Source organism: Microcystis sp. BLCC-F210 (genome assembly GCF_042134685.1).
Lineage (GTDB): Bacteria > Cyanobacteriota > Cyanobacteriia > Cyanobacteriales > Microcystaceae > Microcystis > Microcystis aeruginosa_D.
In genome coordinates, this window is the sequence record NZ_CP169647.1 from 1 (window position 1) to 57671 (window position 57671).

A 57671-nucleotide genomic window follows, 5' to 3' on the forward strand; every position below is an offset into this window, starting at 1 on the left:
TCACTCATATCGCTAGATAACTAAAATGTGTTAAACTAGGGGGTAGAATTCTGGGAAATCACGACCGATAGATCAGTCTCTGATTAGTCAGAATCCCTGAACCCCTGATTACCTCTTTCTCCCCCGGTCGGTGACAAAACCAATGGCTGAACAACGCTCTGTACTAAAATTTAATGGCATCGATGATCGCATGGATTTATCCCAGGGATTTCTTGACATCGATCAGAGTATTACCATTACATTTTGGGCAAAAGGGGAAAATAATTTATCCACAGAAACGACTCTTTTAGAAGCTGTTAATCGGGAAAATAACCGCGTTCTACATATTACCCTGCCTTGGGGCGATCCCGTGAAACCTGCAATTTTTTGGGATGCGGGAAATGAAGAAGGTTTCGATCGAATTGAAAAAAAAGTCAAGATTAAAGATTATAGTGATTGGACTCACTGGGCCTTTGTCAAAAATGCCACCACAGGCCGAATGTTAATCCACCGTAACGGGATCATATGGCATCGTGGCAACGGTCATAACCGTGCCTTAACCGGAATTGAAAAAATCATCTTAGGAGCCGCTGTTAATCTCTCCCATTATTGGCAAGGTTGTCTCGCCGAACTTTCTGTTTGGAATCAAGCACTTAGCCAAGAAGAAATCGAAAAAACGATGTATCAATCTCCCAGGGTTGATGACCTTAGCCTAGTCACTTATTTATCACTCAATGGCAATGCAGAAGATCAAACAAGTTATAGCAATCATGGTATTCTTTATGGGACAACCTGGCAACTAGATAGTCTTCCCGCCAAACCGACCTCGCCCCCTAAATCAAAAACTCAGACTAGCAGTAAAGTTAGAAGGAATGCAAAAAGGATAACAATGGTCAACGAAATATTTAACTCCCTTGAAGAAGAAGAAGTAATTGAACAGGATGCTCCAGCCGAACATCAAGAACCCTCCCCAGAAGAGAATCCAGAATCAACTATAATCACCGAAGAAGCTGCCCTTACCAGCAATGAAATGGAGGAAATTACTGAAAAAGCAATTTCTCAACCAGATATACTGACTTATTCAAACCAGAAAAAACGGTTAATTATTTGTTGTGATGGTTCTTGGGAAGACTCGGCCAGTGCTTACCCCACCAACGTGGTTAAATTCGCCGAATCCATTAAATATATTGCCGAAGATCAAACCCCTCAAATCGTCTTTCTGTCAGGTTCTGGCAGCCCAGAAGATAACGAATTCATCAAAAGTTTAGGAAATGAAACTTTTGGCTGGGGACTCGATCGAATGATTCAAGATGCCTATCGTTTTCTTGTCCTTAACTACAATCCCAAAAGCGAAGATGAAATTTATTTATTAGGTTTTAGTCGCGGAGCATATATCGTTCGATGTTTGGCAAGTTTTATCGATAAATGCGGAATCCTAAAACCCTCTAAGATTAAAGAAATTCCCCAAGCTTATCAACTATATCGAGATCACACCGTTAGTTCCGATAGTGCCAAAGCTCAACAATTTCGTGCCGCTAATGCCAAAAAAATTGAGACAGAAAAAGAAGATTTTCAAGATCGTATTCCAGTCAAGATGTTAGGTTGCTGGGATACAGTTGGCAATTTGGGTATTCCCGATTTAACTCCCTGGTTTCCCCTAGCGAAGTTTTATCATAAAAAATATGAATTTAGTAATACAAAATTAAGTCCGATTATCCAAAATGCTTTTCATGCAGTTGCCATTGATGAAAAACGGAAAAACTTCCCTTCCACTGCGATCAAAGCCAATCCCGAAAATCCTGAACAAGTTGTCAAAGAAGTTTTATTTGTCGGTGAACATACCTGTCTAGGTGGTGGCAAAAAAGAATATCAAGGACTTTCCGACTACCCCTTACAATGGATGATTAATCAAGCCAAAAAATTGGGATTAGAGTTTAACTCAAATACCTCTGAATCCGAGGAATTCCAAATTAAACCAGACCCGACCATCAAGTTCGATAATACGGTCAAGGGATTGTCGGCCTTGGGAGGTGAGCAGTCGCGACATTTCAACACAAAAGTTGTTACCGTTCATCACAGTGTAGTCAAACGATTAAAAGCTTTTTCCGATTATCGTCCCAAAAATCTTGAACCGTTTCTTCAAGCCTTACTTGACAGCGATCAGAAGAAAGAGTAACCTTGCTTTAAAATTAAATGAATCCTGCGCTAGAAATTTGAGGTGATTTTTATGGAACTCGATAACATTATTAAAAAAGTAGCAGGTGCTTATTTAGCTTCGGCTATTATTGCCGTCATCGTGCTAATTGTGACCCTCGGACAACCCTTTGTAGTTTTTCTGAGTATCGGAGCGATGGGGTTAGTTACTGTCTTGGGAGATGCGATCGCCGAGTACGGAATTGAAGCGGTTCTGAATTCTTTTTACACTGAGCGAAGTAAAAAAGAATCCCTGGAAACACTTTTAGCTGAAATTGATACTTTACCTCTGACTGATGACCTGAAATTAAAAACCAAAAAACACTTGACTGACCATCAAGAACAGACGGTAAAGCAGCAAGAAACGGTAACTGAGCCAACTCCTGAAAATCCTCAAACAGTTGTTATTGAAAATGAACCAGTTATTGAAGTTGAAAATGTTTAATTAGGTATTGCTCCCTCTTGTAATAGCTGGGAGCAGCCGATGATTATTGGTAAGTACTGAGGAATTTTTTGGTCTAAGATAGCTATGCTAAATAGGAACTCTCCACATCTGATGACCTATAAAAAAATTGCCATTTATGAGCAAAGCTATCAACTTCCTGTATTTAAAAATAGATACCTAAAAAACTTTCAGAAAATCATCAAAGAACGTCGAAAATTAATTCAAGAAGGAGTTCGCTACCATTACTATTTTGGTAAGATTATTAAACGAAAAGAAAAAATTACTCAACAAGAAATCCTGATGGAGACGCAGTTATTAATTAAAGACTATAATTTATTAATTAACGGACTAGAAATCTATCAAGACGGATACTATCGTTTTTTACTCCAACTCAGTGACAATCTCAAAATTTTATTTTCCCAAAAATATCAAGAATTAAAAATCTTAGACTACGAGAGAATAAAGTTAGAGATTAAAAATAATAATAATCAAAATATTCTCAATCAACTCAAGCTAGAAAAACAGGAAAATTTTCGGGCAATTTTGCTACTGGGAAAAACATCTTTTTTGATGTTGAGAAAAACGAAATTACTAGGGGAAGGAGTGCAGAAATTAGCCGAGGATACTCAAAAGCAGAAAAAAATTGTGCAAGCAATTATTCAAGAACTCAAAATTTATGAGGAATTAAATCATTATCAACTCAAATCCCAACAAGTTCGCCAAGAAATTGCTAATCTTGCCCAAAATGCGATTAATTTTGAAAACTACTTACAGGACTATTTTGCTCCTTTTCAATTATTAATAGAAGAAGTCCTTAAGGTGGATGAAGAATTTTATGCAACAGTGGGAGAAATTAAGTATTTGGTAGATAATATTTTTCCACCTCAACCTGATCTTTTAGAAACGTCAGATTCCGCCATAAATTCTGAGTTTTTGTTAAATTTTCTAGCAACTGGTTACGAGAAAGAAGCAAGGTTAAAAGAGGCTTTTTCCTCTGAGCAATTTGATGATTACTTATTCAATGAAAGTGAATGGTCAGCACAATTTATTTCCCTAGAAAAAACCATCAATAAATTATCTGCTCATTTAGCGGAACAAGAGGTTTGTCAAAAAGACACTATCCCCAAAATTCCCCTGGCAATAGTTGTTTCTCAATTCCCTCAAAACAATCTTGACAAATCTTCTAGTTCTAAAAATCCCCCGACTTCTCCAAATATCTTAACTCAAGAATCGGCGGATCTTGATTATAATCAATTACAAGATTTGCTAAAAAAGCAACAGTGGCAAGCGGCTGATCGCCAAACGACCAAACTACTATTAAAAATTTTGGGTAGAACCTACTGGAATGAGGTTTATCCTCAAGATATTGCTCAATTACCTTGTTCAGAACTGAAAAAAATTGATCAACTTTGGCTGCATTATAGTCATGGTCATTTCGGGTTTAGTATTCAGCAGGCTATTTTCTCTAGTCTCGGTGGTTTAGTGGATTATGAAACTCAAAAGAAACTTGGCGATCGCTTAGGTTGGCGGAAGGAAGGTCAATGGCTCAATTATGAGCAACTAAACTTTCAATTAGAGCTGAATTCTCCCCTCGGTCATTTACCGGTTCATTGGTTGATTTTTGAGGAAAATCTTGGTTATTCATCTGCTGAAGCTTCTGATCATCAAAACTCCGTGGCTTTCTGGAGAGTTGGTAATTGGTTATTATGGCAACTTCACCTCGTTTTCAGCAAAATTCAAGCCTGTGGAATTATTCCTCTTTCTGACTTTTAAAACCATCATCTATCAGCTTGTAGGGTGCGTTAAGCGGTAATAATCTTTGACAAAAACCAAAATTAACAATCTGCGGTAACGCACCACTTTAACATTTCTGAAACCCTTGAATTGCAGCCAAAATAAATTAGCGAGAAAATTCTAGATCCTCACCCATTTTAAGGCTTTTGGGTCTTTATCGTAACGATAATTAACCCCATCTTTAGCAGTAATGATTTTACCTAAACTAGCACGACTCCTGACGTTACTTAAAGAATAATCAGTTAGGGACTGCATTTGTTGATGGGACAAACCTTCAGTTATTTCAGAAACTCCTGCAATCTCCGAATCATGCTCAGTTTTAACCTCAGAAAAAGTCTCTATTTTTACCGCCGAGAAATTTTCTGATTTGTTTGACATCATAACCATATTATTAACTTTTTGACGCTGATAATCTTCTACAGTTGACAGCTGCCAATGGGAATTTTCTGTTAACTCTAAGACCCATTGATGATAATTAAATAAACTTTCCCGATGACCAACACTAATAAAAGTGGTTTCACTTTCCTGTAATTGCCGATATAAACTGGCTTCATTTACTAAATCTAAAGCGCTGGTTGCTTCATCTAAGATAGTAAAAGTGGGTTTAGTGATTAATAGTCGAGCAAAAGCTAATCTTTGCTGTTCTCCCAGAGATAAAATTTGTTCCCAATTAACTTCTTTATCTAAGCCATTTTCGTCAGTTAATAAATGTTGAAGATTGACTTTTTTTAAGATATTTTTTAATTCTTCATCGCTCAGCTGCTCATTGGTATGGGGATAAAGTAATTGCTGGCGTAAAGTGCCAAGAATAATATAAGGACGTTGGGGTAAAAACAACATTTGAGCTAAAGGAGGACGTACTAAACGACCACTACCCGCTTTCCATAAACCGGCGATTGCTCGTAGCAAGGAACTTTTTCCTCGACCACTAGGGCCAATAATCAGTAGGCTTTCTCCCAAGGGAACAGAAACCGATAAATTCTCCACAATTACCTTTTCATAATCGGGAGTTTGTAGGGTAAAATTTTCAAAAGCTAGACGATCATCTTCCAGGGTGGTAATACGACTTAAGTTTTTCGGCTCTTCACTGGCAACTGTTAAGGCATCTTTCAAGGTAGCTAACCGTTCAATATAACTTGAAACTTTACCCGATGTTCCCCACTCAGTAATTAATTGTCCCAAGGCATTAGAAAAAAGGAAACAGCATAAACTAGCTTGACTAATTTCTCCATAATCAATTTCATTTTTAATAAACATCGGGGTCAAAATAAACATTGAAAATACACTAATCGCTGACTGATAACCACGATTAAAAAGATTATTAAAACGTTCCCAATTTATCAGCTTTTCCGAACTTTGAATAACTCGTTCAAAACGGCGTTCAATTATTTTTTCTTCTTGCTCTTCTCCCTGAAAAAAAGCAATAGATTCGGCGTGGTTACGCACATGGGTTAAAGCATAACTATAATCCGCTTTATCATTAAGTTCAGATTGATTAATTTTATTTAATTCTTGAGTTAGATAAATTGCTATTAAATTTCCTGCGATCGTATAAATTATCAGATAAACAGCAATTTGTGGGGAAATTGTCCAAAGAATAATCGAAAAAGTAATCATTTGTAACCCTTTTTCCACTAAGGTAATTAAAAACCTTAAGGTCATGGTCGTAATTGGTTCAATTTCTTGAGATAATCTTTGATCAGGGTTCTTTAAAGTAGAGGTAAAATCAATGTTATAATAAGCGCGATCATTGAGATATTTTTTAACGGTTTGTTTCGTTAACCACTTATACCAATCCAATGCCACTTGACGACGAATAAATTGAGAAAAAGCAAATAAACCTGTTGTTCCTATAATCAAGAAACTGGATAACCATAACGTATTGAGATATTTAGAAAGGTCTCTATCTTCAATAATAATGTCGAGTACATAACGATTCCAGTAGCTACTAAAAGCTTCTACCCCCACCGTTGCCAAGATACTTAAAAGAATCAAAGCTGACATTCCCCAAGAAATGATCACATCTCCAAAGGCACGTCCATTTAACTCCGTTGGATACCAATAGGGTTGAGCCACAATTTTTAGGCTTTCCCAAAATTGACCAAATAGTGAAAAGGGATTATTGGAGGATTGATCAGACACAACAGGGTTTTCCGTCGCTTTTTTAGTGGTATATTGGGACATCTATATCCAATTGGTGGTTACTTTACTGTTCTCTTGACAACTCAATATCACATTGTAGCGGGAGAATTACCCGTTTTTGTCTTTTGATAACATTTTTATCTCGAAGTTGAAGTTTTAGGAGTTCGGTTCCCTTGGAGTTATGGTGATCAGCAAATCTTATCAAAGAAAGGGCTTACGCTATAAGCTCTTACCAAATTACACCCAGTGCAATGTAGAAGCGCCAGTATTGCGCCCACAATGTAATATATATTAACATTTTTCCCCGATATACGCTAGTTAATAGAAGTTATCCAAGAAAGAATAAATGTAGATTAAACTGTGATTAATTCAGTTTGATCGATCAATTTCGCCACAATACAGGAGAATAGATTGATGAGTGGTTTTATGGATTGCTGTCTAATCCTCTCAGTATTTTGGCTTATTTTTTCTTGGCTTAGTTCATGCTACTTTCTGCTACATTTTCAGGTGCGGACTGTCGGTTTTAAGCAAGTCTCTAAAAGCCAACACCTAACACCTTACTCCCCCAATCCCAATTGCTCCAATAGCTGAAGGATAGTTTTTCCGGTCACAGGATCTCGCCAATCGGGGGCAATTTCTGCCAGGGGAACCAGCACAAAGGCGCGTTCTCGGCAACGGGGATGGGGTATCTGTAATTCGGGCGTTTCTAAGATCAAGTCCTCATAAAATATTAAGTCTAAATCGAGGGTACGCGGTCCCCACCTTTCCCGTCGGACTCTCCCGAATAACTGCTCGATTTCTAATAATTTATGCAGTAAATCTAGGGGCGATAAATCCACTTGCACAATGGCGCAACCGTTGAGATAATTCGGCTGAGGAGGGCCGACGGCCGCAGTTTGATACCATTGGGAATGAGCTTTTAATTTAATTCCTTTGACTCGCTCTAATTCCCCTAAAGCTTGCCCTAAAATTGTCGCTGAATCTCCTAAATTACTGCCTAGAGCGATTGCTGCCCGTTTCATCCACACCCTTCCTCAACAATAATCTCGGCTAATTCCCCCGTCGCTCCTAAAGATTTACCTAAAAATATATTGACATTTGGATGCTTTTGCGCTATTTCAAAAACTTGGGCTTCGATCGCGGCCGTAATTCCACCGGCAAAGAGGAAATAGGGCAGTATAGCGATTGTTTGGCTACCTTGAGCGATTAAAATCTCGATTTGTCGGCATAAACTCGGTTCTATCGACCAATAAGCTGTAATTACTCCAAAAAACGCCGCTAGATTTTCCACTTCCCGATTACCCCCGGGGCGACGACTACCGTGGGACAGTAAAATGCGGTCTTGGGGGCTTAAATCAGCAAATTGTCGGGATAACAGCGATTTTATGCCCTGATAACTGCCTACATGGGGCTTTAACTCTAGCTTAATTGGCGATCGCACTTTGGCCACGGCCGCGGGAATATCTTCTTTAACGTGAACCCCCGACAGGAGAAACAGGGGGATAATCTGCAACTGGTTACATCCTTGGCTTTGTGCTTGTTGGGCAAAAGCTTCTATTTGTTGATGGAGCGGTGTTATCGCTAATTCTAGAGCGGCAGTCCCCACTAATACCTGATTATCTGCTTCTAGAACCGCTATAGATGGGCTAAACTCCGATTTACTCCCTAATCTTTCGGCGGGTTGACTGATTTTTTCCCGAACTAAGGCTGCTAATTGAGTCACCGCCATAACTGGACGCGGATCGCGACTACCGTGGAAAACCAATAAGTAGGCTGAGGAGGTCTTCAAAGAAATCTGGCCAAAATAGTTTAGTTTTTAGCCTAATACATTTTGTCTCCCTTTAGGCATCAATGCCCCTGATATTCTCAATTTAGCTGGTAAGCGGAAAAACCTCCCCACTAGCCCCAAGTGCTACCATTTTAGGCAGTGTAAAGTGTGAGCAAATCAGCCCGCCGGCTTGAGTTAGTCTAGATATTGAGGTATAATTGCTATTGACAGAAACTGCCAGAGGTATATTTGTATTATGCGGGTAATTAGCCGTCGAATACTTCGCGATTTCTGTATCACTAATGCTAATTCCTGCGAGTCTCTCTATGATTGGTATAGAGTCGTTAGTAAAGCGGCATGGCAAAATCTAATCGATGTGCAAGCCACTTATAAAAGTGCTGAATCTGTTGGTAATTTCACTGTTTTTAACATTAAAGGAAATCACTTTCGTCTAATTGTAGATATAGTTTATAGCCGACAGACTATCTATATTAAATACATTCTTACCCATGCCGAGTACGATAAAGGAAATTGGAAAAATGATGCTTACTTTTAATTCTAAAACCTATGGAGAATTACTCGCTCACTATCAACCAAAAGCAATCACCACAGAGGTGGAAAACGAGCGAGCGATCGCAATTGCCCAAGAGTTAGAACATCGCTCGGAACTTAGTTTAGAGGAGGAGGCTTTACTGGAGTTATTGATTAGTTTGATCGAAAGGTTCGAGGCAGATAATTATCCAATTCCTGACAGAAATCCTTTAGCGACTTTACAGCATCTGATAGAAGCTAACGAGATAGAATATCCAGAGCTAATTACTATTTTGGGTTCCCCTGATGCGGTGGAGCAAATAATTAAGGGACAACGCAGCATCAATCAGTCAGAAGCTAGGTCTTTGGGGGCATATTTTCGGGTTGATGCCAGTTTATTTACTTAATAAGTACCTAAGCAAAATTAATTACACATCTCAAGGGGATTAATTTAATTTGGCACGACTACTTAACAAATTATTGCGATAGCTTGCCATTAACTAATTTTCAGCGATAATCTAAAGTCAGAGTCTATCGGGAGATAAGATCATGAACTTTCGTCTAGTTCTATTTTCAGGCCTAGTAACGGCTTTAGTTGGTGCTGGTATCGGTTATGGCATTAGCCGCATTGAACGCAATCCCAGCCAAGTCAACTATAAAAATCCCTATAGCTATCAAATCATCTATGGACGTTATTTGACCGGTGCCGGGGCAGCTCTGGGCTTCTGTGTGGGCGCGGGTTTGCAAATGGTCAAAGAACTCAAAGAAGCCAGAGATAGAGAAATGGGCATCATGGATGATGGCTCAGAATTCTAGTCTTTTGGGGCTAATTCCTCAAGAATGATAAATTGAACGTGATTAATCGCTAAATCGCCGATGGGAACTTGGGTTTTTAACACCGGTTGTCCTTGACTAAGCATTCGTTCAAAGGGGATATCTTTGGCAATTTCCGTGTGATACCAAGCTAAACCCATAAAGAAACGATTGGGATAGGGACCGCCTTCAAAAATATCATCGGGATTGGACTCCATGGGAACCCAACCGATAGAGGGCAGATAAAATTCCATCCAGACGTGATTGTAATCCGGTTCGAGGGGTAAATTACGTTCAAGGGGATGGGGTGGGCATTTATAGCGTCCTACCGTGCGACAGGCAATACCATTGAGACGACACAAGGCCAATAATAAACCCACATATTCCCCACAGGAACCGACTCCGCGCCGCAGGGCAATATCAGGGGTGTCGATGTTGGGTTTGATACCGTAGGAAAGCTGATCATAGACGTAATTACGAATACTATAAACTTTTCTGAGGAGATTGGTTTCCCGACCGGTCGCTTCTTCGGCAGCATTGAGGATAATTTCTGTATTCATGGCCAGATCATCATTATCGATCAAATAGCGATCGGGAAAATCGGCGGGTAAGGGGGGTAAATCTTCGCAATCTTGGGGAGTAATTTGGTATTTAATACCCCATACTTCTAATACTACTTTCCAACCAAAAATATGACGTTGTTTGCCGGTTATTTGCTCGAACTTAAATACTGCCACCCGCTGCCCGTCCTGAATTTCTTCAATAAAAGGCAATCCCACTGCTTCGACACTGCGAATTTTTTGCCGTGGTGTTTCTAAGGGTAAAGCGATGCGCCATTCCACATCTTTTAGTTCGATATTATAGAGAGGTTCTAATTCCTCGACGTAGGATAATTCAATCAGATAACCGTTAGAAAGGGCGTATTTTTTAGCGGGATCGTAGTGAAAATATAGAGGATGGACAAAAGTACGCGGACGATAACTAAGTTCGTGAACCTGTTCGGAATTGGGATTATCGCGGATACAGGGTTCTTGGAAAGCATAGGCCACATATAGGATATCCTTGCCACTGTTAGCATCGCGATAAAACGCTAATCCCGTCGGCGATTCAAAAGGAGTTATCATGCTAAAAAGCTGTTCTCCCGTGGCGCGATCGAGACAGTAAACCGTTTGTTCTAGGGTATCCGTTAGCCAAAGTTCTTCCCCGCGAATGGTGATATTTTCGATGCCGATACCAGGTGCGTATAAACGAGTAATTTCCTGTCCCGATTGGCGATCAAATATAAAGATTTGTCCAGAACGTTGACAAGTGACATAAATTGTGTTACCAGTTACAGCGACTCCGTTAGCGGTGTAGGGAAGACGGGTGAAAAATTTCGGGGTAAAATCTTCGAGAGTGCAGCAGTAGAGATTTTCGCGAGTGGTAAACCAGAGGTTATTTTGATCATCGATTGCCAATCCCGTCGTCCCGACGAATTCCTGCCAGCGATGGGAATTAAGTACGCTTGTATGACCAGTATCGAGGGCAATTTGGTATAAATAGCCGTTTTTTGCGTCGATAGCGATTAATTTGTCATCTTGAAATACAATTCCGTGCAGGGCCGTGGCGCTAATCGGACGAATCGTTTGACGATGGGAGGGAAGACTGGCAGGATCGAAAATCATAGGAGGAAACGAAAAGGGAGAGCGTTTTTAGATGAATAAAACAGCAATTCTCCCCACGATAACAAATTTTCTCGCCCCTGAATGCTCGTAATGAACTGCAATCCCGAAAAAAATGTCAAGAATTGTCACCTATAGTCCCTCTCATACCCTTGTACCTACCTACGAGTGTTTCAATCGTTGCAGTTATTGTAATTTTCGCAGGGATTTAGGTACTGATGGCTGGTTAAGTTTGGAAAAAGCCAAAGAGATTTTAACTGCTTTGCAGGGTTCGGAAATTACGGAAATTTTAATTCTTAGCGGCGAAGTTCATCCTTTAGCACCCAATCGAGAGTTATGGTTTCGCCATATTTATAATTTAGGAGAATTGGCTTTAAATATGGGTTTTTATCCCCATACCAATGCGGGTATTTTAACTTTTGCTGAGATGGAAAAACTAAAAAATGTCAATCTATCTATGGGCATAATGTTAGAACAAATGACGGTGACTTTATTAAATACTGTCCATCGTCAGGCTCCCAGTAAAGTGCCGTCCCTGCGCTTAGAACAGTTACAATGGGCGGGAGAATTAGCAATTCCTTTTACCACGGGGTTATTATTAGGAATTGGTGAAACAGAAGGCGATCGCTTAGTGACCTTAGAAACTATTGCCACTATTCATCAACGTTGGGGACATATTCAAGAAGTGATCCTACAACCCTACAATCCGGGTAAAAGAGAACAGTGGCAAAATAACCCTTTTGATCTGCAAAAATTACCCGCTTTAGTGAGACAAGCTAGGGAAATTTTGCCCCCAGATATTGTCATTCAAATTCCCCCGAATCTAGTCCCTGATCCTCTTTTTCTCTTGGATTGTTTAGCGGCAGGAGCGCAGGATTTAGGCGGTATTGGCATTATCGATGAAGTTAATCCCGATTACCTCCATTTACACCCCGATAAATTAAAGGAATTTTTAGCAGTTTATGGCTGGGAATTAAAGCCGCGTCTGCCGGTTTATCAGTAAACAGTAAACAGTAATCAGTAATCAGTGAAAAGATAGCACTGTTAATGTCATTTAACACGCCTTACTTAATACCACATAATTGATTAGGGACTTGCGTGGGAATAATATCCCAATCGATCGGAGGGCGCAAGCTTTGCGCCCCTACAGTAACGGATTTTGTCCACAATGTAGGGGCGAACTGCGTTCGCCCAAAAGGTACATTATCAAAGCGCAAGTCCCTTATTATTCATTTTTAATTCTCCTGACGACCGACGACCGAGGCTGCATCTCATTTTTGTCAATCTACCAATTGGGATTTTTACGGGGAAACTCTCGGCTAAGATCGGGCATTACTTCCGATTTTATCACTCAATCCAAGCTTTTGGGGGGTTCTACCCCCCAAACCCCGGAGCGCATTAGTTTTTCGGTGGTATGCTTACACGCAGCTGCTGATACATTTGTAATCATCTAAGAGTTACTGATAATTGCTGATTGTTGGTATTCCTGCAAATGTGAGATGCTCCTAACCCTAAGTAGTCGTGCAAAATTAATTTCCTAGTAAAGATTAGGCAAAAGGCAAGAGGCAAAAGGCAAGAGGGGGTTAGATATGTGTAATTAATTTTGCTTAGGTACTTAACAACAATTTTTGATTTTTACCAGAGGTCTTATGATTCCCTCAAGCGAGCGCTACTGGCTCAAAAATGCTCATATTCCGGTTTCCCTCCTAGAAAATGAGGTTTTTTCTCCCCAAACCTCCGAGGGATTAACCTTAGTTAATCTGGAAATTAATGAAGGTTACATTAATCGCATCACCTCAACAATCCCCCCCGAAGATAATATTCCCGTCATCGACCTCAAAAAAAAGATTATTTTTCCTTGTTTTATCGATATGCACACCCATCTCGATAAAGGTCATAGTTGGCAGCGTTGTCCTAACCATGATGGCACTTTTGACAGTGCCTTAAAAATGGTCCTAGAGGATTCCCGACGGGAGTGGCGCTTAGAGGATGTGTATCGTCGCATGGAATTCGGCCTTAAATGCAGTTATGCCCACGGAACCGCCGCTATTCGCACCCATATCGACTCTTTTGGTCAACAGGCACAGATTAGCTTGACTGCTTTGGCAGAATTGCAACGACAATGGGCCGGTAAAATCACCCTGCAAGCGGTTTCTCTAGTTTCCCTTGACTACTATCAAACCTCCGAGGGAGCGGCCTTAGCCGATAAAATTGCCGAATTTGGAGGCATATTAGGGGGAGTAGCCTACACAAATCCTGATTTACAGGCACAAATTGATATTGCCTTCAAATTAGCCCAAGAAAGGGGCTTAAATCTCGATTTTCATCTGGATGAAAACGGCGACCCCGATTCTACCTGTTTAGCAGCGATCGCGCGTACTGCTATCAAAAAGCAATTTTCTGGACAAATCATCTGTGGTCACTGTTGCAGTTTAGCGGTACAATCCCCTGAAATAATCCAAGAAACCCTAAATTTAGTCAAAAATGCGGGCATTGCTATCGTTAGCTTGCCGATGTGCAATCTCTACCTACAGGATCGTCAAGAGGAAAAAACTCCCTTTTGGCGCGGGACAACTAAAATAAAAGAGATGAAAAAAGCGGGAATTCCGGTTGCTTTTGCCAGCGATAACTGTCGCGATCCCTTTTATGGTTTTGGGGATCACGATGGTTTAGAAGTCTTTACTCAAGCGGTGCGGATTGCTCACCTCGATACACCCTACGCTGACTGGGTAAATAGTGTCACCCTCACCCCAGCAAATCTGCTCGGATTGCCCCATTTAGGGCGCATTAAGACGGGTCTAGAGGCAAATTTGTTAATTTTCAAGGCTCGCTACTTTAGCGAGCTATTATCGCGACCACAGTGGGATCGCCTCGTGATTCGGCGCGGGTTGAGCATCGATACGACTCTCCCCGATTACCAAGAGTTAGATGATTTAGTTCTAGGAATTGAGCAAATCCTCTAGGGGTTTAACAAAAACTACCGATTCTAGGTTGATAGCACCGTAAATATGGGGAAATGTCTCTTTTTCTAGCTCTAAAGTGGCATTTTCTGGGTTAGGATGCTGGGGCTGCTCCCATTTGACCGGGGCCTGCAATTGTTCGAGAGAAATGACTAAAACCAGTAAATTTGGCTGATTTTGATAAAAAGCGGCCACAACTTTCGGAATTTGTTCCAAGGTGGAACAATGGATAAATCCCTCATTTTTTAGAGAATGCGCCCGATATTCCCCCATTTCACGAGCTATTCGCCAACCTCTTTCCGTGGTGATGTGATAGATCATCGGTTCGCCTCCTACTGTCACTTTATTCCTAATTTTAGGATACAGCGTGAAGCTATTAGCATCCCTCAATTCTCTTAAACTAGAGGTCAGGGAATAAAGACAAGAAATTTGGTTTCTTAGGTTTGTGTTATGCAATGGATGGAGATTATAAAGGAAAGTTGTTAGATTTATTCAACAAGACCTAAATAAAAATAATCTCCTGTCTCCTGTCTCGACTAGGAAATGAATTTTGCTGTTAACAATTATAGCTCTCAAAAGGGGGTGGGAATGATGAGATCAAGTTTAGTTTCGGTCTGGGGATGACGAAAAGATAATTGTTTAGCGTGTAGGTATAAACGGTCGGACTGCTTACCATTGTACAAGCGATCGCCTAAAATTCCTATCCCTAATCCCTGTTGACTATGAACACGAATTTGATGGGTTCTTCCCGTGTATGGAATAAATTCTAGCCGAGAATAATTGCCTTCTTTACCGACAACTTTAAAATAGGTTTGACTAGCTTTTCCTCTTTGCCAATCCACAGTTTGATAGGGTCGATTTTGCGGATTTCCCCAGAGAGGTAGATCAATTATACCTAATTCTCGCTCAATAATTTCTGACAATATAGCTTCGTAGATTTTTTCCACTTCTCGCCGTTGAAATTGTTGGGATAAACAACGATAAATATCTAAATTTTTAGCTAGTAATAATATACCCGAAGTTTCTCGGTCTAAACGATGAACGGGAATAAGATTTTTTCCCTGACGACGAAACCGATTAACCACAGCATCTTGACTATCTTGATAACGTCCTGCTACCGATAATAATCCCGCAGGTTTATTAATAGCAATTATTCCCTCGTCTTCGTAGATAATTTCTAGGGATGAACGTAAACCAGAGAGTAAAAAACCCATGAGAGGTTGACATCTTTCTTGACAAGCACCATAAAATTCTCCCTGTTTTCTATCTCGATTTGATTCTCCCCACCAAAATTCGGCCATAGCGATGGGTTTTAATCCTTTCATAGCGGCATAATTTAATAATTTTGGGGCGCAACATTCCCCTGTTCCCGTCGGTAACAAATTACTGCCCATCAATTTAGCTAAGGAGAGAGATTGTCCAGAAAAATTATTTAAACAGTAGGATTGATACAGCAATTCCTGTAACTGTTTGGAGAGGTTCCTACGCTGTTGCTTAAGTTCAATAATTCTATGATTTGCTAAGTTTATTTTCTCAATTAAGGGTTCTAAAACTTGTTTTTGTTCCTGTTTTAATTGCTTTTTTGCTCTTTTTTCCTGACGACTGAGATTGTTTAACTTTTCTAATTCTTCTGAGTTTAAATCTCCTAAATTTCTTAATCTATCTCGTTCCTGTTTATGGTTTTGATGTTGTTGTTGTAAAGCTTGTATTTTGCGCTCAAAACTTGCTTGATTGAGTTGATATAAGTTATGTTCTGGGATTGATTGTAGGGTGATAATTTCCTGTTTAATTGTTTCTAAAAGTTGCAAAACTCGCTTTTCTTCCAGCATAATTTTTTCTCTTCCCAATAGGGACGGAACCCAGCCAGCAGCTTCTCCCTGTCCAGAAAAAGCTTTTAAAATTTCTATTTCGCCAGCGGCATTTTCTCCTAACAAAATGCCATACATTTTGCCTTCAGGATTGGTGATAGTTGTCATCAAATCTTGGGCAATTTTTTCAGCCAAAAGAGTGCGGGGCAAGCGCAATAACTCGCCCGTTTCGGGACAAATTCCTTGATAATAATAAGTAACTTCCTTCACTCTTTAAGAACAGGAAAGGGGCTAGAGATACCCCTAAGAAAAACAATTGGCAAAGAAATCGATAGTTTCCTGTAGGGCGACAATAAAGCTATCAATTTCTTCGCGGGTATTATAAAAATATAGACTTGCCCGCGCGCTGCCAGAAGCATCAAAAAGGCGGTGTAGAGGTTGGGTACAGTGATGACCAGAACGAATAGCGATTCCTTCGTGGTCTAATAAAGTGGCTAAATCACTAGCATGAATCCCTCCCACATTAAAGGCGGCTAAACTAGCGCGACCTTGGCCCGTTAAACTAGGTGATGGACCGTAAATTTTTAACCCCTCAATTTCTCCTAGTTTTTTGAACAAATGGGCGGTTAATTCTTCTTCGTAGGCATGAATATTATCCATCCCTAAACCCATTAAATATTCTACCGCAGCACCGAGGGCAATCGCTTCGCCAATAGCGGGGGTTCCGGCTTCAAATTTGTGGGGCAGTTCGGCACAGGTAAAATGGTCTAAATAGACTTCTGCAATCATTTCGCCACCACCAAAAAAGGGCGGCATTGCCTCTAAAATAGCCTCTTTGCCGTACAAAAATCCAATGCCGGTGGGGGCGCACATTTTATGACCACTAGCCACCAACCAATCACAATCTATGGACTGCACATTAATTGCTAAATGGGGGACACTTTGACAGGCATCAATTAATACTTTTGCCCCGACTTGATGGGCAAGGCTGACTATTTCGGCAACGGGATTAATACAGCCTAATGTATTGGAAACATGGAGGACAGCAACTAATTTGGTTTTGTCAGATAACAAGGATTTATATTGTTCTAAATCAAAGCTTTCGTCGCTGGTTAATTGCACATATTTAATCACCGCCCCCGTCTTTTGGCAGACAATTTGCCAGGGGATTAAATTACTGTGGTGTTCCATCACCGAGAGAATAATTTCATCCCCTGCTTTCAGGGTATTTAATGCCCAACTGTAGGCGACTAAATTAATCGCTTCCGTGGCGTTGCGAGTATAGACAATTTCCTGACGAGAAGCGGCATTAATAAACCTAGCCACCTTATCTCTGGCCCCTTCGTAGGCTTCCGTTGCCCGCACACTTAAAGTATGCGCCCCCCGATGCACATTAGCGTTATCTTTTTCGTAATAGTTTCGCAGGGTTTCTAATACTTGAATCGGTTTTTGGGAAGTGGCGGCACTATCGAGATAGATAAGGGGTTTATCGTGTACGGTTTGATGGAGAATAGGGAAATCGGCGCGGACTTTTTGGGCGAGGGTTTTTTCTTGGATAATTGTCATTTTAGTCAGGAGTCAGAGGGGTACTTTGGGCAGGTTGACACCCACCCCGGTAGAGTTATTCCACACTGCGACAGGCGACGCATTGCCCCAATCTTTGGCGGAGGGATTCTAGAGGAATTTTAGCTAAAATCTCAGCCGAGAAAGCATCAATTAACAAACTGCGGGCGGTGTCGGCGCTTAAGCCCCGGCTTTGCAGATAGAATAAATCATCGGCTTCCAGTTGGCTAATGGTTGCCCCGTGGGAACATTTGACGTTATCGGCGGTAATTTGTAATTCCGGTTTGGTGTTGACTCGTGCCTTGTTAGAAATTAACAAATTCCGATTTAACTGGGAGGCGTTGGTTAATTGGGCGGGCTTGGGAACAAACACTCTACCATTAAAGATGGCGTGAGCGCTACCATCAACGATACATTTATGCAGTTGGTTGCTGATACCGTGGGGATGGTTGAGATAGATGGCGCTGTGGGTATCGGCGGTTTGTTGTCCGGTAATCATGGCTAATCCGTGCAGATTTGTCTCGGTTTGTTCCCCTTTTTGCAGGATATCGAGGTTATGACGGTAGAGTTTAGCCCCTAGATTTATCTCGTTAAGAGTGTAACGGCTATCGCGCCCTTGTTCAATTATCGTGCGTCCGATGTGAAAACCATCTCCCGATTCCCGTTGTAATCTGGTATGGATGACCTCGGCGTTGGCTTCGAGGTAAATTTCCGTGACAGCGTTGGTAAAATAAGAGTAATTTACAGGTAAATCGGAGCAGTGTTCGGCTAAAGCCCCGTAATTCTCGATAATATTGACACTAGCTCCCGTTTCCGCCACGATGAGGCTATGGGGCTGATAAAAGCGGGGAATTTCCTCCACAACGGTGATAAATAAGAGATGTATCGGAGTTGTGACGACGGTGTTAGCGGTGACGTGAATTACTGCCACATCGCTTAAACCAGCTTGGTTGAGTGCGGTAAAAAATTCGGGGGTTTTTTCTTTCCCTAGGTAGTTGACAAGAACATCTTTTTGTGCATTGGCGAGATTGCTGACGCTGACACCGGGGGGTAAAGCGGAGATATCGGACAATTCAGGCTGATAAATGCCGTTAACGAAGACTAAACGGCTGTTTTTGGCTTCGGGAAGTAAAAAAACAGCTAGGGCATTTTTATCGATTGTAACGGTTTGGGGGGCGCGAAAATCGATCGTCCAGAGTTGACTTAAATCGGTGAATTGCCATTCTTCATCTTTTCTGCCAGGGATGGCTAATTCTTGAGCTTTACTAGCTCCCGATTCTCTTAATTCGAGAATTTTACCGTTATCGATAGTGGGAACCGTTTCGCGAGACAATTTTAACAATAATTCTCCTGATTGTTCAGGTTTCGTGATTATGGCTGTCATTGGTAGGGGTGGGGTGTGGGAATTATGAATTATAAATTATGAATTATGAATTGGGGAGAGGGGAGAATAAGTAAAAATAATCTCCTGACTACTGGTAACTGGTAACTGGTAACTGATAACTGGTAACTGGTAACTGGTAACTGGTAACTGGTAACTGGTAACTGATAACTTATAACTGACTACTGATAACTGACTACTGATAGCTAGATTATTTAACGGCTAATACTTGTTCGTCGAGGAAATCGTAGCCAGTTCTTTCTAATTCGAGGGCTAATTCTTTACCGCCACTGGTGACAATGCGCCCATCGTACATAACATGAATAACATCGGGTTCAATGTAGTTGAGCAGACGCTGGTAGTGAGTGATAAGTAAAAAAGCGTTATCGGGGGTAGCTAATTGATTAACTCCCTGGGCAACAATTCGTAAAGCATCGATGTCTAAACCAGAGTCAATTTCATCGAGAATTCCTAAAGTGGGTTCTAATAAAGCCATTTGGAGGATTTCATTACGTTTTTTCTCACCACCGGAGAAACCTTCGTTTAAACTTCTGCCAAGAAAGCTAGGATTCATCTGGACAACTTCTAGTTTTTTCTCGACTAATTCCTCAAAGTCAAAACTATCTAATTCTTCCGAACCTAAATATTTTTGTCGGGCATTATAGGCAACGCGAAGAAAATCGAGGTTACTAACGCCTGGGATTTCTAGGGGATATTGGAAAGCGAGAAAGATACCCATAAGCGCTCGTTCATCGGGTTCTTTGTCTAAAAGGTTTTCGCCTTTATAAATTATTTCTCCCCCAGTTACTTCATAATCGGGATGTCCGGCGATTACTTTGGAAAAGGTGCTTTTTCCTGAGCCATTGCGTCCCATAATTGCGTGGGTTTCACCCGCTTTAATTTCGAGGTTAACTCCTTTAAGAATCTGGTTTCCGTCAATACTAGCGGTCAGATTTTTTACCGATAAAATTACTTCACTCATGTTTTTTTGTTGGCAGGTGCAAATATTTCTAGAGACTAATTATATTTCAGCGAACACTGATAACTGATAACTGATAACTGATAACTGTTATCCGACGGTTCCTTCGAGCTTGAGACTGAGGAGTTTATCAGCTTCGGCGGCGAATTCCATCGGTAATTTACTGAGGACATCCTTACAAAAACCACTGACTAACATAGAGACAGCATCTTCCTCGGAAATACCCCGTTGTGCGAAGTAGAATAATTGGTCTTCACCGATTTTAGAAGTGGAAGCTTCGTGTTCTACTTTGGCACTGTTGTTATCCACCTGAATATAGGGAAAAGTGTTAGCTTCGGCATTATCTCCAATTAGCATAGAATCACACTGGGAGTAATTTCTTGCTCCCTTGGCTTTCGGTCCCATTTTCACTAACCCGCGATAACTATTTTGGGAATTACCTGCCGAAATTCCCTTAGAAATAATTGTACTTTTGGTGTTGCGACCAATGTGAATCATTTTCGTACCTGTATCGGCCTGTTGTTTGTTATTAGTTAGGGCAATTGAGTAGAATTCACCGACGGAATTATCGCCAACTAAGACACAACTGGGATACTTCCAAGTAATAGCTGAACCGGTTTCCACCTGCGTCCAAGAAATCTTAGAATTAACTCCTTTACACAGACCCCGTTTAGTGACGAAATTATAAATACCTCCCTTACCATTGGCATCGCCAGCGTACCAATTTTGTACAGTCGAATATTTAATATCCGCATTATCGAGGGCGACTAATTCCACGACGGCGGCATGAAGTTGATTACTATCGTACATCGGAGCGGTGCAACCTTCTAAATAACTTACCGATGCCCCTTCTTCAGCGACAATTAAAGTTCTTTCAAATTGTCCCGTCTCACCGTTATTAATCCGAAAATAGGTGGACAATTCCATCGGACAGGTGACACCTTTGGGGATAAAAACAAAGGAACCATCGCTAAAAACAGCAGAATTAAGAGCGGCAAAATAATTATCACCCACGGGAACCACACTGCCCAGATATTTCTGCACTAAGTCGGGATGTTCCTGTAAAGCTTCCGAGATAGAACAGAAAATCACACCCTGTTCTGCTAGTTTTTCTTTAAAAGTTGTGGCGATAGAAACGCTGTCAAAGATAGCATCGACAGCGACGTTAGAAAGGCGTTTTTGTTCCGAAAGGGGAATGCCTAATTTTTCAAAGGTTTCGATTAAAGTGGGGTCAACTTCTTCCAGACTGTTGAGTTTTTCTTTTTTCTGTTTAGGTGCAGAGTAGTAGATAATATTTTGATAATCAATGGCAGGATAGGAAACGTGCGGCCAACTTGGTTCGGTCATCTTTTGCCATTGATGGTAGGCCCGGAGACGAAAATCGAGCATGAATTCCGGTTCCTTCTTTTTCGCCGAAATTAGGCGAATAATCTCCTCATTCAAACCGCGAGGGATGGTTTCCGATTCGATATCGGTAATGAAACCGTACTTGTAGGGTTGGTTAACGAGGTTTTTAACGGTGGTTGCACTCATGGGGGTTGGTGTTCTCTCTACGGGGGAGGCAGTTAAACAACTTTCCTGTTGTTTAAATTGATTATATAATAGATTAACAACAAAGCTGTTGTCAAAGTCAGGGAAAATTTGAGAGGATGCTGATAAACCTCTGTTATTCAAGTTACTCTGTAGGGGTAATTGGCCGCTCCTTGACCCTCAGCAATTGTACGCTAAAGCCTCTGTTTTTGGTATCATGACCACGACTCAACCCGCCTCGACGAAAGACGATATTCTGCAATATTTGCTCAAAAACGGTCAATCTACCGCCCAAGACTTGGCTGAGGAGTTAAGTATTAGTCCGCAAGCGACGCGCCGCCATCTTAAGGATTTGGAGGGGGAAGGACTGATTGAATATTTTGCCGGACAAAATAAGATAGGACGACCCCAGCACATTTATCGTCTCAGTCGTCAAGGTCGTGGCCGTTTTCCCCATAATTACGATAATTTCGCTGTTTCTTTCCTCAATACTCTGGTGGAGACGGTGGGAGAGCAACAGGTGGGAGAAATTCTCAAAAAACAGTGGCAACGCAAAGCGGCAGAATATCAATTACGCCTCGGCAAGGGGTCTTTAGGAGAAAGAATGAGAAAATTGCTGGAAATTCGCCAAGAGGAGGGTTATATGGCAGAATTAGTGGCACTGGAAGCAGAAAATAGCTATGTCCTAGCCGAGCATCATTGCGCTATTGCTGAGGTGGCTGGTTCCTATCCCAGTATCTGTGGCCATGAATTAGAAATGTTTGCGCTGCTGCTGCCCGATTGCACGATCGAACGTACTCACTGGATCAATCAAGGTGAGCAACGATGTGGTTATCTAATTAAGTGCAAGGGTTGACAGAAAAAGATTAGAGATTTTCATCGGGATTTATGCCCAATTCCCGCAGTTTAGCCGCTAATTTTGCGTATTTCTGCCTTCCCTGTTCAACATATTGAGCAACTCTTTTTCCACTTGCTCAATAATATCCTTCTTCTTGTGATAACTAGCATTGTCTAATATAATGATAATTATAGATCCTTTTTCTCGAAAATATTTGGACAGATTTCCCAAGTTTATCCATTCTTGACGAATCTCTTCATGAAGTTTCTTTAATTGTTAATAGAAAGTTTCTAAATTTCCTTTTTTGTATGATTTCCATTTTTCCTCCTATCTTCTAGACTTTCTAAATTGTTAAGTACCTAAGCAAAATTAATTACACATTTCGATAAAGCTTTTGCCTCTTGCCTGTCTTCACTAGGAAATTTATTTTGCATGACTACTTAGGATCGTCATGAACACACCAATGGGCGGCTGTTTTGAGTGAACAACCAATAAACTCAGCTACTTCTCCTTGATCCTTCGGCTTTGCTCAGACTTCGGCCATGAGCGAAGCGTTATCTCTAGACTACCCCTAAAACCAGAGACTTTTTACCCCAGAAACAATCCATCAGGTGCAGACAATTAGTGAGGAACCAGTCATCACCCTCAATATCTACGGTGATACGTTTGCTTCTAAACGTTTTCAATTCGATCCTCTCACTAATCGAGCAGTTAATTTTGAGGTTAGAGAAATGATAGATAAATGAGAAGATCATGAGATAAATATGAAAGTTTTCTGGGTAAAAATTAGTTAAGATAAGGATAAATTAAAGGATAAACAACTATAGATGTTTACTTCACTCGAACTTTTAACCATTTCTTTTGTGGCCGTGGGATTAGCCGCCGACGCCGTGGCCGTTTCTTTGACCAGTGGCCTAATGATTCGTCATATTCATGTTAATAAGGCTTTGAAAATTGCTTTGTTTTTTGGTGGATTTCAAGCGATTATGCCGATGATTGGTTGGGGTATCGGCCTAACTTGTCGCGATTTTCTCGCCTCTTTTGACCACTGGATCGCTTTTATTATTTTAGGGGCGATCGGCAGTAAAATGATCTACGAAGCTGTTCAAAATGATGATGAGGAAAAAGGTTTTAATCCTCTAGATTCCTATACTTTAATCGGATTAGCGATCGCTACTAGCATCGATGCTTTAGTAGTTGGTTTGGGTTTATCGATGATTAAAACTCCCTTACTTTTAACTTGCACTGTCATCGGTTCTATTACCTTTGCTTTGTGTTTTATCGCTGTTTTTATTGGGCATAAATTCGGTAATTTATTTAGTCAAAAGGTGGAAATTCTCGGCGGTTTAGTTTTAATATTAATCGGTAGTAAAATCCTTATTGAACATTTAATTGCCTAGATCATCTCTATTGTTGACTATCCCCCCTCTGTTTGAACAGGGGAGTGGCTAATTCGGGATAACCAGCCTCAATTAAAGCCTGATCTCTGATGCGACAGGAATCGCATAAACCGCAGGGTTCAACTTCTCCTTGATAACAAGACCAAGTATCAGCAATGGGAACCCCTAAACTAACAGCGCGACGGACGATATCTACCTTACTATCCATCACCAAAGGGGCAATTAATTGGGGTGCTTTCCCTTCTAAACCGGCTTTCGATGATAAATTAGCTAAAGTTTGAAAGGCATCTAAATACTCAGGACGACAATCGGGATAACCAGAATAATCCACCGCATTAATTCCTAAATATATCGCCTCCGCTTCCCTTGCTTCCGCTAAAGAAAGAGCGATCGAAATAAAAACCGTATTTCTCCCTGGCACATAGGTAATCGGGATAATATTAGGGTTAATTCCCTCTTGGGGAATAGCAATAGATTGATCCGTTAAAGCGGAACCTCCCCATAAAGATAGATTGACTTCGAGCAGATGATGTTCTTTAATTTCGAGGAAATTAGCAATTTTTTTCGCCGCCGCTAATTCTCGCTCGTGTCTTTGTCCATAACGAAAGGAAAGGGCAATTAATTGATAGCCAGCAGCTGAAGCGATCGCTGCTGTTGTCGCTGAATCTAATCCCCCAGAAAGTAAAATAATCGCCTTTTTTGTCATTATCCTAATGTCACCTGTACTTGTTGATAATTAGCTACTAAGATAAATTGTTTGATCTACTGCAAATCTCACAAAATCTCCTGAATTGCCTCCCCTGCAAAAACGGGAATTTCGTATTCCTGACCATCAATTATTACTCTGCCGGCTCTCCCAAGTTTGGTGGGTAAAATGTATTCTAATACTAAATCTGGTTATTAAAAACTGATTATTTATTCCCCCTTTTGCCTCTTGCCTCTCCTCATAAATAGCCTGTACTCAACGGATTTAGTATAAGAGACAGTCTTGCAGGCGAGTGAGTGGAACGAACCACTCCAGACACAAAGGACACAAAGATCGATCGCTACTATATAAGTTAAACTTATCACACAAAGTCGAGAAGAGTCCTCTGCCTAAATAGGGTTTGCTCAATATGGGATTGGGAACTTCAAAAACCTTGCATTATCCTCTCTGTAGTATAAAAACTGGTACAAAAAAGAAGTCAACAAAGCCTGAAACTCTTGCCGACCGCCTAACCCCAGTCTAGACCTTTTTCAGCAAACCCTAGACAAGTATTTTGACTCACGCCTCTCCCTCTTTTGAGACATTGTGACACTTAGGGTGCGGAATGTGGGATACAAATGCTCAAACTCCCCCACTTCCCCATCTCCCTACACCCCACTTCCTTCTCTAGACACAAAAAAATGCGTTAAGTTTGACTTTAACGCTCGTTTTTTCCATTATTTTTGATTAATGGCAGTGACTAGCTCTTGCGGCGAGCAAAAGCGCCAATACCAGCAACAGCTAAGATACCCAAGATAGCAGAAGGTTCGGGAACACTTGTTGATGCAAAAGCGGGAGGTGTACCGAAGGTGAAAGTATTAGTACCTGCATTCGGACCGGAAGAAGCAATCGATAGAGTGGCTGTGGCAGCAGAAGTTGAGAAGGATCCGCCACTATCTGCGAAACTTCCCAAAAAAGCAATAATTACACCAAAATCATTCTGGCTGGTGATTCTACCAGAACTAGCAGTGAAAGTGTAGCGGTTTGCAGGGGTAGTAGTGGAAGCGAAGTTAAGGGTAATGCCTTCAGTGCTATTACTCGCACCAGCGCCAGTGAAATCTAGAGTGCTACCACCACCAGCAATAGCAACGTTAAAACCGCTCAGAGCATCAAAAGTAGTTCCAGCTGGACCACTGGCGAAAACGTTAGGAGCAGGGGTGCCGCCGAAAGGGGTATAGTTAGCAGGAACGCTGCTGACCACTCCTGTTAAGCTGTTAAAGGTGATGGAGGTAGCTGTACTGAGATCACCAGTGAACGTTACACCGCCCGAGCTACCACCAAAGGTGGCATTAGCAGTAGTTAACTGAGCCTGAGCGATACCGCCGAAGCCAAAAGCTGCAACGCTGCCCGCGATGGCGAGAACGCCCGTGGTTAATTGTCTAGAGATGTTTGTGATCATTTTGGTTTCTGGTTAGTAATAGGGCAAAAGTTGAAAAACAGAGATTGCACACTAACGGACTTAAAAAAATTGCTTGTAAAATATCACTATTGCAATTAGCTTTGACGAATTTGAATACAGTATTAGGAGCAGGAAGCAATCGCAACAATGTTATTTACTCCGACCATAATACAGCCCTTATCTAAAGACTTATGTGATTTCATTCGGTCAAGGAAGTGTTTATGGTCACAGGTAAGCTGTGATCTAGATCATTAAACCTTGACCTAATAAGTTAAGCTGCCCACGCATTTAAATTAGCTGTTGAATGGATTTTAGATTAGCTCTCTATAAGGGATAGGGAGCTTTCTTAACATTTTTTTCAGTAAGCACTCCAACCCTTATCCTGATTTGATTTCAGTTTTTTCTTTGTCAGTAAGGGTGTCAACAAGGAATATTACAAATTGTTAACCGCGTCTTGAAAGCCTTGTGCTACAAAGGTTTGAAATGTTAAGAAAAATGTGGCTAAAGGACAGGGGGGGAATCTGATGATTTTTAACCCCTAACTACTTAGGGCTTGCTGAATAAAGCTCAAAACCTTGTTGGGTAAAACTTTTAGACCTTTTGGAAATTAAAAAGTACTGGATATGGCAGTGATCGGGGGGAAATTTAGGCACTTTTTCCCTGAAAATTAGGTAATTGACCACCTCAAAACTGGTAAAACCCCACACCCCAATTCATAATTCATAATTCATAATTCATAATTCCCACACCCTACACCCTGCCCCCAGGAAAAACTTTTTGCCGCAAACCCTACTTAGGCAAGAGGAGGGATAAATAATCAGTTTTTAATAACCGGATTTAGTATTAGTGGTAACAGCAGCTACCCAATTTTTTTTTCTATTTGCTATGCTGACTGTTAACAATTTGTAATCTTTGGGAAAGTTCCTCAATACTGCATGGTCGTTTCTGCTACAATTCCCCCCCTAGCTCAAGATACCCTCGCCCTGAAAGCGGTGTGGGCAAATATTGGCTATGATAGTTGTCCCCACCATTACAATTTCCATCTTCATACCCATTGCTCCGATGGTCAAATGAGTCCCCAAGACTTGATGAGACAAGCGTTAGACATCGGACTAACAGGATTAGCAATTACCGATCATCACTCGATCGAAGGTTATCAACAAGCCCAAATTTGGCTAGAAAATCAGCATTTAAAGAGTTCTCTACCCCATCTCTGGACAGGGGTAGAAATTACAGCGGATCTTTTAGAGACAGAAGTGCATATTCTTGGCTATGGTTTCGATCCTACCCATACCGTTTTGACTCCCTATCTGCAAAGAACCAAACCAGAAGGAGATCTGGCTTTAGCCTCTAGAGTCATTAAAAGTTTACAGCAAGCGGGGGCTTTAGTGGTTCTGGCTCATCCCTTTCGTTACCATCGTCCTGCGGCCGATTTAGTAGCTGCGGCGGTAGAATTGGGTATTGATGGTATTGAGGCTTTTTATGCCTACGGCAATCCCAAACCCTGGCTACCCAGTCAACCAGAAACCGAACAAGCGCTCGCTCTGAGTCGTCAATATCAATTATTCGCCACCTGTAGCACCGATTCCCACGGTAAATCTTTATTACAGCGCATTTAGCCTGATCGCAGGATTAACTGTAAAATACTTAAATTAACTAAACTCGATCCCTGCTCGATCGAGTCTTGGTTTTTTATGGCCGTTGATCAGTGATCAGTAATCAGTAACCAGTAACCAGTGAAAGAGCCTAAATTTGTTGAAAATTGAAAACCTAAACCTGATAACTTAAACCTGATCACTGATCACTGATAACTGATAACTGATAACTGAATAACCCCCTGAATGAAAGATTTATTCCTTTACACTTGCTGGTTAATTCCCATTTATGGCTTAATTGGTTCGATTTTAACCTTGCCTTGGTCTTTAGGCATTATTAGTCGTACCGGTCCGCGGCCGGCCGCTTATATTAACCTATTGATGACCGTCTTAGGATTAATACACGGATCGATCGCTTTTAATCAAATTTGGCATCAAGAGACGATTAAATTGGCTTTTGAATGGGTAAAAGTGGCCGATCTTAGTTTATCCCTGTCGATCGAACTTTCCCCCGTCAGTTTGGGGACGCTGGAAGTGATTACCCTGATCAGTCTCTTGGCCCAAATCTATGCCCTTGGTTACATGGAAAAAGATTGGTCTTTGGCGAGATTTTATGGCTTAATGGGCTTTTTTGAGGCAGCTTTAGGGGGAATTGCCCTTAGTGACTCCCTACTATTCAGTTACGCTTTCCTAGAGATGTTAACGGTCTCTACCTATCTCCTTGTCGGTTTTTGGTATGCCCAACCTTTGGTAGTAACCGCGGCGCGAGATGCCTTTTTAACCAAGCGCGTCGGCGATATTATTTTATTGATGGGTTTGGTGGCTCTGTCCAGTTACGGAGAAGGATTGAGTTTTTCTCAGTTAGAAAATTGGGCAGTAAATAACCCTGTCAGACCTTTGACGGCGACTTTGTTAGGATTAGCCCTTATTGCTGGTCCAACGGGTAAATGCGCCCAATTTCCCCTGAATTTGTGGCTAGATGAGGCGATGGAGGGACCAAATCCAGCCGGAATCATGCGGAATTCGATCGTGGTTTCGGCGGGGGCTTATGTTTTAATTAAGTTGCAGCCGGTGTTTACCCTATCTCCGATCGCTGCCAATGTTTTAATAGTTTTGGGGACAATGACGGCAATTGGTACTTCTCTGATGGCCCTATCCCAAATTGATATTAAACGGGTTTTATGCCACTCCACCAGTGCCTATCTCGGTTTGGTCTTTATTGCAGTGGGATTAGGTCATGTGGATATCGCTTTACTAATTTTATTCTCCCATGCGGTCGCAAAAGCCTTATTGTTTATGAGCGCAGGAGCCTTAATTCTCACCACCAGTAACCAAAATATCACGGAAATGGGGGGAATTTGGGCAAGGATGCCCGCCACGACCATGGCTTTTTTAGGGGGTTCTGCGGGAATGACGGTTTTAATGCCCCTAGGGATGTTTTGGACGTTAAAAAAGTGGTTGGGTGGCGAATGGGCGATTCCTTGGTGGTTATTAGCGGTTTTAATCTTTGTTAATTGTCTTAGCATCATCAATCTTACTCGGGTCTTTCGTTTAGTCTTTTTGGGACAAACCCAAAGTAAAACCCATCGCACCCCGGAAGTGGCTTGGCCGATGGCTTTGCCCATGGTATCATTGATTTTAATCGTTTTATTAGCCCCGATTATTCCCCTACGTTGGGATTTTTGGCTATCTTTCACCAATCCTCTCCTTAATAACCAGAGTTTCACTATTGTTTGGGGTTTTCCCTTACTGATGGCCTCTGGAGTAATTGGCCTAGTTATCGGGTTAATGGTAGAGTTAAGACGAGCTTGGGCGAGACCAACTGGGTTAATCCTACGATTCTTGCAAGATTTGTTCGCTTATGACTTCTATCTCGATCGCATCTATCAGTTTACCGTGGTTTTAGCGGTGGGCAGCCTGTCAAAAATTACCGCTTGGCTCGATCGTTATATTATTGATGGTCTGGTTAATTTAGTCAGTTTAGCGACGATTTTTAGCGGCAGTGCCTTAAAGTATAATGTTTCTGGTCAATCACAGTTTTATGTTTTGACTATTCTCTTCGGAATAGGGGGATTAATCTGGCTCTTATTAAACGGTCAATGGTCACTGATAACTAATTATTGGTCATCCCTGTTAACTCATTGAACCTCTGTGTATTGCTCCCTAGTCTTCTTGCGCGCACTAGGGGGGTAAAGCAGCGTGATGAACATGAGCGACGGGTATAGACGGTTAAAATGCGTCTTAGCTTAAAAACCCACAACCCAGCCCCGGGAAAAACTTTTTTAGCAAACCCTATTTGTGTTATGATGGGTGGGTAAAAAATGCTGGTGTAGCTCAGTGGTAGAGCAGCTGATTTGTAATCAGCCGGTCGCGGGTTCAAATCCCATCACCAGCTTTTCGGAAAACCAACTGCTGTCAGTCCTAACTGAACTTTGGTGGCTTGGGTGGCAGCAATTTCTACTGATAATATCGATTTTCAAGACCATCCCTGTACAATTATCAGCAAGCAGATCAATCATAAACATTGAGATAGGTTGCACGCTATGAGCGAATACCAATATTACGAATTCCAAGCTATCGATCGCACCCTTACCCAAGAGGAAAGAGCGGCCATTAGTCAACTATCGAGCCGCGTCAAACCAACGGCGACGAGTGCCATTTTCACCTATAGTTACGGTGATTTTTCTGGATCGCCAGAAAAAATTTTAGCCCAGTACTTTGATGTTATGTACTACATCGCCAACTGGGGAACACAGCAATTAATGTTTCGTTTTCCCAAATCCCTGATCGATCGAGAAGCGATCGAGCCTTATTGCGTTAAATACTGTATTAGTCTCTCTTTTAGCGAGGATTGGGCGATTTTAGACTGGAAGTATGGCAATGAGGAGGGATTTGGCTGGATTGAAGGGGAAGACACACTCTCAGAACTGCTGGAACTGCGTCAGGAAATCTTGCAACGGGACTATCGGGGACTATATCTCGCCTGGTTGAAGGCTATCACCGTATCCGAGGAATATGCGGACATCGATCCGACTCAACTAGAACCTCCCATTCCCCCCGGACTGGGGCAACTTTCTGCCGCTCAAAAAGCTTTTACAGAAATCTTTGAATTAGACGAAAACTTATTAGCTGTTGCTTCTGTTTCTAGTGGTCAACTAAAAACCATTTCTGATGCCATGTTACGGGAAGCAATCGCACAACTTTCTCTGACCGAAGGTGAAGCTTTTCTCTTGCGATTGGCCAAGGGAGAACCGAATTTATCTGCCAAATTCCAACAAAAGCTATCTCAATTAATCCCTACTTCTCCTACTTTCAGCCAACCCCGACGCACAGTCGAAGAACTTCTTGAAGCTACTTACGAGGAAGAAAAAAAGGCAGAACAACGACAACAACAGGAAGCAGAAAGGAAGCGAATTCAGGAACTAGAAGCTTTAGCTAAACGAGAATCGCAAGTTTGGGAGCAGGTCGAGTCCCTAGTTCAGAAAGCCCAGTCTAAATCCTACGATGAAGCTGTTAAATTGTTAGTTAAATTAGCAGAATTGGCCGAATATCAAAACCGGTTTGCTGCTTTCCAAGGCCGATTGAACCAAATTTACGAACAATACAGTAATCGTTCTGGGTTAAAGCGGCGGTTACAAGAAGTAGGACTGAATCAAAGTAATTGATCTGAATGTCAGAAAAATTCAGTGATTTTTAATTATTTAGGATTTGCTGAATAATGGTAAAACCCTTTTAAAATAAGGCTTTTGACCTGTTAAAATCCGATGTTAAGTAGTCGTGCAAAATCAATTTCCTAGTCGAGACGGGATACAGCTATTAGGGATCGGATTTGAGTTTTCAGTTCAATGTTTACTGATCATAGCAGAAGTCTGACGGAGTAGTGGATTAGATGTGTAATTAATTGTGCTTAGATACTTAATATAGGATTGAGACTTTCAAAAACCTTGCATTATCCTTATTGTAGTATATAAACTGGTACAAAAAAAAGGGTGATAAAGCCTGAAACGACCGGCTACTGATTCCTACCCCCACGAAAAACTTTTTCAGCAAACCCTATTTAGTAGAATCAGTTTAACCCATTTTTCAAGAATCTAGGCTAGAATATGAAGACAAGACGTATTGCTCTGGGTTAATCTACTCTGTAGAAGCTAAGAAGGTAATCAAAATGGCTAAATATTCTCCTCTTATCCATGTATCTCCTGAAACTATGAGTGGTGTTCCTGTTTTTTCAGGTACTAGAGTTCCGATACAAACACTTTTTGATTATCTTAAAGCAGGAGAATCAATTGATGATTTTTTAGAGGGTTTTCCAACGGTAACAAGAGAACAAGTTATTAGCTTACTTGCAGAATTTGAAAAAGAGCTTATTGATAGGGTAGCGTGAAATGAGGCTTCTTTTAGATGAATGTATTGACCGAAGATTAATGAGGGAGTTTACAGGTTATAATATCAAAACTGTTCCGCAAATGGGATGGACTGGGATCAAGAATGGTCAACTGTTAGGTTTAGCTTCACAAGAATTTGATATTTTTATTACAGTGGATAAGAATTTGCCGTTTGAGCAAAATTTACCGCAGTTTAATCTAGCTATTATTATTTTACAATCACAATCAAATCGTTTGGCTGATTTAAAGCCTTTGGTCTATAAAGTTTTAGAAGTTTTGGCAACAGTAACAAAAGGAACAGCAACAGTAGTAAGTTTATAACAACCTATTTAAAATGAATTTAAGCCATTTTTCAAGAGTCTGGGCTAAGATATTAAGGCTACCGACTTGGGAAGATTATTCCAAGAACTATCCCTAGGAAGATAAACACAATAAATCCGATCAACAATGCGGGTATTGGCTCACCCATAATAGCCAACAAGGTAGCTAAAGCTATGCAAAAACATAAGTTTAAGACATTCAAGATCAATAGTAGTTTATTTTTCCCTTAAAGCTAAATCGTCTAATGGGGATAGGGTTTTCTCTTGCATCCCCAGAGACATGAAAAGTGAAGTATTGCGAGAAGTTCTGTTGACCAGATGTCTAGAATCTTAAATAACAGTCGCACTACTCTCTTCTAAAACAATACGGCCCGCCATATGTACATTTTCGGCAGTCATAAATTTTTCCATCTTTACCACGCACTATATAATAAGTACATTTGCTCTCTGGTCCTGTTGATGGAGCAATATACACCGGGTCTACAGGTTGCTGTACCAACAAAATAGTTTCGGTATTAGCAAAAGTTTGATTTGTTGACACGTCTAAACACAATATGTTTTTAGTTTGTACATTATCAGGAGTAGAAGCTTTTGCTTGGTTAATAGGAGACATGACCAATAAAAATGCTGAAGCTGTTACGAGAATACTTTTCATGTGATTTTTACCAAATTGAGCGATAAGTTTGATTTGACTTTGAGGTTAAAAACATTTTGAGATACACCCGATTAATGGACTGACATTACCGACATCTTCTATTATATTCTTGATATCTCCGTTCAGAGGCGGCATAATTTCCCGATGCCCTAGCTGCATAATGTGGTATATTAACTTGAGTCGCCCAATAATCTCCATTTTTCGTGAGTTGATTGGCCTCTTGAATTAATCCTTGACAAGAAAGCCTATAAATTCTTTGCCAGTCTTCAGCTATCATTCGCTGTATTAGCTGGTCAGCTTCCCCCTCCATACTGTTTAATTCTCTCAACAATTGCTGAACTTCACTACTTTGTGCGTTAGAATTAGTTACCCCTACTGTAAACTGGAGGATTGAAAAAAACCCTGCTAAAGTCAACACACTGATTGATTTTTTTGTTGGATAGAGCATAATTTTATTTCCTGAAAATTTGACACAACTAACAAGCCACACTACCGACAATGTATCAACCAGTTAAAATTATTTCAAGACGGAAAAAAACGGATATTGTCGGAAGTTTTGTTAACTATGTTTACAAATATCGGAAAATAACGGATAATGACGGTATTATGTCCCCAAATCTTAACATTACTCCCATGAATACCCAAGAAGTCTTCTCACTTATTGATAATCTGGTTTTTGACCACACGGGAAAGCATCTCGATACATTGCAATTAGGGATTTTAAAGAACGTTTTTGATGGTCAGAAATATGCAAAAATAGCAGAAAAATATAATTGTTCTGAAGGTCATGCCAGAGATAAAGCCTATGAACTTTGGCGCATTCTTTCGGAAGTGTTAGGGGAAGAATTAAATAAATCAACTGTTCGATCAGCAATTGAAAGATTTATTACCACGAGTAGTACCAATAACATAGTAAATTCCGTAAAAATTGATCAGGTTACTTTTTGTCATAACCCTTCTAATGATCGAGAAATAGAAAATTATCATATTTATAAAACTGAAAACAATGTTATTAAAGCAAAACTAGAAACTGTTCCCAAACTAATAGGATTAGGATTAACAATCGAACAAATTGCTCAAGCTCTTGATTTAGATATACAATTAATTTTAGATAGTCTCAAACCAGAGTAACTTTGATAACTTTATCAAGATATGGATGTCAAGCTGCTTTGATACACAATTGACAAGGATAGGGAAATGGAGAAATTTCAACTAATACCCCAAAACTAAACCGCCAACCCCAACATCTAGAACTGCTATAGTTAAAAAATGCCTTGAATTATCTTGCTTAGTATCAAAAATAATGAGCGAATTAAGTCCCGTCGCTGCTAGATAAATTGAACGTTGAAGTTAAAGTCATCGCCTGAGTTTTTCCTATCTGCATTTGGCAAAATTTACGGCGCATTAGACGGCGACAATCTAGGAGTCGTCAATCAGCCAAAAAACTTTGGGGCTAGTTTACCTGGTGTTTATCGACAATTTGCTGTTGCTTACACAGACTTTTGGGAGTCCTATAAGACAGTAATTCCGAGTAAACGTCATCGACCAGTCGGGAAAGAAACTGGTCAAACTAATCCTATTGAAAGCTGTTTGGCATTTTATCCATGACTACAATGCACACCTTTTTCCCAGCTTCTAACCCTGGTTATCGGTAACGGGTCGATGTTTCTCGATCAAATCGATCGCCTGGGTGACACTTTCGGGGAAAATTACCACTAAACCACCCTCAGAAACCGTACTTAAAGCCTTCTCTAAAGCTTCCGTTTCATCGAGAATAACTTCTGGCCGCAAACTGGCATTTTCTTGGCTAATTCCCCGAAGAATTAAATCGGCCACTTCCCCCCGGCGGCGACCGCGAGTATCGTTATCTTCCTTAACAATAATTCGATCGAACATTTGGGCCGATAATTTCCCTAATAAAATTAAATCATCATCCCGTCGATCGCCCGGCCCCCCAACCACACCGACTTTTTCCCCGGACCAATTGCCGACAAAACCGCCGACGGCTTCGTATCCGGCGGGATTATGGGCATAATCGATTAAAGCGTGATGGTGTCCCAAGTCAAACAGGTTCATCCTACCGGGAGTCTGGGCCACGGAAGGTTTAAAAGTCCGCACCCCCTGGCGAATTAACTCGATATCGATACCCTGCACAAAAGTGGCTAAACAGGCGGCCAAGGCGTTAGCAATCATAAAAGGAGCCATTCCCTGCATAGTCACGGGAATATTGACTGCTTCCTCGATTCTCAGCGTCCATTCTCCCTCTAGAATCGACAGATAGCCATTCTCATAGATGGCGGCCATGCCACCGCGACGGATATGGTCGTGAATAATCGGGTTATCGGGACTCATGGAAAAATAAGCCACTCTTCCCTTGACTTTTTCGGCCATACTAACGGTCAAGGGGTCATCGGCATTTAAAACCGCGTAACCCTCGGCGCTAACCACCTCGGCCACAACGCTTTTTACTTTCGCCATTTGTTCGATGGTGTCGATATCACCGATACCCAAATGGTCGGCGGCCACATTTAACACCACCCCCACATCGCACTGATTAAAGGCTAAACCCGATCGCAGGATACCACCCCGGGCCGTTTCTAACACAGCAATCTCCACCGTGGGATCCTTCAAAATCATACTGGCGCTGTAGGGACCGGTGTTATCGCCCTTTTCTACCAGATAATCATCGATATATACGCCGTCCGTCGTGGTAAATCCGACTACTTTCCCTGTTTGCCGACAAATATGAGAAATTAAGCGGCTAGTGGTGGTTTTGCCGTTAGTTCCCGTAATTGCCAGAATTGGCACGCGACTGGGAGTCCCGGGGGGGAATAACATATCGATAACTGGAGCGGCGATATTGCGGGGTAAACCGCGACTGGGGGCAACGTGCATCCGAAAACCGGGCGCGGCGTTGACTTCGACGATTACCCCGTCCACTTCTTTCAGGGGTTTGCGGATATCCTCTGTCACCACATCGATCCCGGCAATGTCCAAACCGATTAATTTTGCCACTCTTTGGGCGATCCAGACGTTTTCGGGGTGAATTTCGTCGGTACGATCCACGGCGATGCCGCCGGTGCTTAAATTAGCCGTGGCCCGCAGATAGGCGATCTCTCCGTGGGCTAAAATGCTGGTTAATTCATAGCCCTGTTTCTCTAGCACATTAAGGGCGGTTTTGTCAATAGTTATTTTAGTTAAAACGTTGGCGTGACCGTCACCCCGGTTGGGATCCCGATTAGTAATGTCGATTAATTCTTCTACAGTTGAGCGCCCATCACCGACGACGTGAGCGGGAATCCGTTCGGCCACGGCGGCGACTTTACCATTTATGACTAAAATTCGGTGATCAGTGCCTTTATAGTACCTTTCTACGATTACGCTGCGGGTTTTCGAGGCGGCACTGGCTAGATCATAGGCTTCCTCTGCTTCCTGTTGATTTTTAACATCGATGCTGATGCCCCGGCCGTGGTTGCCATCGAGGGGTTTAATCACGATGGGAAATCCTCCCACTTCCTCGATTGCCGCTGACAACTCATCCAAGTATTGAATCACCGTACCCCGGGGGACTGGAATCCCACCATCCTTGAGGATAGTTTTTGTGCCTTCCTTGTCACAGGCCAACTCAACGGCTAAAATCCCCGAAAAACTGCTTAAAGTGGCTTGAATGCGCTTTTGGTGAACACCATAGCCCAATTGCACCATGGCACGAGCGCTCAGGAGTAACCAGGGGATATTTCTAGCTTGTGCTTCTTTGACGATGGTTTCCGTACTCGGACCGAGGGCGGCATTATTGCATAAATCGCGTAAATCGGCTAAATCCTGGGCTAATTCTTCCTTAGAATAGGTTCCCGTATCGACAATCGATTGACACAAACGCACGGCAGCCCGACCCGCATAACGTCCCGCTTGCTCGTCAACGTACTCAAATACCACGTTATAGACTCCCGGGGTGGAGGTGCTTCTAGTGCGACCAAACCCGACGGGAGTTCCTGCCAATTCCTGCAATTCTAGGGCGATATGTTCGATGATGTGGCCCATATAAGTGCCAGTGCGGACTCGTTCAAAGAAACCGCCGCGATAACCGGGGGAGCAGTAATGTTCGACTAAACTGGGGAGAACGTCGATTAATCCCTCGTAAAAGCCGGGGATTTCATTCGATGGCTTCTCTGCGAGATCTTCGAGATCCAGACGCATAACAATGAGCTTGTCGCGACGAATACTCCAGTAGTTGGGACCGCGCAGGGTTTGGGTTCTGAGAATTTTCATGATGCTGGTGTTCGCTGTTGAGAAGCACAAAGAAGCCGTTGTTTATTGTCTGGTTTTCCGAGATGGGTAAACTGTTCATCGTGAACAGTTTTTCAGGAGTTTTTTTACGCCAATTTAGGGATCACTTGCTGTTTTTTGAGATGATAGCCATCACCGTAGGCCAGAATATGTACCCGCAGATTATGCAGACTCAGGGGTTCGTTTGCGGTGACGTGATGGTGGTTGGTGTGGGACATTTCCCTAGCATCAATTACCGTCACTGTACCGCAGCCGATTACTGTCATCATGCCATCCCGTTCAAACATAGCGCAGGTATCCTCATCGATGCCAATTCCTAAACGTTCGGGATAACCAGAGATAGCGCTCATTAACCGGGCCATGCGATTACGATTGTGGAAGTGTTGATCGACAATAACTTCAGGAATGAGACCTAATCCCATGGCCATATCCACTAGGGCCCGATTAGGTGCTTCCCCACTGCTGCCCCCAGCAATCATGTGATGACCCATAACGGCGGCCCCGGCGCTAGTTCCAGCTAGGGTTAGTTCTCCCTGTTGCACTCTTTGTCTGATTCTTTCCATCAGGGGAGTATCGGAGAGCAAACCGCATAAACGCAGCTGGTCGCCTCCGGTCATAAATACACCTGTACACTCTTCGATGTAGGCTTGAAATTGGGGGTCTTCTCCCTGTACGCGATCACGAATATCGATAACTTTGACGTATTTTGCCCCCATTTCCTCGAAAATCTTCTGATAGCGATCACCGATTAAAACCGGTTCTCTGGAAGCGGAGGGAACAATAGCGATCACTGCTTCGCTACCCCCAGCGCGATTCCAAAAGGTATGCAGTATCTCTTTACCGTGGACTTTATCCTCGGCTCCACCAATGACTAAAATCGCCGTTTTGAGAGATACGGGGGTAGGATTTTGGGAATGTTGGGTTTCTAGCTCGATGATCATGTCACTGAACGAATAGACATTTTTAGGGATGGAAGGTTTTTCGGGAAGATGGACAGGTATCTTGATGTTATTTTCCCTGAACGGTTGACGGAAAAAAATGCGGTTTAGGAATATTTTTCGGGACATCAAGCAATAGTAGAGGCGATTTTAGCAATTTTCTTCGATCCACTGGCAATGACGGACTGTTAGTTAACTTTTAGTCTAGGCTAGACTTCGATCACTCAAGCTAGAGCCAGAAAAACCCCTAGACAGTACAGCATAGTCTATCATGTTATTGAGATAGACTGGCGCAAAATTAGCAAGATTTTAACTGATCGATCCGTGACACAATGATACATTAAACACTATCCCAGTCTAGGCCTTAATTTTTCCCGTGCAGTTTGACATTATTACTCTCTTTCCCGATTTTTTTACTTCACCGCTGCAGTCGGGGTTGTTGGCAAAAGCTCTCGAACGCGATATCGCTAGGGTAAATTTGGTCAATCTTCGGGATTTTGCCCACGATAAACACCGTCGTGTCGATGATGAACCCTACGGTGGTGGTGTGGGAATGTTATTAAAACCAGAGCCAATTTTTGAGGCGATCGAGTCTTTAGCAATTTTACCACCCCGGGAGATTGTGCTGATGACTCCCCAGGGGGAACCGCTCAATCAAGCTTTACTGAAAACCTGGGCCGGTAGTTATCAGCAGTTAATTCTCATCTGTGGCCATTATGAAGGGGTAGATGAGCGGGTTTGTGAGCATTTGGTGACTAGAGAGGTATCTTTAGGGGATTTTGTCCTCACTTGTGGGGAAATCCCGGCTTTAGCGATTATTAACGGGGTGACGCGGTTGTTACCCGGGACGGTAGGTAAGGCAGAATCGTTGAAATTGGAGAGTTTTGAGGCAGGTTTATTGGATTATCCCCAATATACCCGGCCGCCGGTCTTTCGCGGTTGGCAAGTGCCGCCGGTTTTGCGATCGGGTAATCATCAGGATATCGCCGATTGGCGCTATCAACAACAACTCGATCGCACGAAGGAACGTCGTCCGGATATCTGGCAAAAATGGCTAGAGGAACAGGATTAATCGCCAAAAATGCTCCCGTGGGGTGTGGGGTGTGGGGTGTGGGTACTTAAAAATCAAAATCACCGGTAAAGGAACGACGGATGGGATAGGAAACAGATTTATATTCTGTAAAATGGGAAGTATTGGTCAGTTTTTCTTCTAGTCGTAATAATACCTCTTGATTATTGATATTATTCCCTTGACTGGTTAGGATAAATCTTACTGGAAATTCTCGCTCTCTTGGATTTTCCGATGGGGAATCAAAAGTCAGTTCGTGGAGATCAGAAATTAACTCTCCTATGGGGGTATAGATGCCAGCTTTTAGCCTACGAGGTTGAACTTTATCGGTGACGGGTTTTTGTTGATAAAAAGTAACAGCTAGTTGCCCTGATGTAATGGTTGAGGTAGAGTTACGAATAATTTCCACTTCCACGGTAGAAAGATCCCCTCGTCTTTTTTTATTAACTTTAACAATGGGAATAATAATTTCCTGTAAACTTGCGCCACCATGAACAAAACGACTTCCCGATCCTTGGATGCGTAAACGACTAATAGATTTGGGAATTTGGATTTCTAGTTCTCCCGTTAAACCGATCTGTTGTGCTTTAAATTTTTTGAGTCTATCGGAGTCTTCTAGTGCTTTACCGATCAGAAAACGCCTATTTTTTTTGATGATTTTATCCCCTGGGACTTCCACCGTGGAAAAATCACTATTCTCGACATCACTATGTTGGTAAATGAACCCATGATCTGCCGTAATCAATAGGTTACTGGCATTGGCTCCCGTCAGTTTTTTAATGAGCTTATCGAGGTCAGAAAAGGTGTTTTCAACCACCTGAAAAACTTGTTTTTCTGTTGCTAATTTATCTCCGATCTGATCAATTTGATTGTGATAAACATAAACCACATCGTGATCTCGAAATAGGGAACGACTTCGATCCTGATTTAATTCTAATAATTCTTTGGCTTGAATAACTGTTGCTTTTTTTTGTATCTTTTGAAAGGCTTTTTGGATAATTTTACGCCGATTTTCTGTTCCTTGAGAGTCTTGTTGATCTACATAAACAGAATCATCAATTATTTCTAGTGTTTGATTAGGCAAAAGGGCAGCCATTCCCAGTGCAGTATAACTGGGTAAGAGAGTGATAGCAGCTTCTAGGGTGGCTTCATAACGATCCTCTTGACGAATTAAACTGACTAACTCATCCCCGATTTCATAGCGGAGAGCGTCGGAAATAATGACACAAACTTTTTTATCTTTTTTCAAAAATGGTTCTACCCATTTGCTAAAAAATGACCTTTGTGAAGAGAATTCTATCTTGTTCCATTGGGTGACACTATCAACAAAGACTTGCCAAGAACTATTAAGGTTTAAAAGATAGGAATTTACATAACGGTTTTCAATTTCTTGACTAAGTTTTTCTGTCAGAGTAGGTTGAGCAGCCGCCACTAGATGATAAATAAATTTACGGTAGAGTTGATCAATTTTAAACCAAGATTGACAATATTTTTCTAAGCCATCTTTGAGGGATTCGATGGATAAGTTAGCTTCATCTAAGACTTGAATAAACTGTGAGGCATAGTTAACAACTTCGTACAAATGTTTAAATTTTCGATACCAGTATCCTTGTTGACGCTGACGCACAATATTAATAACTTCATGAGTCGCAATGGTTCGATTACTAACCGATTGAATGAGATCATGAATTATTTTTAGGTCAATTAAGCTAAAATAATCTATTGAGATAAGTTCTTGATAACGTCGCTGGTTGAGTTTTTCCTTAATATTGAGCATTTTAGCACAATGATCGGATAAGCTTTCAAAAGATTTTTCAAATTGACGGCTATCTTTCCATCTGTTGAAAAAAATCAGGGCATCTTGTGTTAGTGTTTCCTGTCCTTCTAAGGCGTAATTATAACAGGATTTAAAGAGTTGTATGACAAAGTCTTTGATACTTAACTCTGAGGAACGATAACCATAAACTTGTTCCATTTGTTGCCAAAGAAATTTAGTTAAACCAGTGCGATCGCAGAGTTTAAATTTTTCGTCTTGTTGTTCGGCCTGTTCTTTTAAGAGTTGTTCTAAAATGGAATCTAAACGGGGAGGTGCGGCAGTACAAACCGCCAACATTTTTAGGCGAATATTGGTTTTTGTGTCATGGGGTTGAAGTAATTGTTTTAGGGATTCTCGGCGTTTATTAGACAGAAAAAATTCACGATGAGGAGCAAGCACATCGGCAAATTCTGGCCCTAGTTCTAATTCATTTAGCCAAAGAGAAACTTGATCGCTGCTGAATTTTCCCTGTGCTAACTCCACATCTAGTAACCAGTTATCTAAATATTCTGGTTCTTTGCCTTCATGGTATAAGAGGAATTTTTGTTGAGGTTGTTCTTTTAAAACTCGGTATTTTAGTCCAAATTCGTTATTTTTTATCTCTATTTTTTCAATGTTTTCTAATTCTAATCTCTCGAAATCTGAGCGTAACTCTTTTTCGGTGTCATACCAAAAAACAATCCGGTGACGCTCAAAAAGTTTAGTTAAGGCTTGTTTAATCTGCTGATTCAAGGGGTTAACCTCCAAAATAGGCTGGATGTGACAGTAGGATTAAGAAATAGCAAAACTGGTAATTTTACGGCGTTCAATGGTTTTAAAAGCGAGGACAATTTGCTGAGGAGAAATGCCAAGATTGACTAATTCGTTAGCAATACCTTCTTCTGTTCCATCTTGTTGAATCCAAATTTTATTATCAATAATATTCAGATGAATTAGAGTGCCGTAGATTCTTTGGTTACGATGCCAGCCAGTTTCAATTAAAAGGTAGTGATCTCTAGTTTCATCAATCACTAATTCAATTTCACTTTCAGGATCCGAACCTAAAAAATTGCGATAATCTTCTAAAGCTTTAATAATGGCTTTTTTAAGATAAATTTTAGTTAAGTAATCCATACCACAACCTCCGCTTGATTGACATTAAAACTAAAAAGACGAATAATTTTATCTTCGATTAAAACTTGTCCTGCTTCTTCTTCAAAAATAGATTGTCGCACGTCTTCAGGAACGGCTAGATATAGCTTTCGTTCGGGTTCGTAGCGAGTTAATAAATGTTCGTATAAAACAAACTGTCCGACGGCTTCTTCTAAATCTTTCATTTCTGACGCACTGCGAAAACTCTTAATTTCAATAGCAATTTTTTCTAAATCTTTTTCGGCGGCAATTAGACGTTCTGCTCCTAAATCAACAAATAGGTTTTTTCTTCTCGCCAGCCTGATACGATAGGGATCATGAGTAATTGTCCACCCATCTTTTTGAAGGGCTTTTTTGACAATATCATGGTAATAATCACGGGCGGGCATAACTGTTCTGGGCAGCAAAATATACTTAAATCAGGAATGATAAATATTTTCTCATCCTTATCCCTAATATATCTTATTTCCGGGAATAAGGGAAGTGAGTTTATTTTAACCTAATCCTGTTATATTTTTCAGGGCTTTACCTAATTTAGTATAGTTGACTTTTACCCCATCATCAAGATCTATTTCCTTCTGGGCGATGGCTAAAGGATAGAGGGTTTCTTGTTCGTAGGTTTCTAATTCTCTGATCATTTTTTTGATTTGTTCGCTTTCTCGTAGGGCTTTGGTTTTTTCAGTTTTAGTCGCACTTGTACTAATTTCTATTTGTTGGAAGGTGTCTAGTTTTACTTCTAGTTTAAGCCGAAATTCCCGCAGATAGCTGTTAAGGACGATATTAACGGTATCAGGGCGATAACGATGGAGATAAATTAGGGCGTTAAATGTTCCTTTTGGGCTACTAAATAACCAATATATGGGACGTTTTTTATAACGTTTAGTGTGGTCATCATAAAAGTCTTTGAGAAAGTACTTTTCTAGGGATTTTCCGATCGCTTCTTCGATAAAGTTGAGGTTTTGTTGATAGTTTTTCTCCCCAAATGTGAGCCGCAGAAATTGCCGGAATTGTTCGGTTATATCATCACTAAACCAGTCCCCCTCAAGGATGGGGATAACGTTGGTTTCTGTTGGGGGAAAGGTGGGGTTTGGAATCTGTTTAAGGTAGTCTTGCAAGGTTTCCCCTTGGTTGGCTAAAATTAAGCCTTCTTTATCAAGAGAATAACGTCCAAACATACAACCCACCGAGTAGGAGATAAATTCTTTGATAGTATCTGCTAATAATCGTTTTTCTAAGTCTTCATCTATGGGAAAGTGGGTAATATTTTCCTCTTTATTTCTCACTTCCCACTTCTCACTTCCCACTTCTTTCTTATAACGATAATGGGGGTTACAGGTTAAAGTGATTTCTTTTAAGGGAACTTCGGGAGTTAATTCGTCTTGTAGTCCATAAGCTTCGATAAATATACCGTTATTTTCCTCCTCTAGTTTCTGCATTGCTAAGGTCATTTCTTGCCATTTCTGGCGGAGGTTTTGATAGGTTTCTTTCAGGGAAGTGGAAAGTGGAAAGCGGGTATTTTGTTCTAGGTTTTCACTTCCCACTCTCAAAAGTGGAAGGGTGGTAAAATCCCACGAGGTTTCGTATGAGTTCCAGTCTTGGCGACTTAAACTAATACTTTTAACCCCCACAGTTTCTATTAAAGAGTTATTATTTTTTACAATGGGAATACTAGCAACATTTCCTACTTGAAAATTTAAGGTAGGATTCATGATTTTCATCAAATCAAAGGCAATTTTTGAACATAAAAGAGAAGTTAAAAACGTCATATTTTCTTGCTCAGTAAATAATGATGATCCACCAACATCAAAAATAAAGCCTTTAGGAGAAAACCTAACACCAAAACAGGATGAACTAACAAAAGACCATGTTATACTTTCTTGAAAATAATAACTAGGATTTCTAATAACTGCTCTTGGTTTAAAATTTGCTATTTCTTGTCCACCATTTTCCCAATTGACTAAATACTCTTGATTACCATACCATTTTCTAAACTCACCACCTTTGTTATAGGGAAACCATTTTTTCTGAGACTCTTGAGCTTGTTTTCTGTTTTCTAAATTAAAACCAATATTTTGATACTCAACTTCAAACCATAAACGCAAAAATCGATCATTATCACCAGTTTGTAACCCCACAACTGCTTTAGCAATATTTTCTAACTTTTCTGAAGTAGCAAAAATTTCTAAGACTCTATCACTCACCCAATAAGCGATCGCATTTCCTGGAATCTTCTTAAAATCACTAGCAGAAGCGCGGTAAAACCAACCACAATTAGGATTTTTTATTGCTTCTAATGCTTTAACGGGTTGAATATCTACACCATAAAACTGCTGTAAATCAATAAAAGCCCCTTTATAATTGGGTAAAAATTGTTGATATAAAGTAAAGGCACAAATAGGAACATAAGCAGACTCAAAAAAAGCATGATATTCTGGTCTAACTAAAGAAGTAATGGTACTTTTACTTAAAATGCGTGTGCGTAACTTTTCATAGGAACTTAAAAACATCCAAGTAAAAGGAGTCATAAATCCTGTAAATCCGTTATTTTTACATAATTCTAAACAACGCACCATAAAAGCAGAAAATAGATCCGATTTTACCTCACTATAATTATCCTGTAAAAAAGCCTTTAACCGATTATTCATCCCCTTGTTACCCATATAGGGAGGATTCGCCACAACAAGGTGATACTTAGGACTTAAAAAATCCGCCATATTTAACACATCTATTACCTTCTCGTGGGTTTTATATAACAATAACTGACTAGCGACATTGCGCTCATTTAATAACCCTATCATCCCCTGTACATCCGTCACCGTAGGACGAATTAAGGCCCCAAAATTATCCGCCTCCTTAAACTCATGTAGTGTTTCTAATAAAGGCGCAGTAAACAAATCGCGCCCGACAAAATCTAGATACGGCTGTAGCTCTTTTTCAGAAAACTCAACTTTTTTCAACACACAAATATTAGGCTGGATGGGTTTACGAAAAAATCGTCTTTCCTTTTCCCTCGCTTTCATGGTTAATGCAAATGCTGCCAAACTTCCCGCCCGTTCATCAATTTCTATGCCATAGAGATTATGGGTTAAAATCTTGCTAGGAATCTCATTTGCTGTATAACCTTCTTCCTCATATATTGCATAAAGTAAATCAAAAGCATAGACTAAAATATGTCCCGAACCACAAGCAGGATCACAGATTTTTATATCTTCAGGCGAGTTGATTTTTAAGTACCCATCTCCCACTTCCCACTTCTCACTATCCACATAATAGGACATTGACTCAACTAACCGAGACTGAGGACGGTTTAACATCCATAAACGCCCCAGGGAATTTTCTACTAAATAACGGACAATCCAATGAGGAGTAAATAACTGAGTTGCCGCTGGAATATTCTGGGGAGTGATTTTTTTATTATTTTTTAGTCCCTCAAAAACTTCGTCTTTTTTCTCAGAGATATAAAACTGATATAACCACCCAATCACCTCCACACTCTCACAATTTTCTGGAGTCATTGCCTCACGAGTATAGGCTAAAATTGAATTACCCGATAATAAATCATCGGGCATCAATAACTCGGTATAATCATCAATTCGTTCAAATAAATAGGGCATCAACTGATGATAATAATTACACACTCCTACAATTAATGAACGATAGGCTTCCCCTTGAGCATCATAACTCGGTGCAGTTCCGCTTAATAAATCAAAAATATGCTTTCTGACCTGTTTATTGAGCATTTCCTCGTCAATATGTCCCGTTTTCGCCTCAGCCAAGATTTCTGGCTGAAACTGCCCCTCAGCAGCGGACACAACCCTAATGGAGTGATAGCGGTTGCTATCCATAAACCGCAAGGCACAAAAACGGTTAAACCAAGTATAGGCAACCTGTTCAATAAGCTGTTCTTTGCCTAAAACTTCGATTTTTTCGGCTAACTTGCTGATAGCTTTGGGATTTTCTCGTCTTGCGGCGCTATTTTCACCTAAGACCACTTCTAACTTAGTCGTCATCTGTTCTCTGAGATAACGACGGGCATACTGAGCGAATTTTTTAAGTCTTGATGTATCCATAAGACAATTTTATCCTAAAAAAGAAAACTTCTCAAGACAATCTTATTATCGGCCATGCTGTAAATTGCTGATTCCAGATGGCAAAATTAAGCACAATGCAACTATTACAAATTTCTTGACTCCATCTTTTTCCTTTTTGACCAATAGGGATTTGTTGGCGTAATTCCTTATTCATACGAGATAAAAGAGGAGTATCTAATTCGAGTAAACAGAGATATTTAATCGGTTTATCAATTTTATTTTCACACCAACGATATAACCAAGAATCTCGATATTTATGTTTAAGAGTTTCTCGCAAATTACTAAAATAGCTAGAGTCTTGATACTGTTCGGGTTTATGGAAATTTTTAACTTCAATAAACAAATAAAAATCGGTCAACTCAACGATAATATCTACTGCTTTCATCGCATGACTTAACCCATGATAATGAAGTTTATTGGTTTCTTTTTCATCAAAAATAAAAACATCTAAAGCATTAGGAAAATCAAACTCAAAGCTATCACATTCAATTTTCATTTCCCCAAAACTCCCATAGTTTTATCTATTTCATTATTGATTAAAGCCTCAAAAGCTTCATCAATTGGGTTCGGGTAAATTTCTAGATATTCATGGGTGCTATTAACCCTTAATTGATTATTTTCCTGTTCCCGATAAAGACTATGATAAGTAATCTTATCATCTTTCTTTTCATCAATTAGTAAATCAAACCATTTTAAAAAAACATAATCATGAGTAGCCACTATAACTTGTTGACCATTACGAGATAATTCTAGTAAAATTTCTACCAATAGCCTCATTAATTTAGGGTTAATATTTCCTTCTGGTTCATCCCAGAATAATGTCCCACTCATCCCCGGTTGAATTGCACCCGTTTCTAATAACCTAGATAATACTCCCATCTTGCGAAAACCTTCAGCGATTGCATTAACAGAATATTCTATATTTTTGACTTTAAAATTTACCCTACCTCCTCCATAAAAGATAAATTTTCCCCCACAAATATTTTTAATTTCTTCCATCGCCCATTTAGATTTTTCCTGAAGATTTTCAGACCGGATAACAGGTAAATCTAGCAGTGACCATAGATCTCGATAGGTTTCATCAAAAGTCATTTGATACCTATCGTAGAGACTAAGCATTCCCTCCATAAAAGATAAAGATTCTTGAGCAGGAATAAAAACTGGAGTTTGTTGGTATTGCTCATAATTTTTATTCTCGATAATATGCACAGATTGGGAACTCTTAGAAAAACTAATTTTCAGCATTTGCTCTAGGGAAAAGTTAATAGTACATTCTGCCCTTTCTTCTGCTCCCGTGTGATGAAGTTTTCCTAATTTATTATTTAAAGGAAGAAAAAGACGAATTAACCGCTCGGTTAAAAAATCCCTTAAATCAGACTCCTCCATCTCCGATGGCTGTTTAAACAGTTTATACCCAGAACTAAGGGCATAAGCAACTTTTAACAAATGAGTTTTTCCTGTCCCATTTTCTCCAATAATGACGTTAATCTTCGGAGAAAAATCAATTTTTAAACGTCGAAAAGCTGTAAAATTTCTCAGTTCTAATGATGTAATCATCTTTTCATCTCAATCAAGAAATCGGCAATCTCTATATCGTGGTAAATAGTTCCCACAACCCCACACCCCACTTCTCAAATTTGAATCCGTTTACCTTCCTTAATTTCTGCTATTAAAGCCTCACGCATTGCCGAGAGATACTCCTCCACATCCGCCTCATCTGCCAGCCATGCCTTGCCAAAATTAATCTTAATTGTCTGACTGGGTATATATTGAGTTTCTGACTCCTTAACCCGACGGGTTGCCTGGGAAGAAACCCCATCAACCCCCGTCAACTTAGTCATTTTTGAGAGTAACCGAGGATAGGTATCCGTTTCAAACTTCTGACGGGTACTGCGAATCATAGCAATCAAATCTTCTTGAGCAATAGAATCACAACAATCCTGAAAAGATTTCAGAATTTCCTGCTGTTGCACCGGAGAAAGTTGGGAAAACTCGGCCATTTTACCCATTCGCTCTTGTAACAACCCGATTTCTTCCTGTGCTTGTTCCACTTCCTTGGTAACTTCGCTAGAAATTTCTGCCTCTACCGACTCTATTAACCCCTTTACCTGCTGCATCCGGCTTCCTTTAAAGCATTGGGTATCCGTGAGAACTGTTCTCAGTTGAGATAGATTATCGCTGTTGATATAACTAAAATTGGGCTTTTGAGTCTCTAATAACAGTTTAGCCCGATCATAAATCCGTTTTTGTTCCCCCTGCATAAAACTCCGAATCGGATCTATTACATTCTCTTTAAGATCTAATAACTCATCCTCTCGTTCGGTTAAATCGGTAAGATACCAATCATAAGGCTTATTACATACATCATTCAGGGTTTGTCGAGCCAGTTCTAAAGCCGATAAAAAAGGATATTTATCCATTTCTGAGAGTGTTTCTCGAATCGATTGGCTGAGTTCCTGAAATGCTGCTTGCGTTTTCTGATAAATAGCTTTAGGTTCATTATCTCCACAGGGTTGAGCAAAAAATTCCTCATAAAAATCCTTAAGTTTTCGTACCTGTGAAGAGGTAAATTTCTGTTGTGGCTGTAGTAAAATATTACTATAATTACGGGACTTACAAATAGCCTCAACTAATGCCCCTCCTTCTAACAAATTGCCCTCTCTTTCCACTTTTAGCTTACCTTTGGCGCACAGTTTGGCAACCATACATAAAATCGCCCCCTCACTCCACCCATAGGGTTTACGTTGAAAATTATCGGTTAGAGACTTCATAGATGTCCTTAACCCCTTTTCTTTATCCTTTTGAGTAAAGTTAAAAACCTCTTTTTCTGGTTCACTTAAATCCTTGGGATCATTACTAAATAAACTCTCTTGAGACGGTTCTAAAAAGTGCTTAAATTGTTCGACTTTATAAGTCACTCCCCCTAACATTTGAAAGTTATGATACACCTCGGCAATTAATTTCTGAAACCCTGAAATAATTCTGCCTTGAGCATCACTACTGCTAATCTCTAACTCCCTTCCCGATACAAATAACTTAGCCTGTCCTAATAAACTTTTCAGCCTGTTTTTAATCTTTTCGTAATTTTGTTGATTGCTTTGATTTTTTTGATTCAAAATACTTTTAACTTCTTCCTGATGAGTGACAGATATATTCTGTTGAATATACTTTTCTGTTCTTTTATACATGGTTAAATCTTTCATTAAAAGCTGATCAGAAGGGATAATAACTAATAACTCATCCCGTCCCATATTCTCCATCTGTAGGGCTTTTTCTTGCTCATGTTGCCAGAAAAAAGGAGTGATGATTTGAATACTTAACTCGTATTCTCGTTTATAAAGTATTCCATCAATCTTACGGGAGAATTGATAATCTTGCGTCCCCTCTTGATTGCGAATTTTTGCGATTTTGAGAATCTCCTCAAAAATTAAATTATTTAAGGCATCTAAAATCCTATTATCTTCTAATTCTGTATTTTTAATCTCCTGCTCAATGTCTTTTTCCTTGTCCGTTAAATACTCATACAAGTCCCCCGTTCTCTGAATGTAGGTTTGATGTTCAAGCAGGTTTAACCCTTCCTGAACTCGATTTTGTAGGTGGGAAATATCCTGTTCAAACTCTTCTAACATCAGGATAGATAAATTCTGTAAATTAGCCTTAAATCCCTCTACATATTTAACTAGAAATAATGCCTTGAGAAGACGCACGGCAAAAGGATTATTAAGATTATCTTCCGCTAAAGTAATACCACTCTGAATATTAGATTTCAACGTTGATCGAATTCCTTGAAACATTAAATCAAATGTAGCTAGATGACCAATTTCTTGCTCCTCAATTGCTATTACCACCTTACGGAAAACCGCCAACATTGAGCGTTCCCCTACCGAACTATGTTTTCCTTCAAAAGCACTATGTATAGATAATCCTCTAATAGCAGACTGAAAAAGGGTAAACTGATAGGGAATAAAAGGATAACAATCGGTAAAATGTTTTCTATCTTGGAAATTACGGAAATCCCTTGAGCCATCGGAAAAGCGAAATAAGGTAGGTAAATTATGCCGTTGTTGCTCATAAATCTGCCCGAGTATTCTAACACCATCCTCATTTTTTGTCAGCAGACGTTTCTGAATAACTTCCGCCACATCCCGGCTGGTTAATTTCATGCGATTAGCAAAACGATCTTGAATTTTAGAAAAATCCTTAGTTCGATGATTTCCCATTTCTCCTAATACCGTTTCCATGTCTTCCTGAGCGGTGACAATCACCCAAGAACGTCCCTGACATTTTGTGGCTAAACTCTCGGCAATGGTTTGTAAATTGGTCATTAATTTAACATTATCCGCAATGTATTGTCCCACCTCATCCACAAAAAAGTTTAGTCTAAAATTAGAGGATTTCTGTTCAATAAATGCTTTTACCTCTTGGGAAAAATCATCAATGGAAAGTTTATAATCCTGACGATATAAATCGAGAATATTGGTGGAATTTTCCACCGATGCGCCAGTCACTTTTCCATAGGCGATCGCAATATTTTTCCTTTCTAAAATGACTTGTTCCCGTCCCCTTTCCCAGGGTTTACCGGCAACGGATTCATACTCAGTTTTAAAAGCAGTATATAACCCCCGCTCATCTAATTCTTTTTCAAACTGAGCAATATAGCCCTGTTTTCCATAATAACCCCGCGCTTCATTGAAAACCTTGCTAAAAACTGATAATAAAGCATCAAATTCTGTTTTACTGGTGACATCCGCCTTTTGATCGATATTAAATAAAATACTTTGAGCAGGAATAGCAACGGCTTTCCTTAAGTCTCTTTTAAGAATTTCATTGTTCCGACATTTGGGTAAAAATTTTTCAATTGCTTGGCTATTTTCGAGCCTGCGATCCTCTAACAACAGGGCCAATATTTTCAATAAATGGGACTTACCAGAGCCAAAAAAGCCCGATATCCAAACCCCATTAACTCCTGTATAATTGTTATAAGCTGACAAAAACTCCTCTAGGCGTTTTTCAACCTCGCCGGTAAGCACATATTCTTCTAGTTCAACGTGCAGACTCGCCTCATCATTGGCATCCGCTTTGATTACCCCTTCCATAGGACGACTAACTTGTTTCTCAAAAATTCTACTTAACTGCATAATTAGTTCTCCCTTAAACTTGGTACTCGTAAATGTTAAAAGCTCGATAATATTTGTCATCTCCTAAGAGTCCAAATAAATTGAGAGAGGCTCCCGACTCTAGGGAATAGGTGTAGGCCCCCGGAAAAAACATTACCGTCGGTTGGTTGTTGTTCGTGGTTTGGAGGTTATTAAGAACATTATGGGAACGAATATAGGGAAAAATTTGACCAACACCCCATAAAAACAAGATATCAAACGGATTTTCGGCAATTTTTTCGCCTAGGGCTGGAATTAAATGACTCTCCGAATCTAACACATTTTGTAAAAGCTCTTTCAGTTCCCCTTTAGATATGGAGGATTCTATATCGAGAATTTGCTCAAATATCTGCCGTTTCCTCAATAATTCAAGACAGAGATCATAAAGATTGATCTCTAATATGCGAATCCCTTTTTGATGCAACTGACTAACCAGTTGCTTTTGCAGACGTTCCATTTCAACACTGTCTTGAGGTGGGTAAGGACAGATAAAAAAAGGAACTTCATTGCCAATTCCCTGTTTTTTGAGAAATCGCTCTGCTGACAGGACCGATAATAAATATTCAAATCTTTGGTTGATTGCTATTGTTTCAAGAGAAGACATCCAAATTTCGCCCATCTTGTCAATAATATTAGTATGCCCATTTTATCTGAATAAGAGTCAAAATCTTTCCCCCCACTTCCCACACTAAGGGCTAGAGGAACAGGATTAATCGCCAAAAAGCTGGCTTGCTGCCTACAATTTCAGGTGATTAAGGGCTAAATTTCGTTGTTGGAGAGCAAATTGATGGCTAGGCTCTAGTTGTAGGGTTTGGTTAAAGGAAACCACTGCTTCCGAGAAACATTTTAACTTGTAGAGACAACAACCCCGTTGATACCATGCTTCAGCCTTTTGGGATTGTAACTGTAAAGCCTTATTATAAGCGGCGACCGCTTCACTGAGTCGTTCTAATTCCCGTAAAGCTTCGCCTTTGCTAAACCAAACATTAGCATCGGATTTAATGGCCAGGGCCTGATTATAAGCCGCTAGACCTTCGGCATAACGTTGCATCCGACATAAAATCATACCCTTGTAATGCCATGCTTCCAGATAATCTGGCTGCAGTTGAATCGCCTTATCCAAAGATGCGATCGCATCACTGATTTGTCGTAAATTAGCTAAAGCGATGCCGCGATAAAACCAAGCCCGGGCATTATTAGTCTCTAATTGAATTACCTGATTAAAAGACTCTAAAGCTTCAGGAAAACGACCCAATCGTTCTAGGGCTAGACCAGAATTATACCAAGCATTGACAAAATTGGGCTTTTTTCGCAGGGATTGCTGATACAATTGAACTGCTTCGTAATTCTGCCCCAAATCGAGATACGCGTTACCGCGATAAAACAACTGCTCTGCTGAAATTTCCGGCACTAAAGCTTTTTGCTGACGCAATTGCCTTAAATCTTTTATGGCATCTAAAACTTCTGCTGCCGAGGGAAAACGTTGGCGCCAGTCATAACGAGTCATTTTATTGATAATAACCGCCAGATCATCTCTAACATCGGCCTGATTGCGCCAAGCGATTTCTCCAGTTTCAGCATCTTCGGGAAATTGCGTCGGTTTGAGACCGGTTAAGGCTTGAATAGCGATAATTCCCACAGCATACACATCGCTAGACAATCGCGGTTTATTTTGCGCCTGTTCACTAGGCATATAACCGGGGGTGCCAATCCCAATAGAAATACTGGTCTTTTTTACTTTTGTCCCTTCAGTTCCCACTTGTTTGACTCCGCCAAAGTCAATTAAAACTAGCTGGCCCCCTTGGCGACGGATAATATTATGGGGTTTAATATCCCGGTGAATAATATTATTTTGATGGACAAAAGCGAGAACCTCCAAGATATCTTGTAATAACTCAATTACCTGACTCTCTTCTAAACGCTTACCCCTAGACATTTCTTGACTAAGATCGTGACCATCGATAAATTCTTGAACGATATAAAAAGACTTATTCTCTTGAAAACTGGCGAAAAATTGCGGTATTTGAGGATGATGGCCGAGTTTTTCCAAAGCTCTGGCCTCACTCTCAAACAATCCTATAGTAACTTCGTTAACCACCTGGGGGATTAACTGTTTGACCACACATTGAGGACATCCGGGACGATAGTTATCTTGGGCTAAAAAAGTTTGACCGAAAGCCCCTTGACTTAGGGGTTTAATAACCTGGTAACGTCCCCCAATAATTAGTTTCATGGTAGCGATAGCATTATCTTTGCCCTAGAGGAGCTTGACGGGACGGTTAACAGCCAAAGGGGTTAACTTGACCAAGCCCATCTTGCCCGTTAATTGATATATTACCAAAAAATTGGGTTTAAAGCCTCGCCCTTTTCGGGCGACTTGACCTAATGTATGTCAAATCAATTGTCGTCAAAAGCGGGTAACGCGACTCGAACGCGCGACATTCACCTTGGGAAGGTGACGTTCTACCACTGAACTATACCCGCAAAAGTCCTCCTAATCATAGCATTGACCCCCCCAGCCAGAGCAACTGCCCTAGGCTTTTTTCCATCACCAGTCCAAAACATCGAAATTTGACATTTTTTCTTGACAGGACAGTAGGAATTTTTCTAGCTGTTGATCCGCATTTTTTCGGCTTTCTAGCGGTTTTTGTTGATAAAACCCAAAAATAACATCTAAGCCCCCCCCAAGCACAGCCAAGGGCAGGAAAACCCTAGTGGAGAACATTTTTTCGATCGCTTGCCTCAATCGCTGCTGCTGTTGATAAAATCCAGTCAACCCTCGCTCATAACTGACTAGCGCAGGAAACTGCCCCCATTAGTCCCACTTGGGCATTAAGGACGATATAAACGGGAATATTGCTTAACAACTCCCTCATCCGACCTTTAGCCCGAAAAGCCTTCATAAAGCTACCCTCAGTCATTAGAGGAAGATTTTTGGCCACAATCCCTCCTGCGATGTATAGTCCTCCGTAGGGAAGTAACTTAAGGGCTAAATTGCCCGCTTCCGCACCGTAGGCCTCGATAAAGATTTTCATGGTTTGATAACAGAGATAATCCGAGTCATCTTGGGCAAAACTGGCAATTTTAGCCGCTAAATCGACGGTTTTTTGCGGTTTACCCATTTCTTCTAACCAAGTGCGGTAAATTTCCGCCATGGCCGGCGAGGACTGACTATAGTTATTATCGTGGAGAAATCGATAGATAGAAGTGATTCCAAGGCCAGAAACCACTCGCTCCACCGAAATGCGCTCGATATTATGGAGTTCCAAGAGATAATTTAATAGTTGATATTCTAAACTCGATCGAGGGGCAAAATCGGCGTGGGAACCCTCACTACCAAACACCCGATATTTACCCTTCGACACAGGAATCAAAAAACCCTCTCCTAACCCCGTTCCCGCACCAATAACCGCAATCGGGGCCTCTGGTACTGCCGGAGCCGACTGTAGATTGTGCAGCTCCTCTGGGGCTAATCCTAACACCCCATAACCGATCGCCGCAAAATCATTAATCAATTTTACTCGCTCAATCTGTAGCTCGTGGCTTAGGCGATCGCCAGTTAGAGACCAGCTTAAATTAGTCAATTCAGAACTATTGTTAACCACAGGACCAGCAATACCGAAACAAGCTTTTTCCACCGAGGGAATAGTGGTTTGTCGGGTCAAAAACTGCTGAACGATCGGAACCAGATCGGGGTATTCTTTACTAGGATAAATTTCTTGATCAAGAGTGGTTAGCAGGGGTTGGGGACTATCCGGTGAGTTTTGGCAATCCACTAAACGCAGGATTGTTTTAGTTCCCCCGATATCTCCCCCTAAAAGAATCGTCATGTTGGTTTTCCCTCAGTTTGTCCCCATAATTATAGTTTTTTTACCGCTTCTACCCAGCAAATTTAAGGGCAGCCGATTATATACTATAGTTAAACATGGTAATGCCTAAGCCCTAATTAAGGATTGATTAATCATCGCTCTGAGGTTGGAATGGGGATTTGCTAGAGGACAGAAAGAGGGAGAAATTAGCTTGGGTGTAGAACTTCGCAGTTACGTTTATCTTGACAATCTACAGCTTCAACACGCTGCTTACATCGGTACAGTCGCCCAAGGATTTTTACCCCTACCCGGGGATGCTTCCCTCTGGATTGAAATTTCCCCCGGCATCGAGATTAATCGCATCACCGATATTGCCCTCAAATCCGCCGTGGTTCGTCCGGGGGTTCTATTCGTAGAACGACTCTATGGACTCTTAGAACTCCATTCTAGCAGTCAGGGAGAGGTCAGGGCGGCCGGTCAGGCAATTTTGCAGTATTTAGGCGTTAGTCAGCGCGATTGTCTGAAACCGCAAATTGTTTCTAGCCAAATTATTCGCAACATTGACGCTTACCAAGCCCAATTAATTAACCGTAGTTCTCGCGGTATGATGTTAATGGCAGGACAGACTTTATACGTTTTGGAAGTGCAACCAGCCGCCTATGCTTCCCTCGCTGCTAATCAGGCCGAAAAAGCCGCTTTAATTAATATCCTACACGTTACTTCCGTGGGCAGTTTTGGCCGATTATATTTGGGGGGAGAAGAACGAGATATTATGGCTGGTTCTAGGGCGGCAGTTTCAGCTTTAGAAAATATTCAAGGTCGAGCTTTTCCGGGTAGCGACAAAAAAGAATAAGCTAATAAAGGCAAAAGGCAAGAGGTGTTTAGATATGTATAATTAGGGCTTGCTGAATAAATGTGAAATGTAGGCAACGTAAGAGTTTTATGGCTTTTCTCGCGAAACAGGTGCAAGATTTTGAGAGAATCGTCGTTAAAAACCTTGCGTCTTCATCAGCCCGAGTCCTGTAGGGGCGAAGCATTCGGGCAATAACCTATCGGTGAAATCGTAGATTTTCTATCCGAATGCTTCGCCCGTACTTTTTGCCGCAAGCCCTAATTAATTGTGTCTAGCTACTTACTAAATCCCGTTGAAAAGGTATAGGATAGTGGGAATTGGGAAGAAGGGAAAGAAAGTTTGAGCATTTGTACTAAATAGATAAAAGGGGGATTTCGCCCTATTGGGGAGATTCAAAAATTAGTTCGCCATTATTCATTTTTTCAACGACTAAATGGCGATAGAGTGTCACTTGCCGGAGGATTTGGTCGGGATTATTTTTCTTATTAGAAAACATGATTGTTTTAATCGATTCAAATTCTATTCTTGTGATCACACCATCTTTGATCGCTCGTTCAATTTTAACCCGTAAATATTCTAATTCTTGGCTTTCCTCTGGGGTAATTTCTAGACTGTGAGGACGTTCTATTTTCATGATCGATTGTTCTTACCTGCTAACTGATAACTAGATAATCACGGCTATTTTTTCACACTTTCACAATCGGTGGAGAGAGAGTTTCCGTCTGGTTAGAAACGGCGAGATTATTATTATTTTGGCCGTTATTTTGCGGCAATTGTCCCGAGGCTAAATTCTGCCCCTCTCCCGTAATCAAACGAGCGCCACGACCGCGGGTAAAATAATTCCAACCCCATTGCACCATCACCACTAATTTATTATCAAATTCGATCAGATAGTAAATATGGGCCCAAACCCAGACTAACCAAGCGATGAACCCAGAAAACTTGACAAATCCCAAATCAACCACGGCCGCATTTTGGCCGATCACTGCCAGACTACCTCGATCGATATAATGAAAAGGTTGAATAGTTTGCCCTTTTAGGCGAGAAATTAATAAATTCGCCAGATATTCGCCCTCCTGCATGGCCACAGGGGCAATTCCGGGTAAGGGTTTATCTCCCTGATGGGCAAAATTAGCCAGATCCCCGATCACAAAAATATTGCCATAACCGGCGATACTTAAATCGGGTTCAACGATTACCCGGCCGACGCGATCGAGATTTACCCCAGTTCTTTCGGCCAAAATTCGCCCCATTCTCGATGCTTTTACCCCTGCTGCCCATAAAATTGTCTCGGCAGCGATTTCTGTGGTTTTTTCTCCCTGACGGACGCTGACACAACCTTCCACAATATTGGTAACGATGCTGTTAGTTTGCACTGTCACCCCTAATTTTATGAGAGAAGCGGCAGCTTTAGCGGATAAATCGGGCGAATATGGAGGTAATACCCGATCCATCCCTTCTAAGAGCAAAATTTTCGCTTCTGTGGGGTTAATCTGGTGGAAATCAGACCTAAGCGCACCGTGGGCAATTTCTGCGATCGCTCCTGCTAATTCTACCCCCGTCGGTCCGCCACCGACAATAACAAAAGTTAATAAAGCTTGCCGCTTTTCGCCATCGATTTCTTTCTCGGCCTTCTC

48 protein-coding genes, 2 tRNA genes and 3 pseudogenes (1 of these 53 running past the window's edge) are annotated in these 57671 nt (G+C 40.9%); 21 read left to right on the plus strand and 32 right to left on the minus strand.

Annotated features, from left to right (window positions below):
• Window positions 1-142: 142 nt before the first annotated feature.
• The 3 genes from ACE3JL_RS00005 (at window position 143) to ACE3JL_RS00015 (ending at window position 4390) form a co-directional block, all read left to right on the plus strand.
• The gene (locus tag ACE3JL_RS00005) at window positions 143-2155 is read left to right on the plus strand and encodes a phospholipase effector Tle1 domain-containing protein (protein WP_375328569.1); all 2013 of its coding nucleotides are present in this window, start codon (window positions 143-145) and stop codon (window positions 2153-2155) included.
• A gap of 51 nt (window positions 2156-2206) precedes the next feature.
• Entirely contained in the window at window positions 2207-2617 is a 411-nt protein-coding gene (locus tag ACE3JL_RS00010) for a hypothetical protein (RefSeq protein ID WP_375328570.1), read from the plus strand.
• A gap of 111 nt (window positions 2618-2728) precedes the next feature.
• Window positions 2729-4390: a GUN4 domain-containing protein gene (locus tag ACE3JL_RS00015; RefSeq protein WP_375328571.1), complete on the plus strand. Its 1662-nt coding sequence runs from the start codon at window positions 2729-2731 to the stop codon at window positions 4388-4390.
• A 141-nt stretch (window positions 4391-4531) separates the two neighbouring features.
• Here ACE3JL_RS00015 and ACE3JL_RS00020 read toward each other — a convergent pair whose 3' ends face one another.
• The 3 genes from ACE3JL_RS00020 to ACE3JL_RS00030 form a co-directional block, all read right to left on the minus strand.
• Entirely contained in the window at window positions 4532-6595 is a 2064-nt protein-coding gene (locus ACE3JL_RS00020) for an ABC transporter ATP-binding protein/permease (protein ID WP_271989522.1), read from the minus strand.
• A 515-nt stretch (window positions 6596-7110) separates the two neighbouring features.
• Complete coding sequence (gene folK / locus ACE3JL_RS00025; protein WP_271989520.1) at window positions 7111-7575, minus strand: 2-amino-4-hydroxy-6-hydroxymethyldihydropteridine diphosphokinase; 465 nt, start codon at window positions 7573-7575, stop codon at window positions 7111-7113.
• A complete protein-coding gene (locus ACE3JL_RS00030; protein WP_375329654.1) occupies window positions 7572-8282 on the minus strand; it encodes a sirohydrochlorin chelatase in 711 nt (236 codons plus the stop codon). Before ACE3JL_RS00030 ends, folK begins: the two co-directional genes overlap by 4 nt.
• Before the next feature lie 295 nt (window positions 8283-8577).
• Between ACE3JL_RS00030 and ACE3JL_RS00035 the strand changes: the two genes are divergently transcribed.
• The 3 genes from ACE3JL_RS00035 (at window position 8578) to ACE3JL_RS00045 (ending at window position 9668) form a co-directional block, all read left to right on the plus strand.
• Window positions 8578-8877, plus strand: a complete 300-nt coding sequence (locus ACE3JL_RS00035) for a type II toxin-antitoxin system HigB family toxin (RefSeq protein WP_375328572.1) — start codon at window positions 8578-8580, stop codon at window positions 8875-8877.
• Complete coding sequence (locus tag ACE3JL_RS00040; protein ID WP_196219547.1) at window positions 8864-9259, plus strand: type II toxin-antitoxin system HigA family antitoxin; 396 nt, start codon at window positions 8864-8866, stop codon at window positions 9257-9259. Before ACE3JL_RS00035 ends, ACE3JL_RS00040 begins: the two co-directional genes overlap by 14 nt.
• A gap of 142 nt (window positions 9260-9401) precedes the next feature.
• Entirely contained in the window at window positions 9402-9668 is a 267-nt protein-coding gene (locus ACE3JL_RS00045) for a hypothetical protein (protein ID WP_271989519.1), read from the plus strand.
• Here the strand turns inward: ACE3JL_RS00045 and ACE3JL_RS00050 are convergent.
• Entirely contained in the window at window positions 9665-11329 is a 1665-nt protein-coding gene (locus ACE3JL_RS00050; RefSeq protein WP_271989517.1) for a transglutaminase domain-containing protein, read from the minus strand. The two genes, ACE3JL_RS00045 and ACE3JL_RS00050, sit on opposite strands and share 4 nt — an antisense overlap.
• Window positions 11330-11441: 112 nt before the next feature.
• On the opposite strand from ACE3JL_RS00050, the gene cofG reads away from it, so the two are divergent.
• Entirely contained in the window at window positions 11442-12329 is an 888-nt protein-coding gene (gene cofG / locus ACE3JL_RS00055; protein ID WP_375328573.1) for a 7,8-didemethyl-8-hydroxy-5-deazariboflavin synthase subunit CofG, read from the plus strand.
• A gap of 646 nt (window positions 12330-12975) precedes the next feature.
• Window positions 12976-14289, plus strand: coding sequence for a cytosine deaminase (locus ACE3JL_RS00060; RefSeq protein WP_375328574.1), 1314 nt, complete (start codon window positions 12976-12978; stop codon window positions 14287-14289).
• Here ACE3JL_RS00060 and ACE3JL_RS00065 read toward each other — a convergent pair.
• The 6 genes from ACE3JL_RS00065 to sufB all read right to left on the minus strand — a co-directional run bounded on the left by ACE3JL_RS00065 (window position 14266) and on the right by sufB (window position 21550).
• Window positions 14266-14607 carry a DUF952 domain-containing protein gene (locus ACE3JL_RS00065; protein WP_271989511.1) on the minus strand — a complete coding sequence of 114 codons (342 nt, stop codon included), beginning with the start codon at window positions 14605-14607 and terminating at the stop codon, window positions 14266-14268. The two genes, ACE3JL_RS00060 and ACE3JL_RS00065, sit on opposite strands and share 24 nt — an antisense overlap.
• Before the next feature lie 251 nt (window positions 14608-14858).
• Window positions 14859-16364, minus strand: coding sequence for an RluA family pseudouridine synthase (locus ACE3JL_RS00070; RefSeq protein ID WP_375328575.1), 1506 nt, complete (start codon window positions 16362-16364; stop codon window positions 14859-14861).
• Between the two features lie 33 nt (window positions 16365-16397).
• Window positions 16398-17660 (minus strand): SufS family cysteine desulfurase, encoded by a 1263-nt coding sequence (locus tag ACE3JL_RS00075; protein WP_375328576.1) that lies wholly within the window; start codon window positions 17658-17660, stop codon window positions 16398-16400.
• A gap of 55 nt (window positions 17661-17715) precedes the next feature.
• Entirely contained in the window at window positions 17716-19041 is a 1326-nt protein-coding gene (sufD, locus tag ACE3JL_RS00080) for a Fe-S cluster assembly protein SufD (protein ID WP_375328577.1), read from the minus strand.
• 208 nt (window positions 19042-19249) lie between these two features.
• Complete coding sequence (gene sufC / locus ACE3JL_RS00085; protein ID WP_002783202.1) at window positions 19250-20020, minus strand: Fe-S cluster assembly ATPase SufC; 771 nt, start codon at window positions 20018-20020, stop codon at window positions 19250-19252.
• 87 nt (window positions 20021-20107) lie between these two features.
• Window positions 20108-21550: a Fe-S cluster assembly protein SufB gene (gene sufB / locus ACE3JL_RS00090; protein WP_375328578.1), complete on the minus strand. Its 1443-nt coding sequence runs from the start codon at window positions 21548-21550 to the stop codon at window positions 20108-20110.
• Between the two features lie 214 nt (window positions 21551-21764).
• On the opposite strand from sufB, the gene sufR reads away from it, so the two are divergent.
• Window positions 21765-22403: an iron-sulfur cluster biosynthesis transcriptional regulator SufR gene (gene sufR / locus ACE3JL_RS00095; protein ID WP_271989505.1), complete on the plus strand. Its 639-nt coding sequence runs from the start codon at window positions 21765-21767 to the stop codon at window positions 22401-22403.
• Between the two features lie 10 nt (window positions 22404-22413).
• Here the strand turns inward: sufR and ACE3JL_RS00100 are convergent.
• Together ACE3JL_RS00100 and ACE3JL_RS00105 are read right to left on the minus strand one after the other, a co-directional pair.
• Window positions 22414-22497: pseudogene (locus ACE3JL_RS00100) on the minus strand (Uma2 family endonuclease); the annotation flags it as partial.
• Window positions 22494-22691 (minus strand): annotated as a pseudogene (locus ACE3JL_RS00105) (IS630 family transposase); the annotation flags it as partial. The pseudogenes ACE3JL_RS00105 and ACE3JL_RS00100, both read right to left, overlap by 4 nt.
• Window positions 22692-22996: 305 nt before the next feature.
• On the opposite strand from ACE3JL_RS00105, the gene ACE3JL_RS00110 reads away from it, so the two are divergent.
• Both ACE3JL_RS00110 and ACE3JL_RS00115 read left to right on the plus strand, forming a co-directional pair.
• Window positions 22997-23131 (plus strand): hypothetical protein, encoded by a 135-nt coding sequence (locus ACE3JL_RS00110; protein ID WP_271989504.1) that lies wholly within the window; start codon window positions 22997-22999, stop codon window positions 23129-23131.
• Window positions 23132-23212: 81 nt separating this feature from the next.
• Window positions 23213-23785 (plus strand): manganese efflux pump MntP family protein, encoded by a 573-nt coding sequence (locus ACE3JL_RS00115; RefSeq protein ID WP_150976524.1) that lies wholly within the window; start codon window positions 23213-23215, stop codon window positions 23783-23785.
• A 7-nt stretch (window positions 23786-23792) separates the two neighbouring features.
• Here the strand turns inward: ACE3JL_RS00115 and queC are convergent, their stop codons facing one another.
• Complete coding sequence (queC, locus tag ACE3JL_RS00120; RefSeq protein ID WP_150976525.1) at window positions 23793-24491, minus strand: 7-cyano-7-deazaguanine synthase QueC; 699 nt, start codon at window positions 24489-24491, stop codon at window positions 23793-23795.
• Between the two features lie 739 nt (window positions 24492-25230).
• Window positions 25231-25929 (minus strand): PEP-CTERM sorting domain-containing protein, encoded by a 699-nt coding sequence (locus ACE3JL_RS00125; protein ID WP_375328579.1) that lies wholly within the window; start codon window positions 25927-25929, stop codon window positions 25231-25233.
• A gap of 935 nt (window positions 25930-26864) precedes the next feature.
• Here ACE3JL_RS00125 and ACE3JL_RS00130 point away from each other — a divergent pair.
• From ACE3JL_RS00130 to ACE3JL_RS00155, 6 genes are all read left to right on the plus strand, one after another.
• Window positions 26865-27548, plus strand: a complete 684-nt coding sequence (locus tag ACE3JL_RS00130; protein ID WP_271989497.1) for a PHP domain-containing protein — start codon at window positions 26865-26867, stop codon at window positions 27546-27548.
• Window positions 27549-27770: 222 nt separating this feature from the next.
• Window positions 27771-29669 carry an NAD(P)H-quinone oxidoreductase subunit F gene (locus ACE3JL_RS00135; protein ID WP_271989496.1) on the plus strand — a complete coding sequence of 633 codons (1899 nt, stop codon included), beginning with the start codon at window positions 27771-27773 and terminating at the stop codon, window positions 29667-29669.
• Window positions 29670-29847: 178 nt separating this feature from the next.
• Window positions 29848-29919: transfer RNA gene (locus ACE3JL_RS00140), tRNA-Thr, on the plus strand.
• A 148-nt stretch (window positions 29920-30067) separates the two neighbouring features.
• Window positions 30068-31189 carry a hypothetical protein gene (locus tag ACE3JL_RS00145; protein WP_271989495.1) on the plus strand — a complete coding sequence of 374 codons (1122 nt, stop codon included), beginning with the start codon at window positions 30068-30070 and terminating at the stop codon, window positions 31187-31189.
• 500 nt (window positions 31190-31689) lie between these two features.
• Window positions 31690-31908 (plus strand): DUF433 domain-containing protein, encoded by a 219-nt coding sequence (locus tag ACE3JL_RS00150; RefSeq protein ID WP_002781447.1) that lies wholly within the window; start codon window positions 31690-31692, stop codon window positions 31906-31908.
• Between the two features lies 1 nt (window position 31909).
• Entirely contained in the window at window positions 31910-32230 is a 321-nt protein-coding gene (locus ACE3JL_RS00155) for a DUF5615 family PIN-like protein (protein ID WP_272013831.1), read from the plus strand.
• Between the two features lie 345 nt (window positions 32231-32575).
• Here ACE3JL_RS00155 and ACE3JL_RS00160 read toward each other — a convergent pair whose 3' ends face one another.
• On the minus strand, window positions 32576-32884 hold the full coding sequence (locus tag ACE3JL_RS00160; RefSeq protein WP_149979689.1) for a hypothetical protein: 309 nt from the start codon (window positions 32882-32884) through the stop codon (window positions 32576-32578).
• A gap of 85 nt (window positions 32885-32969) precedes the next feature.
• Window positions 32970-33332, minus strand: a complete 363-nt coding sequence (locus ACE3JL_RS00165) for a hypothetical protein (protein WP_110578417.1) — start codon at window positions 33330-33332, stop codon at window positions 32970-32972.
• A gap of 185 nt (window positions 33333-33517) precedes the next feature.
• Between ACE3JL_RS00165 and ACE3JL_RS00170 the strand changes: the two genes are divergently transcribed.
• Both ACE3JL_RS00170 and ACE3JL_RS00175 read left to right on the plus strand, forming a co-directional pair.
• Complete coding sequence (locus ACE3JL_RS00170) at window positions 33518-34015, plus strand: hypothetical protein (RefSeq protein ID WP_375329655.1); 498 nt, start codon at window positions 33518-33520, stop codon at window positions 34013-34015.
• 290 nt (window positions 34016-34305) lie between these two features.
• Window positions 34306-34458 (plus strand): annotated as a pseudogene (locus ACE3JL_RS00175) (ISNCY family transposase); the annotation flags it as partial.
• Between the two features lie 61 nt (window positions 34459-34519).
• On the opposite strand, the gene cphA reads toward ACE3JL_RS00175, so the two are convergent.
• A complete protein-coding gene (cphA, locus tag ACE3JL_RS00180; RefSeq protein ID WP_375328580.1) occupies window positions 34520-37153 on the minus strand; it encodes a cyanophycin synthetase in 2634 nt (877 codons plus the stop codon).
• A gap of 104 nt (window positions 37154-37257) precedes the next feature.
• A complete protein-coding gene (locus tag ACE3JL_RS00185; protein WP_004266769.1) occupies window positions 37258-38112 on the minus strand; it encodes a cyanophycinase in 855 nt (284 codons plus the stop codon).
• 373 nt (window positions 38113-38485) lie between these two features.
• Between ACE3JL_RS00185 and trmD the strand changes: the two genes are divergently transcribed.
• Entirely contained in the window at window positions 38486-39181 is a 696-nt protein-coding gene (gene trmD, locus ACE3JL_RS00190; protein WP_271989199.1) for a tRNA (guanosine(37)-N1)-methyltransferase TrmD, read from the plus strand.
• 46 nt (window positions 39182-39227) lie between these two features.
• On the opposite strand, the gene pglZ is transcribed toward trmD, so the two are convergent.
• From pglZ to ACE3JL_RS00250, 12 genes are all read right to left on the minus strand, one after another.
• A complete protein-coding gene (gene pglZ, locus ACE3JL_RS00195; RefSeq protein WP_375328581.1) occupies window positions 39228-41726 on the minus strand; it encodes a BREX-1 system phosphatase PglZ type A in 2499 nt (832 codons plus the stop codon).
• Between the two features lie 39 nt (window positions 41727-41765).
• Window positions 41766-42107, minus strand: a complete 342-nt coding sequence (locus ACE3JL_RS00200) for a XisI protein (RefSeq protein WP_193959344.1) — start codon at window positions 42105-42107, stop codon at window positions 41766-41768.
• On the minus strand, window positions 42095-42514 hold the full coding sequence (locus ACE3JL_RS00205; RefSeq protein ID WP_002766565.1) for a XisH family protein: 420 nt from the start codon (window positions 42512-42514) through the stop codon (window positions 42095-42097). The genes ACE3JL_RS00200 and ACE3JL_RS00205 overlap by 13 nt, the downstream gene beginning before the upstream one ends.
• A gap of 105 nt (window positions 42515-42619) precedes the next feature.
• Window positions 42620-46195, minus strand: a complete 3576-nt coding sequence (gene pglX, locus ACE3JL_RS00210) for a BREX-1 system adenine-specific DNA-methyltransferase PglX (RefSeq protein ID WP_375328582.1) — start codon at window positions 46193-46195, stop codon at window positions 42620-42622.
• Between the two features lie 31 nt (window positions 46196-46226).
• Window positions 46227-46712 carry a hypothetical protein gene (locus tag ACE3JL_RS00215; protein WP_375328583.1) on the minus strand — a complete coding sequence of 162 codons (486 nt, stop codon included), beginning with the start codon at window positions 46710-46712 and terminating at the stop codon, window positions 46227-46229.
• Complete coding sequence (locus ACE3JL_RS00220; RefSeq protein ID WP_002766560.1) at window positions 46709-47773, minus strand: ATP/GTP-binding protein; 1065 nt, start codon at window positions 47771-47773, stop codon at window positions 46709-46711. Before ACE3JL_RS00220 ends, ACE3JL_RS00215 begins: the two co-directional genes overlap by 4 nt.
• 74 nt (window positions 47774-47847) lie before the next feature.
• On the minus strand, window positions 47848-51354 hold the full coding sequence (brxC, locus tag ACE3JL_RS00225; protein WP_375328584.1) for a BREX system P-loop protein BrxC: 3507 nt from the start codon (window positions 51352-51354) through the stop codon (window positions 47848-47850).
• A 13-nt stretch (window positions 51355-51367) separates the two neighbouring features.
• Entirely contained in the window at window positions 51368-51991 is a 624-nt protein-coding gene (locus ACE3JL_RS00230) for a DUF1788 domain-containing protein (protein WP_375328585.1), read from the minus strand.
• A 117-nt stretch (window positions 51992-52108) separates the two neighbouring features.
• The gene (locus ACE3JL_RS00235; protein ID WP_375328586.1) at window positions 52109-53605 is read right to left on the minus strand and encodes a tetratricopeptide repeat protein; all 1497 of its coding nucleotides are present in this window, start codon (window positions 53603-53605) and stop codon (window positions 52109-52111) included.
• 179 nt (window positions 53606-53784) lie between these two features.
• A tRNA-Gly gene (locus ACE3JL_RS00240) sits at window positions 53785-53856 on the minus strand.
• A gap of 64 nt (window positions 53857-53920) precedes the next feature.
• Entirely contained in the window at window positions 53921-54148 is a 228-nt protein-coding gene (locus ACE3JL_RS00245; RefSeq protein ID WP_375328587.1) for a hypothetical protein, read from the minus strand.
• Window positions 54149-54155: 7 nt separating this feature from the next.
• Complete coding sequence (locus tag ACE3JL_RS00250) at window positions 54156-55202, minus strand: glucokinase (RefSeq protein WP_375328588.1); 1047 nt, start codon at window positions 55200-55202, stop codon at window positions 54156-54158.
• Window positions 55203-55392: 190 nt separating this feature from the next.
• Between ACE3JL_RS00250 and ACE3JL_RS00255 the strand changes: the two genes are divergently transcribed.
• Window positions 55393-56034, plus strand: a complete 642-nt coding sequence (locus ACE3JL_RS00255) for a bacterial microcompartment protein (RefSeq protein ID WP_002734433.1) — start codon at window positions 55393-55395, stop codon at window positions 56032-56034.
• A gap of 379 nt (window positions 56035-56413) precedes the next feature.
• Here the strand turns inward: ACE3JL_RS00255 and ACE3JL_RS00260 are convergent, their stop codons facing one another.
• Window positions 56414-56668, minus strand: coding sequence for a hypothetical protein (locus tag ACE3JL_RS00260; RefSeq protein WP_193957863.1), 255 nt, complete (start codon window positions 56666-56668; stop codon window positions 56414-56416).
• Window positions 56669-56720: 52 nt separating this feature from the next.
• Window positions 56721-57671 carry the 3' portion of an NAD(P)/FAD-dependent oxidoreductase gene (locus ACE3JL_RS00265; RefSeq protein ID WP_375328589.1) on the minus strand. It continues 429 nt past the right edge of the window, so 951 of the gene's 1380 nt are visible here — the last part of the coding sequence; the start codon falls outside the window, past its right edge; it ends in the stop codon at window positions 56721-56723.

What these genes read in the sequence shown, in the direction of transcription:
- ACE3JL_RS00005 (WP_375328569.1), top strand. Translation starts at nt 143, where the DNA reads ATGGCTGAACAACGCTCTGTACTAAAATTTAATGGCATCGATGATCGC.
- ACE3JL_RS00010 (WP_375328570.1), top strand. Translation starts at nt 2,207, where the DNA reads ATGGAACTCGATAACATTATTAAAAAAGTAGCAGGTGCTTATTTAGCT.
- ACE3JL_RS00015 (WP_375328571.1), top strand. Translation starts at nt 2,729, where the DNA reads ATGACCTATAAAAAAATTGCCATTTATGAGCAAAGCTATCAACTTCCT.
- ACE3JL_RS00020 (WP_271989522.1), bottom strand. Translation starts at nt 6,595, where the DNA reads ATGTCCCAATATACCACTAAAAAAGCGACGGAAAACCCTGTTGTGTCT.
- folK (WP_271989520.1), bottom strand. Translation starts at nt 7,575, where the DNA reads ATGAAACGGGCAGCAATCGCTCTAGGCAGTAATTTAGGAGATTCAGCG.
- ACE3JL_RS00030 (WP_375329654.1), bottom strand. Translation starts at nt 8,282, where the DNA reads ATGGCGGTGACTCAATTAGCAGCCTTAGTTCGGGAAAAAATCAGTCAA.
- ACE3JL_RS00035 (WP_375328572.1), top strand. Translation starts at nt 8,578, where the DNA reads ATGCGGGTAATTAGCCGTCGAATACTTCGCGATTTCTGTATCACTAAT.
- ACE3JL_RS00040 (WP_196219547.1), top strand. Translation starts at nt 8,864, where the DNA reads ATGCTTACTTTTAATTCTAAAACCTATGGAGAATTACTCGCTCACTAT.
- ACE3JL_RS00045 (WP_271989519.1), top strand. Translation starts at nt 9,402, where the DNA reads ATGAACTTTCGTCTAGTTCTATTTTCAGGCCTAGTAACGGCTTTAGTT.
- ACE3JL_RS00050 (WP_271989517.1), bottom strand. Translation starts at nt 11,329, where the DNA reads ATGATTTTCGATCCTGCCAGTCTTCCCTCCCATCGTCAAACGATTCGT.
- cofG (WP_375328573.1), top strand. Translation starts at nt 11,442, where the DNA reads ATGTCAAGAATTGTCACCTATAGTCCCTCTCATACCCTTGTACCTACC.
- ACE3JL_RS00060 (WP_375328574.1), top strand. Translation starts at nt 12,976, where the DNA reads ATGATTCCCTCAAGCGAGCGCTACTGGCTCAAAAATGCTCATATTCCG.
- ACE3JL_RS00065 (WP_271989511.1), bottom strand. Translation starts at nt 14,607, where the DNA reads ATGATCTATCACATCACCACGGAAAGAGGTTGGCGAATAGCTCGTGAA.
- ACE3JL_RS00075 (WP_375328576.1), bottom strand. Translation starts at nt 17,660, where the DNA reads ATGACAATTATCCAAGAAAAAACCCTCGCCCAAAAAGTCCGCGCCGAT.
- sufD (WP_375328577.1), bottom strand. Translation starts at nt 19,041, where the DNA reads ATGACAGCCATAATCACGAAACCTGAACAATCAGGAGAATTATTGTTA.
- sufC (WP_002783202.1), bottom strand. Translation starts at nt 20,020, where the DNA reads ATGAGTGAAGTAATTTTATCGGTAAAAAATCTGACCGCTAGTATTGAC.
- sufB (WP_375328578.1), bottom strand. Translation starts at nt 21,550, where the DNA reads ATGAGTGCAACCACCGTTAAAAACCTCGTTAACCAACCCTACAAGTAC.
- sufR (WP_271989505.1), top strand. Translation starts at nt 21,765, where the DNA reads ATGACCACGACTCAACCCGCCTCGACGAAAGACGATATTCTGCAATAT.
- ACE3JL_RS00115 (WP_150976524.1), top strand. Translation starts at nt 23,213, where the DNA reads ATGTTTACTTCACTCGAACTTTTAACCATTTCTTTTGTGGCCGTGGGA.
- queC (WP_150976525.1), bottom strand. Translation starts at nt 24,491, where the DNA reads ATGACAAAAAAGGCGATTATTTTACTTTCTGGGGGATTAGATTCAGCG.
- ACE3JL_RS00125 (WP_375328579.1), bottom strand. Translation starts at nt 25,929, where the DNA reads ATGATCACAAACATCTCTAGACAATTAACCACGGGCGTTCTCGCCATC.
- ACE3JL_RS00130 (WP_271989497.1), top strand. Translation starts at nt 26,865, where the DNA reads ATGGTCGTTTCTGCTACAATTCCCCCCCTAGCTCAAGATACCCTCGCC.
- ACE3JL_RS00135 (WP_271989496.1), top strand. Translation starts at nt 27,771, where the DNA reads ATGAAAGATTTATTCCTTTACACTTGCTGGTTAATTCCCATTTATGGC.
- ACE3JL_RS00145 (WP_271989495.1), top strand. Translation starts at nt 30,068, where the DNA reads ATGAGCGAATACCAATATTACGAATTCCAAGCTATCGATCGCACCCTT.
- ACE3JL_RS00150 (WP_002781447.1), top strand. Translation starts at nt 31,690, where the DNA reads ATGGCTAAATATTCTCCTCTTATCCATGTATCTCCTGAAACTATGAGT.
- ACE3JL_RS00155 (WP_272013831.1), top strand. Translation starts at nt 31,910, where the DNA reads ATGAGGCTTCTTTTAGATGAATGTATTGACCGAAGATTAATGAGGGAG.
- ACE3JL_RS00160 (WP_149979689.1), bottom strand. Translation starts at nt 32,884, where the DNA reads ATGAAAAGTATTCTCGTAACAGCTTCAGCATTTTTATTGGTCATGTCT.
- ACE3JL_RS00165 (WP_110578417.1), bottom strand. Translation starts at nt 33,332, where the DNA reads ATGCTCTATCCAACAAAAAAATCAATCAGTGTGTTGACTTTAGCAGGG.
- ACE3JL_RS00170 (WP_375329655.1), top strand. Translation starts at nt 33,518, where the DNA reads ATGAATACCCAAGAAGTCTTCTCACTTATTGATAATCTGGTTTTTGAC.
- cphA (WP_375328580.1), bottom strand. Translation starts at nt 37,153, where the DNA reads ATGAAAATTCTCAGAACCCAAACCCTGCGCGGTCCCAACTACTGGAGT.
- ACE3JL_RS00185 (WP_004266769.1), bottom strand. Translation starts at nt 38,112, where the DNA reads ATGATCATCGAGCTAGAAACCCAACATTCCCAAAATCCTACCCCCGTA.
- ACE3JL_RS00200 (WP_193959344.1), bottom strand. Translation starts at nt 42,107, where the DNA reads ATGGATTACTTAACTAAAATTTATCTTAAAAAAGCCATTATTAAAGCT.
- ACE3JL_RS00205 (WP_002766565.1), bottom strand. Translation starts at nt 42,514, where the DNA reads ATGCCCGCCCGTGATTATTACCATGATATTGTCAAAAAAGCCCTTCAA.
- pglX (WP_375328582.1), bottom strand. Translation starts at nt 46,195, where the DNA reads ATGGATACATCAAGACTTAAAAAATTCGCTCAGTATGCCCGTCGTTAT.
- ACE3JL_RS00215 (WP_375328583.1), bottom strand. Translation starts at nt 46,712, where the DNA reads ATGAAAATTGAATGTGATAGCTTTGAGTTTGATTTTCCTAATGCTTTA.
- ACE3JL_RS00220 (WP_002766560.1), bottom strand. Translation starts at nt 47,773, where the DNA reads ATGATTACATCATTAGAACTGAGAAATTTTACAGCTTTTCGACGTTTA.
- brxC (WP_375328584.1), bottom strand. Translation starts at nt 51,354, where the DNA reads ATGCAGTTAAGTAGAATTTTTGAGAAACAAGTTAGTCGTCCTATGGAA.
- ACE3JL_RS00230 (WP_375328585.1), bottom strand. Translation starts at nt 51,991, where the DNA reads ATGGGCGAAATTTGGATGTCTTCTCTTGAAACAATAGCAATCAACCAA.
- ACE3JL_RS00235 (WP_375328586.1), bottom strand. Translation starts at nt 53,605, where the DNA reads ATGAAACTAATTATTGGGGGACGTTACCAGGTTATTAAACCCCTAAGT.
- ACE3JL_RS00250 (WP_375328588.1), bottom strand. Translation starts at nt 55,202, where the DNA reads ATGACGATTCTTTTAGGGGGAGATATCGGGGGAACTAAAACAATCCTG.
- ACE3JL_RS00260 (WP_193957863.1), bottom strand. Translation starts at nt 56,668, where the DNA reads ATGAAAATAGAACGTCCTCACAGTCTAGAAATTACCCCAGAGGAAAGC.